Origin of the sequence: Streptomyces sp. NPDC053542, assembly GCF_044544685.1 — a bacterium.
In the GTDB taxonomy this organism is placed as follows: domain Bacteria; phylum Actinomycetota; class Actinomycetes; order Streptomycetales; family Streptomycetaceae; genus Streptomyces.
On sequence record NZ_JBITXL010000004.1, the window covers coordinates 1 to 56,577 of the forward strand.

Annotated in this window: 50 protein-coding genes and 1 riboswitch (1 of these 51 only partly in view); of the genes, 24 read left to right on the top strand and 26 right to left on the bottom strand. The window is 71.8% G+C overall.

Features of this window, described 5'->3' with window-relative positions:
• Positions 1-160: 160 nt before the first annotated feature.
• From ACIGXO_RS11695 to lipB, 4 genes are all read right to left on the bottom strand, one after another.
• A complete protein-coding gene (locus ACIGXO_RS11695) occupies positions 161-856 on the bottom strand; it encodes a DUF4191 domain-containing protein (RefSeq protein WP_399783931.1) in 696 nt (231 codons plus the stop codon).
• Between the two features lie 10 nt (positions 857-866).
• Positions 867-1,082, bottom strand: a complete 216-nt coding sequence (locus ACIGXO_RS11700) for a hypothetical protein (RefSeq protein ID WP_399783934.1) — start codon at positions 1,080-1,082, stop codon at positions 867-869.
• Positions 1,083-1,436: 354 nt separating this feature from the next.
• On the bottom strand, positions 1,437-2,387 hold the full coding sequence (gene lipA, locus ACIGXO_RS11705; RefSeq protein ID WP_399783937.1) for a lipoyl synthase: 951 nt from the start codon (positions 2,385-2,387) through the stop codon (positions 1,437-1,439).
• A gap of 137 nt (positions 2,388-2,524) precedes the next feature.
• The gene (gene lipB, locus ACIGXO_RS11710; RefSeq protein WP_399783940.1) at positions 2,525-3,307 is read right to left on the bottom strand and encodes a lipoyl(octanoyl) transferase LipB; all 783 of its coding nucleotides are present in this window, start codon (positions 3,305-3,307) and stop codon (positions 2,525-2,527) included.
• 394 nt (positions 3,308-3,701) lie between these two features.
• On the opposite strand from lipB, the gene ACIGXO_RS11715 reads away from it, so the two are divergent.
• Positions 3,702-5,186, top strand: coding sequence for a regulator (locus tag ACIGXO_RS11715; RefSeq protein ID WP_399783942.1), 1,485 nt, complete (start codon positions 3,702-3,704; stop codon positions 5,184-5,186).
• Positions 5,187-5,406: 220 nt separating this feature from the next.
• On the opposite strand, the gene ACIGXO_RS11720 is transcribed toward ACIGXO_RS11715, so the two are convergent.
• Together ACIGXO_RS11720 and ACIGXO_RS11725 are read right to left on the bottom strand one after the other, a co-directional pair.
• Positions 5,407-6,885, bottom strand: a complete 1,479-nt coding sequence (locus ACIGXO_RS11720; RefSeq protein WP_399783944.1) for an NAD(P)/FAD-dependent oxidoreductase — start codon at positions 6,883-6,885, stop codon at positions 5,407-5,409.
• Positions 6,886-7,261: 376 nt separating this feature from the next.
• On the bottom strand, positions 7,262-8,158 hold the full coding sequence (locus ACIGXO_RS11725) for a TIGR01777 family oxidoreductase (protein ID WP_399783947.1): 897 nt from the start codon (positions 8,156-8,158) through the stop codon (positions 7,262-7,264).
• A 47-nt stretch (positions 8,159-8,205) separates the two neighbouring features.
• Here ACIGXO_RS11725 and ACIGXO_RS11730 point away from each other — a divergent pair, with 47 nt between their 5' ends.
• Positions 8,206-8,712 carry a GNAT family N-acetyltransferase gene (locus tag ACIGXO_RS11730; RefSeq protein ID WP_399783950.1) on the top strand — a complete coding sequence of 169 codons (507 nt, stop codon included), beginning with the start codon at positions 8,206-8,208 and terminating at the stop codon, positions 8,710-8,712.
• Positions 8,713-8,860: 148 nt separating this feature from the next.
• On the opposite strand, the gene ACIGXO_RS11735 is transcribed toward ACIGXO_RS11730, so the two are convergent.
• Entirely contained in the window at positions 8,861-9,391 is a 531-nt protein-coding gene (locus tag ACIGXO_RS11735; protein WP_399785599.1) for a DUF4240 domain-containing protein, read from the bottom strand.
• Positions 9,392-9,523: 132 nt separating this feature from the next.
• Between ACIGXO_RS11735 and ACIGXO_RS11740 the strand changes: the two genes are divergently transcribed.
• Positions 9,524-10,495: an SDR family oxidoreductase gene (locus tag ACIGXO_RS11740; protein ID WP_399783953.1), complete on the top strand. Its 972-nt coding sequence runs from the start codon at positions 9,524-9,526 to the stop codon at positions 10,493-10,495.
• Positions 10,496-10,511: 16 nt separating this feature from the next.
• On the opposite strand, the gene ACIGXO_RS11745 is transcribed toward ACIGXO_RS11740, so the two are convergent.
• The 6 genes from ACIGXO_RS11745 to ACIGXO_RS11770 form a co-directional block, all read right to left on the bottom strand.
• Complete coding sequence (locus ACIGXO_RS11745; RefSeq protein WP_399783956.1) at positions 10,512-11,549, bottom strand: helix-turn-helix transcriptional regulator; 1,038 nt, start codon at positions 11,547-11,549, stop codon at positions 10,512-10,514.
• A 376-nt stretch (positions 11,550-11,925) separates the two neighbouring features.
• Positions 11,926-14,598, bottom strand: a complete 2,673-nt coding sequence (gene aceE, locus ACIGXO_RS11750) for a pyruvate dehydrogenase (acetyl-transferring), homodimeric type (RefSeq protein WP_399783959.1) — start codon at positions 14,596-14,598, stop codon at positions 11,926-11,928.
• 285 nt (positions 14,599-14,883) lie between these two features.
• Positions 14,884-15,507, bottom strand: coding sequence for a GntR family transcriptional regulator (locus ACIGXO_RS11755; protein WP_399783961.1), 624 nt, complete (start codon positions 15,505-15,507; stop codon positions 14,884-14,886).
• Between the two features lie 146 nt (positions 15,508-15,653).
• On the bottom strand, positions 15,654-17,393 hold the full coding sequence (gene sucB, locus ACIGXO_RS11760; protein ID WP_399783963.1) for a 2-oxoglutarate dehydrogenase, E2 component, dihydrolipoamide succinyltransferase: 1,740 nt from the start codon (positions 17,391-17,393) through the stop codon (positions 15,654-15,656).
• Between the two features lie 53 nt (positions 17,394-17,446).
• Positions 17,447-18,835: a dihydrolipoyl dehydrogenase gene (gene lpdA, locus ACIGXO_RS11765; RefSeq protein ID WP_030256793.1), complete on the bottom strand. Its 1,389-nt coding sequence runs from the start codon at positions 18,833-18,835 to the stop codon at positions 17,447-17,449.
• Between the two features lie 325 nt (positions 18,836-19,160).
• Positions 19,161-20,687 carry a leucyl aminopeptidase gene (locus ACIGXO_RS11770; RefSeq protein ID WP_399783967.1) on the bottom strand — a complete coding sequence of 509 codons (1,527 nt, stop codon included), beginning with the start codon at positions 20,685-20,687 and terminating at the stop codon, positions 19,161-19,163.
• A 276-nt stretch (positions 20,688-20,963) separates the two neighbouring features.
• On the opposite strand from ACIGXO_RS11770, the gene ACIGXO_RS11775 reads away from it, so the two are divergent.
• Positions 20,964-21,773: an endo alpha-1,4 polygalactosaminidase gene (locus tag ACIGXO_RS11775; RefSeq protein WP_399783969.1), complete on the top strand. Its 810-nt coding sequence runs from the start codon at positions 20,964-20,966 to the stop codon at positions 21,771-21,773.
• Between the two features lie 49 nt (positions 21,774-21,822).
• On the opposite strand, the gene ACIGXO_RS11780 is transcribed toward ACIGXO_RS11775, so the two are convergent.
• From ACIGXO_RS11780 to ACIGXO_RS11795, 4 genes are all read right to left on the bottom strand, one after another.
• Complete coding sequence (locus ACIGXO_RS11780; protein ID WP_399783972.1) at positions 21,823-22,632, bottom strand: adenosylcobinamide-GDP ribazoletransferase; 810 nt, start codon at positions 22,630-22,632, stop codon at positions 21,823-21,825.
• Between the two features lie 123 nt (positions 22,633-22,755).
• Positions 22,756-23,820 (bottom strand): nicotinate-nucleotide--dimethylbenzimidazole phosphoribosyltransferase, encoded by a 1,065-nt coding sequence (locus tag ACIGXO_RS11785; protein WP_399783975.1) that lies wholly within the window; start codon positions 23,818-23,820, stop codon positions 22,756-22,758.
• 10 nt (positions 23,821-23,830) lie between these two features.
• The gene (locus tag ACIGXO_RS11790) at positions 23,831-24,244 is read right to left on the bottom strand and encodes a hypothetical protein (RefSeq protein ID WP_399783978.1); all 414 of its coding nucleotides are present in this window, start codon (positions 24,242-24,244) and stop codon (positions 23,831-23,833) included.
• 63 nt (positions 24,245-24,307) lie between these two features.
• Entirely contained in the window at positions 24,308-25,609 is a 1,302-nt protein-coding gene (locus ACIGXO_RS11795) for a bifunctional adenosylcobinamide kinase/adenosylcobinamide-phosphate guanylyltransferase (RefSeq protein WP_399783981.1), read from the bottom strand.
• Positions 25,610-25,832: 223 nt separating this feature from the next.
• Between ACIGXO_RS11795 and ACIGXO_RS11800 the strand changes: the two genes are divergently transcribed.
• Positions 25,833-26,060, top strand: a complete 228-nt coding sequence (locus tag ACIGXO_RS11800) for a hypothetical protein (protein ID WP_031056718.1) — start codon at positions 25,833-25,835, stop codon at positions 26,058-26,060.
• A 70-nt stretch (positions 26,061-26,130) separates the two neighbouring features.
• Here ACIGXO_RS11800 and ACIGXO_RS11805 read toward each other — a convergent pair whose 3' ends face one another.
• The gene (locus ACIGXO_RS11805) at positions 26,131-26,838 is read right to left on the bottom strand and encodes a class I SAM-dependent methyltransferase (protein ID WP_399783985.1); all 708 of its coding nucleotides are present in this window, start codon (positions 26,836-26,838) and stop codon (positions 26,131-26,133) included.
• An 86-nt stretch (positions 26,839-26,924) separates the two neighbouring features.
• Complete coding sequence (locus ACIGXO_RS11810; protein WP_399783989.1) at positions 26,925-27,524, bottom strand: DUF3043 domain-containing protein; 600 nt, start codon at positions 27,522-27,524, stop codon at positions 26,925-26,927.
• A 280-nt stretch (positions 27,525-27,804) separates the two neighbouring features.
• Here ACIGXO_RS11810 and ACIGXO_RS11815 point away from each other — a divergent pair, with 280 nt between their 5' ends.
• From ACIGXO_RS11815 to ACIGXO_RS11835, 5 genes are all read left to right on the top strand, one after another.
• Entirely contained in the window at positions 27,805-28,590 is a 786-nt protein-coding gene (locus tag ACIGXO_RS11815; RefSeq protein ID WP_399785602.1) for a PspA/IM30 family protein, read from the top strand.
• A gap of 56 nt (positions 28,591-28,646) precedes the next feature.
• Positions 28,647-28,925, top strand: coding sequence for a hypothetical protein (locus tag ACIGXO_RS11820; RefSeq protein ID WP_399783992.1), 279 nt, complete (start codon positions 28,647-28,649; stop codon positions 28,923-28,925).
• 142 nt (positions 28,926-29,067) lie between these two features.
• Positions 29,068-30,339: a sensor histidine kinase gene (locus ACIGXO_RS11825; protein WP_399783995.1), complete on the top strand. Its 1,272-nt coding sequence runs from the start codon at positions 29,068-29,070 to the stop codon at positions 30,337-30,339.
• Entirely contained in the window at positions 30,336-31,013 is a 678-nt protein-coding gene (locus ACIGXO_RS11830; protein WP_399783998.1) for a response regulator, read from the top strand. The genes ACIGXO_RS11825 and ACIGXO_RS11830 overlap by 4 nt, the downstream gene beginning before the upstream one ends.
• 324 nt (positions 31,014-31,337) lie before the next feature.
• A complete protein-coding gene (locus ACIGXO_RS11835; RefSeq protein ID WP_399784001.1) occupies positions 31,338-34,508 on the top strand; it encodes an efflux RND transporter permease subunit in 3,171 nt (1,056 codons plus the stop codon).
• A gap of 112 nt (positions 34,509-34,620) precedes the next feature.
• On the opposite strand, the gene nadA is transcribed toward ACIGXO_RS11835, so the two are convergent.
• Positions 34,621-35,817 carry a quinolinate synthase NadA gene (nadA, locus tag ACIGXO_RS11840; protein WP_031056742.1) on the bottom strand — a complete coding sequence of 399 codons (1,197 nt, stop codon included), beginning with the start codon at positions 35,815-35,817 and terminating at the stop codon, positions 34,621-34,623.
• Positions 35,818-36,128: 311 nt separating this feature from the next.
• Here nadA and erpA point away from each other — a divergent pair, with 311 nt between their 5' ends.
• A complete protein-coding gene (erpA, locus tag ACIGXO_RS11845; protein WP_006606077.1) occupies positions 36,129-36,482 on the top strand; it encodes an iron-sulfur cluster insertion protein ErpA in 354 nt (117 codons plus the stop codon).
• Between the two features lie 120 nt (positions 36,483-36,602).
• Here erpA and ACIGXO_RS11850 read toward each other — a convergent pair whose 3' ends face one another.
• A complete protein-coding gene (locus tag ACIGXO_RS11850; RefSeq protein ID WP_399784005.1) occupies positions 36,603-38,213 on the bottom strand; it encodes a hypothetical protein in 1,611 nt (536 codons plus the stop codon).
• A 135-nt stretch (positions 38,214-38,348) separates the two neighbouring features.
• Positions 38,349-38,582: a hypothetical protein gene (locus ACIGXO_RS11855; protein WP_399784008.1), complete on the bottom strand. Its 234-nt coding sequence runs from the start codon at positions 38,580-38,582 to the stop codon at positions 38,349-38,351.
• A gap of 141 nt (positions 38,583-38,723) precedes the next feature.
• Between ACIGXO_RS11855 and ACIGXO_RS11860 the strand changes: the two genes are divergently transcribed.
• Complete coding sequence (locus ACIGXO_RS11860) at positions 38,724-39,698, top strand: carbohydrate kinase family protein (RefSeq protein ID WP_399784011.1); 975 nt, start codon at positions 38,724-38,726, stop codon at positions 39,696-39,698.
• 45 nt (positions 39,699-39,743) lie between these two features.
• On the opposite strand, the gene ACIGXO_RS11865 is transcribed toward ACIGXO_RS11860, so the two are convergent.
• Positions 39,744-41,138 (bottom strand): cysteine desulfurase/sulfurtransferase TusA family protein, encoded by a 1,395-nt coding sequence (locus ACIGXO_RS11865; RefSeq protein ID WP_399784014.1) that lies wholly within the window; start codon positions 41,136-41,138, stop codon positions 39,744-39,746.
• Positions 41,139-41,487: 349 nt separating this feature from the next.
• On the opposite strand from ACIGXO_RS11865, the gene coxB reads away from it, so the two are divergent.
• The 4 genes from coxB to ACIGXO_RS11885 all read left to right on the top strand — a co-directional run bounded on the left by coxB (position 41,488) and on the right by ACIGXO_RS11885 (position 45,963).
• Positions 41,488-42,450 (top strand): cytochrome c oxidase subunit II, encoded by a 963-nt coding sequence (coxB, locus tag ACIGXO_RS11870; RefSeq protein ID WP_399784016.1) that lies wholly within the window; start codon positions 41,488-41,490, stop codon positions 42,448-42,450.
• The gene (ctaD, locus tag ACIGXO_RS11875; RefSeq protein ID WP_399784018.1) at positions 42,447-44,180 is read left to right on the top strand and encodes a cytochrome c oxidase subunit I; all 1,734 of its coding nucleotides are present in this window, start codon (positions 42,447-42,449) and stop codon (positions 44,178-44,180) included. Before coxB ends, ctaD begins: the two co-directional genes overlap by 4 nt.
• A complete protein-coding gene (locus ACIGXO_RS11880) occupies positions 44,177-44,575 on the top strand; it encodes a cytochrome c oxidase subunit 4 (RefSeq protein ID WP_399784021.1) in 399 nt (132 codons plus the stop codon). The genes ctaD and ACIGXO_RS11880 overlap by 4 nt, the downstream gene beginning before the upstream one ends.
• 140 nt (positions 44,576-44,715) lie before the next feature.
• Positions 44,716-45,963: an Ig-like domain-containing protein gene (locus tag ACIGXO_RS11885; protein WP_399784024.1), complete on the top strand. Its 1,248-nt coding sequence runs from the start codon at positions 44,716-44,718 to the stop codon at positions 45,961-45,963.
• A gap of 91 nt (positions 45,964-46,054) precedes the next feature.
• Here the strand turns inward: ACIGXO_RS11885 and ACIGXO_RS11890 are convergent, their stop codons facing one another.
• Positions 46,055-46,456 carry a hypothetical protein gene (locus ACIGXO_RS11890; RefSeq protein ID WP_030256714.1) on the bottom strand — a complete coding sequence of 134 codons (402 nt, stop codon included), beginning with the start codon at positions 46,454-46,456 and terminating at the stop codon, positions 46,055-46,057.
• 286 nt (positions 46,457-46,742) lie between these two features.
• On the opposite strand from ACIGXO_RS11890, the gene ACIGXO_RS11895 reads away from it, so the two are divergent.
• From ACIGXO_RS11895 to ACIGXO_RS11920, 6 genes are all read left to right on the top strand, one after another.
• Entirely contained in the window at positions 46,743-47,363 is a 621-nt protein-coding gene (locus tag ACIGXO_RS11895; protein ID WP_031056764.1) for a heme-copper oxidase subunit III, read from the top strand.
• A gap of 85 nt (positions 47,364-47,448) precedes the next feature.
• Positions 47,449-48,258 (top strand): c-type cytochrome, encoded by an 810-nt coding sequence (locus ACIGXO_RS11900; protein ID WP_399784028.1) that lies wholly within the window; start codon positions 47,449-47,451, stop codon positions 48,256-48,258.
• Complete coding sequence (locus ACIGXO_RS11905) at positions 48,255-49,316, top strand: Rieske 2Fe-2S domain-containing protein (protein WP_399784031.1); 1,062 nt, start codon at positions 48,255-48,257, stop codon at positions 49,314-49,316. Before ACIGXO_RS11900 ends, ACIGXO_RS11905 begins: the two co-directional genes overlap by 4 nt.
• Positions 49,313-50,953, top strand: a complete 1,641-nt coding sequence (locus ACIGXO_RS11910; RefSeq protein ID WP_399784034.1) for a cytochrome bc complex cytochrome b subunit — start codon at positions 49,313-49,315, stop codon at positions 50,951-50,953. Before ACIGXO_RS11905 ends, ACIGXO_RS11910 begins: the two co-directional genes overlap by 4 nt.
• A gap of 158 nt (positions 50,954-51,111) precedes the next feature.
• Positions 51,112-52,176 (top strand): anthranilate phosphoribosyltransferase, encoded by a 1,065-nt coding sequence (gene trpD / locus ACIGXO_RS11915; protein WP_399784037.1) that lies wholly within the window; start codon positions 51,112-51,114, stop codon positions 52,174-52,176.
• A gap of 87 nt (positions 52,177-52,263) precedes the next feature.
• Positions 52,264-52,380, top strand: a riboswitch (SAM riboswitch).
• Between the two features lie 218 nt (positions 52,381-52,598).
• Positions 52,599-54,008 carry an aminotransferase class V-fold PLP-dependent enzyme gene (locus tag ACIGXO_RS11920; RefSeq protein ID WP_399784040.1) on the top strand — a complete coding sequence of 470 codons (1,410 nt, stop codon included), beginning with the start codon at positions 52,599-52,601 and terminating at the stop codon, positions 54,006-54,008.
• Between the two features lie 103 nt (positions 54,009-54,111).
• On the opposite strand, the gene ACIGXO_RS11925 is transcribed toward ACIGXO_RS11920, so the two are convergent.
• Entirely contained in the window at positions 54,112-54,393 is a 282-nt protein-coding gene (locus tag ACIGXO_RS11925; protein WP_031056779.1) for an Lrp/AsnC family transcriptional regulator, read from the bottom strand.
• Positions 54,390-55,097, bottom strand: a complete 708-nt coding sequence (locus tag ACIGXO_RS11930; protein WP_399784043.1) for a rhomboid family intramembrane serine protease — start codon at positions 55,095-55,097, stop codon at positions 54,390-54,392. The genes ACIGXO_RS11925 and ACIGXO_RS11930 overlap by 4 nt, the downstream gene beginning before the upstream one ends.
• A 233-nt stretch (positions 55,098-55,330) precedes the next feature.
• On the opposite strand from ACIGXO_RS11930, the gene ACIGXO_RS11935 reads away from it, so the two are divergent.
• Together ACIGXO_RS11935 and ACIGXO_RS11940 are read left to right on the top strand one after the other, a co-directional pair.
• Positions 55,331-55,570: a hypothetical protein gene (locus ACIGXO_RS11935; protein WP_030256686.1), complete on the top strand. Its 240-nt coding sequence runs from the start codon at positions 55,331-55,333 to the stop codon at positions 55,568-55,570.
• An 18-nt stretch (positions 55,571-55,588) separates the two neighbouring features.
• A protein-coding gene (locus ACIGXO_RS11940) for an NYN domain-containing protein (RefSeq protein WP_399784046.1) crosses the window boundary here: on the top strand, positions 55,589-56,577 show its 5' portion. 382 nt of this gene lie beyond the right edge of the window; 989 of the gene's 1,371 nt are visible here — the first part of the coding sequence; its start codon is at positions 55,589-55,591; its stop codon lies beyond the right edge, outside the window.

Consider the following 56,577-nt stretch of genomic DNA (forward strand, 5'->3'; position numbering starts at 1 on the left):
GCCCCCGGGCCCCCCCCCCCCCCCCGCGGGGGGGGGGGCGCCCCCCCCCCCGCCCCCCCCCCCCCCCCACCCACCCCCCCCCCCCGCCCCCCCCCCCCGGCCCCCCCCCCGCTTCGTGTCGTCTCGTGTCGTCAGACGGACGGCGAAGGCGTCAGCGGCGTCACCGCATCCGACCGCCCTTCGGCATCCGCGCGCCCTTGGGCATCGGCCCCTTCGGCACCGGCATGTTGCTCATCAGGTCGCCGAGCGCCTTCAGCCGGTCGTTGGTGGCCGTCACCTGGGGGCCGGTCAGCGTGCGCGGCAGCTTCAGCAGCGTCGTACGCAGCTTCTTCAGCGGGATCTGGCCCTCGCCGTCACCGACCACGAAGTCGTGGACCGGCGCTTCGGAGGCCGTCCGGGCCATCCGCTTCTTCTCCGCGGCCAGCAGGCCACGGAGCCGGTTCGGGTTGCCCTCGCCGACGAGCACGATGCCGGGCTTGCCGACCGCGCGGTGCACGACGTCCTGGTTGCGGTTCATCGCCACGGCGGGCGTCACCGACCAGCCGCGGCCGATGTTCTCCAGGACGGCGGCCGCCGCACCCGGCTGGCCTTCCATCTGGCCGAAGGCGGCCTTCTCGGCGCGCCGGCCGAAGACGATCGCCATCGCCAGGAACGCCAGCAGGAAGCCCAGGATGCCGGCGTACACGGGGTGGCCGATCAGGAAGCCGATGGCAAGGAGAACGCCGAATACGACGATGCCCACGCCCGCGACGACAAGACCGACCTTGGAGTCGACCCGACGGGTCATCTTGTAGGTCAGGGCGATCTGCTTGAGCCGCCCCTGGTTCGCAGTGTCTGCGTTTTCCTTCCTCGCCATGTACGGAAGTTTACGTGGCCGAGGTGCTCCGGGTCGCCGCGGCCTCCAGTACGTGCTGGGCGGCCCGCCGGTCCTCGGCGCGGCGGCGGTCCTCGAGGACCGCGGTCCAGGCATTCCGGCGGGCGGTGCGCTGACCATTGCGCATCAGCAGCGACTCCACGGCGCGCAGGGCGCCGGAGACGGACGGGATCGGCAGAGCGGTGGCGCGGACGGGCGCGGCCTGCATGGCGTGAGTCCCCTTCAGGGTGGTGGGAACAGCGGGAGTGTGAACGGTGCGTGCATCCATCGTCACTGAAAGCGTCACGGATAGGTGTTACCAACGGATGACCGTACGGTCAAACGCCCATGAAACGTCGGCGCGGCCCGTACCGCTCCCGCCTGGGAGAAGTACGGACCGCGCCGTCCGGCGTGTGCCGGGATTCACATCGTCGGGGCCCGAGAAGACCGCTCGCGAATGCAAAGAACGCGTAGGTGGTCACGCGGACGGGCGGCGCCCGATGGTGATCGACGTGGCGCGATGGCCACGTGCCCACCATGCGGGCGCTTCCCGATGGCGATCACGCCACCTGCCGGCAGGCGATCACACCGCCGGGCGCTCCGCTTCCTCCGCGCGCTTGTCCATCGCCTGCTGGTAGAGCCGGCCGGCCCGGTACGAGGAGCGGACGAGCGGCCCGGACATGACGCCCTTGTAGCCGATCTCCTCCGCCTCCTCCTGCAGCTCGACGAACTCCTGCGGCTTCACCCAGCGGTCCACCGGGTGGTGCCGCACCGTCGGGCGCAGGTACTGCGTGATCGTGATCAGCTCGCAGCCGGCGTCGTACAGGTCCTGCAGCGCCTCGCTGATCTCCTCACGGGTCTCGCCCATGCCCAGGATCAGGTTCGACTTGGTCACCAGGCCGTCGTTGCGGGCCTCCGTGATGACCTTGAGGGAGCGCTCGTAACGGAAGCCGGGGCGGATCCGCTTGAAGATCCGCGGCACCGTCTCCACGTTGTGGGCGAGCACCTCGGGGCGCGAGGAGAAGACCTCGGCCAGCTGGTCGGGCTCGGCGTTGAAGTCCGGGATCAGCAGCTCGACACCCGTGTCGGGCATCAGGCCGTGGATCTGGCGGACGGTCTCGGCGTACAGCCAGGCCCCGCCGTCTTCCAGGTCGTCCCGGGCCACACCGGTGATCGTGGCGTACCGCAGACCCATGGTCTGTACGGATTCGGCCACCCGGCGCGGCTCGTCGCGGTCCAGCTCCTGCGGCTTGCCGGTGTCGATCTGGCAGAAGTCGCAGCGGCGCGTGCACTGGTCACCGCCGATGAGGAAGGTCGCCTCGCGGTCCTCCCAGCATTCGAAGATGTTGGGGCAGCCCGCCTCCTGGCAGACCGTGTGCAGGCCCTCGCTCTTCACCAGGCCCTGCAGGTGGTTGTACTCGGGGCCCATTTTCGCCCGGGTCTTGATCCACTCGGGCTTGCGCTCGATGGGGGTCTGGCTGTTCCGGACCTCCAGGCGCAGCATCTTGCGTCCGTCGGGTGCGACAGCGGACACTCCGGCTCCCTAAGCTTCGTTTCTTCGGCGTACCCAGGGTACGCCCGTTATTCGCACGTCTTTACGTGCTGCGCAACCCACTACTGGCGGGCTGCATTCCGCCGGAGCCCGCTCGTGGCGGCCGCCGGCGGGCCGGATCAGACGGCGCGGGGCAGCAGCTCGGCGTTCTCCAGGACGTCCCGCAGATGCTTCTCGGCGACCGGCAGCACCTCGTCGATGGTGACCTCGCGGCCCAGCTCGTTCGAGAGCGACGTCACGCCCGCGTCGCGAATGCCGCACGGGACGATCTTGTCGAACTCGGTGTTGTCCGGGTTCACGTTCAGCGCGAAGCCGTGCATCGTCACGCCCTTCGCCACCCGGATACCGATCGCGGCCAGCTTGCGGTCCTCGCGGCGCTGCCCGGCGTTGGACGGGGCGTACTCCGGGCCGTTCAGCCGGGGGTCGAACAGCTCGTCGTTGACGCGCGGGTCGAAGTCCAGGTTCAGGCCGCCCAGGGCAGCGCGCTGCTCGATCGGATCGCCCAGCACCCACACACCGCTGCGGCCCTCGACCCGGGAGGTCTCCACGCCGAACTCGGCGGCCACCCCGATCAGGGCCTCCTCGAGGCGGCGCACGTGCGCCACCACGTCGACCGGCCGCGGCAGCTTCTGGATCGGGTAACCGACCAGCTGCCCAGGACCGTGCCAGGTGATCTTCCCGCCGCGGTCCACGTCGATGACGGGGGTGCCGTCCAGGGGGCGCTCGCTGTCCGCCGTACGCCGGCCCGCCGTATACACGGGCAGGTGTTCCAGCAGCAGACAGGTGTCCGGGATCTCGTCGGCGAACCGGGCGGCGTGCACCCGGCGCTGCTCCTGCCACGCCGTCGTGTACTCCACGGCGTCGGCGCCGAAGCCCATCCGGACAAAGCGCAGCTCACTCATGGCGGCTCCTCTTATTGCATCCATCGCGCCCGTCACCACTGTACGGCCGTGCCCGGAAACGCCCGAGGGCGGCCGGTGAGGAGGCGGTACGGGCGGCCGGACGCGGGCGGTGGCGGGACGGTACGGGCGACGGGTGGCGGGCGTCGCGACGTGAGTGATGCAGATGTGACGGACGGTACGGACAGGGCGGGAGAGGCAGGGCTTCCGTCGGGGCTTACTGGGACCGCGTCGGCCCGCGGCGCTGTGCTCACACGATCGGATGAACGCGAAGGGAACCTGGCCGGAACTCCTCTGTGGGCCGCTACATTCACGCCGTTCCAGGAGGGCGAAAGCGCCGGACGGTGTCGACCGGGCCCGGGTGGCGCGGCCCGGAAGGCAGGAGACCGTAAAGCTGATGACGGAACGACCCGACCCAGGCCCACAGCTTGAGGGATCGCCGCAACGCACACCCAATCGCAGACTCGCCTCGCTGATCGCGGAGGCGGGATTCTCCAATGCCGGTCTGGCCCGCCGGGTGGACCAGCTGGGGCTGGAACACGGGCTCGACCTGCGCTACGACAAGACATCGGTGACCAGATGGCTGCGCGGCCAGCAGCCCCGCGGCACCACCCCCGCACTGATCGCCGAGGTCTTCACCCGCCGCCTCGGACGCCGGCTCTCGGCGCAGGACCTGGGTCTGGACGCCTGCGCACCCGTATACGCGGGTCTCGAATTCGCCGCGAGCCCCGCGGAGGCGGTCGACATCGTCAGCGGACTGTGGCGCAAGGACTCCGGCAGCCACGCCGAACTGCGGAAGATCGCGTTCACCCCGGCAGGGCTGGTGGTGCCCAGCCGCGACTGGCTCATCGGACGCGCCGACGAACGGGTCGCACGCGGCGAACCGGGCCCCGAGCCGCCGGGCCCCCGAGTACCGTCACAGCTGCGTACAGGAGTGCCCCGCCAGCGCCGCCCGGAGCGCCCGGACCCCGCGCACGGCTACCGCGTCTCGGCCGGCGACATCGCGGCACTGCGGTCGGTCGGCGAGCTCTTCCGGACGCTGGACCACGCGTACGGCGGCGGGCACGCGCGCCAGGCACTGGTGCGCTACCTGGAACACGAGGCCGAGCCCATGCTGCGCGGCGCGTACAGCGAGGCCATCGGGCGGCGGCTCTTCTCGTCCGTCGCCGACCTGACCCGGCTGGCCGGCTGGACCTCGTACGACATCACCGCGCACGGCCTCGCGCAGCGGTACTTCGTCCAGGCGCTGCGGCTGGCGCAGGCCGCCGGAGACCGCGCGTACGGCAGCTACGTCCTGATCACGATGAGCCGGCAGGCGGTGTACCTCGGGCACGGCCGGGAGGCCGTCCAGCTGGCGCGGGTGGCCCAGCAGGGCATCGGCAGCGGGCCTCCGCCGCTGGTCCAGGCGCTGCTGCACGCGGCCGAGGCACGCGGGCACGCCGTACTGGGCGAGGTACGCGCCTGCACCGCGTCCCTGGCCCGCGCCGAACGGGCACTGGAGGCCGCGCGCCCCGGGGACGAGGTCCCGCACTGGGCGCGCTTCTTCGACGAAGCCCAGCTCGCGGACGAATTCGGGCACTGCCACCGCGATCTCCAGCAGTACCGCGCGGCCGCCCAGCACGCCGAACGCTCGCTGCAGCTGCGCGGTGCCGGCTTCGCCCGCAGCCGGCTGCTCTGCCGCCTGGTGCTGGCGACCGCCCGGCTGGGCCTGGGCGAACTGGAGCAGGCGTGCACGCTGGGCGCCGAGGCGGCGGTACAGGCGGCGGAGATGCGGTCCGTACGCGTGCATGAGTACGTACGGGACTTCGAACGCAGACTGGAGCCGTACCGGGACGCCGCCCCCGTACGCGGGTACCGGGACAAGGTGACCGCGCTGGGGTGAGGCGCGGGCGGTACGGAGCGGGGCGGCGGGGGGGGGGGGGGGGGGGGGGGGCCCCGCCCCCCCGGGGGGGGGGGGGGGGGGGGGTCGGGGGGGGGGGGGGGGGGCGGGGGGGGGGGGGGGGCCCCCCGCCCCCGCGGCGTGGTGCGGTCCGCTGATGTTGGCCGGTGGGGCGGGGGCCTCTTCCGACGGTCGTCGGGCCGGGCCGTCTTCCGGCGGTCTCTCAGGCCGCGTCGGAGAGGGCGCGGCGCGAGTCGTCGGGGACCGGGATGCCGAAGTCGTGCAGCAGGGCGCGTGCGGCCCGGCGGCCCGAGCGCAGCGCGCCCTGGACCGTGCCGGTGTCGCGGTGGTCCCCGCAGACGTACAGCCCGGCCAGCAGGCGTACGGGACGCAGCGGATCGTGCGGCGCGGGCATGGCCGGCACGGCGTACGGATCATGGTGCGCGGCCAGCAGCCGCCAGCCGTCGACGCCGGTCCCGTACAGCCGCTCCAGCTGCGGGCGGACGGTCTTGTCGAGCGCGCCGGCGGGCAGCGTGGCGGCGGAGCCGAGCACCGCGGTGGTGATCAGCGGCCTGCCGGGCGGGGTGCGCGAGGGGTCGACCGCGCTCGCGACGTAGCTGTACGCCACCGGCCCCTCGGTCGGCAGGAACAGCGCCGCGTCCTGCGCCTGTGGATAACTCAGGGCGGTGTCGGCGGTGTGGTGCAACATGGTCACCGGATGGAAGTCGGGGACCCGAAGTCCCGGCAGCAGCTCCGCGGCGTCGCGCGCTCCCGTGGCCACGAGCGCCGCGCGGCACCGCAGTTGACGCTGATCGGAGGTGGTGACGAGCGTGGTGGAGACGGAGACGGCACGGACGGACGTGCGCACGGTGCCCGGCGGCAGCGAGGCGGCGAGCAGCTCGGGGACGCTCGCCGCACCTCCCGCCGGCAGACACAGCCGCCCGGTGGCGAAGGCGCGCAGAGTGAGGGCGGCGCCGAGGCTGGAGCCCTGCAGCGTGGGATCGCCGAGCAGGGCGGTGAGCAACGGACGCAGCGCGGCGGCGCGGGGCGAGAGGACGTCGTGGACCGGCTGGTCGCGTCCCGGGCCCGAGGCGCTGCGGGAAGCCCGTTGCGTGCCCTGGGGGGCGCGCAGCGCGGGGAGTCGGGGGGTGCCGAGACCGGGGAAGCGGGAGGTCGTGAGGCCGGGGAGCCGGGAGGCCGCGAGCGAGGGGAGACGGGGCGAGGGGCCCTGCGGTCCGCCGGGCGATGGCAGGCGGGGGCCGGAGAGCGAGGGGATACGGACGCCGGTGCGCGGTGAGGGGCGTGCAGAGGCGCGCGAAAGGGCGCGCGCTGTGGCCAGTGCGACCCTTGTGCTCCGCACAGCCCCGATGCGCTGCGCGCGGCGCCCATTGTGCAGCCATATACCGGGCGCGAAGGGCCGCAGCGTGAGGTCGCCGAGCGCGGGGGTTCTGCTCAGCTCGGGATAGGAGCTGACCAGGAGCTGACTGCCCCGGTCCAGCCGGAAGCCGTCCAGCTCCTCGGTGACCGCGCGGCCACCGACGCGGTCGGCGGCCTCCAGTACGGCGACGGTGGCGCCGGCGCGGGTGAGGTGGTGCGCGGCGGCCAGGCCGGCCACTCCACCACCGATGATGACGACGTCCACGGTGTCCGCCGGGGACGCCTGCTCGGACGAGGGGGTTCGGGAAGCGGGGGTGCGCGGCACGGGTCCCTCCCTGGGTCGGCCGGGGTTTCGGCCCACGTCTCATGCCCTTCGCACGCACCCCTGATACCCACACATTCGAACGAGAGGTCGCACACGGGCTCACAAGCCGGCCATGCCACCGGCATGCCGTACGGACCGTGCCACCGGCATGCGAGGAGAGGCGCGCCACCGGCACGCGACGCGAGCTGAGCCGCCGACAAGGGGGGTGGGGGTGGGGTGGGGGGGAGGGCCCCCGGAGGCGGGGCTTGGGAGATGGGGCAGGGGACGAGAGCGCCGCCCCCGCCCCGGCCCCGCGCCGCCCGCCCCGGCCCGCGACGCCGCCCCGCCAGGCTTCGCTTGCCCCGTCGCCACCCCCGCCCCGGCCTCGCTCGCCCCGTTAAGCCGTTCCGAGCGCCGAAGCTATCGCCGAAGTGATGGTCGGGTGGGTGAAGGTGAAGTTGGTGGACAAGAGGCGGGTGGGGAGGACTCGTTGGCTTTGGAGGATGTTGGTGGCGAGTTCGCCGAGGGCCAGGCGGAGGGCCGGTGGGGGGACGGTGAGGAGGGTGGGACGGTGCAGGGCCTTGCCCATGGCGGCCGTGGCCGCGCGGTTGGTGACCGGTTCGGGGGCGGTGAGGTTCACCGGGCCCGAGAGGGTCTCGTCGTCGATGAGGTGGCGCAGGGCGCGGATGTGGTCGTGGAGGGAGATGAACGACCAGTACTGGCTGCCGTCGCCCAGGCGGCCGCCGAGCCCGGCCCGGAACAGCGGGAAGAGCCGGCCCCAGGCGCCGCCGGTGCGCGAGACGACCAGGCCCGTGCGCGGGAAGGTGGTACGGATACCGGCTTCGACGGCCGGGTCGGCGGCCGCCTCCCAGTCGACGCAGACCTTGGCGAGGAAGTCGTCGCCGGGCGGCGCGGTTTCGTCCACCCGGCGGTCGCCGGTGTCGCCGTAGTAACCGATCGCGCTGCCGCAGACGAAGGAGCGCGGCGGGGTGTCGAGGGAGGCGAGGGCCTCGGCGAGCGCGGCCGTGCCGAGCACCCGGCTGTCGCGGATGCGCTTCTTGTAGGCGGCCGTCCAGCGGTGGTCGCCGACGCCGGCGCCCGCGAGGTGGACCACGGAGTCGCAGCCCGCGAGCGACGCGGCGTCGACCGTCTGCCGTTCGGGGTCCCAGCCCACTTCGTCGGCGGCGCGTGGCGCGTGCCGGACGAGGCGCAGCACTTCGTGGCCGTCCGCGCGCAGTGACCGCAGGAGCGCCGTGCCGATGAGACCGGTCGAACCGGTGATCGCGATCCGCATGGTCCCCATACTGCCCGTGGCGGCACCCGCGTGGCACAGTGACCGGCATGCCCGAGCCGATCGTACGTACCGCCGTGCCCGCCGACGAGGCGGCGCTGGGGGCGCTGGACAGGCGGACCTGGTCGCCGCTGCACTCCGTCCAGCCGCGTCCGGAGCCGCCGTACGACCCGTTCTTCGACGCCTGGCACGTGCCGGACGACTTCCTGGTGGCGGAGGCGGACGGGCGCACGGCCGGTTACCTGCGCCTGGTACGGCCGATTCCGCTGGCCTCGAACGCGCATGTGCGGCAGATACAGGGCCTGGCCGTGGACGAGTGGGCGCGCGGCCGCGGGGTGGCCCGGGCGCTGCTCGACGCGGCGATCGGCCGGGCGGTGGCGGAGGGCGCGGAGCGGATGACGCTGCGGGTGCTGGGGCACAACACGCCGGCCCGGCGGCTGTACGAGTCGGCGGGGTTCCGGGTGGAGGGCGTACTGCCGGGGGAGTTCCGGCTGGAGGGGCAGTACGTGGACGATGTGCTGATGGGGCGGTGGCTGAAGGGGGCCGGCACGGGCTGAGACGCCCTGCGGGCCCCCGGCCGCCGGACGGACCACGGCCTGGGGGACCCTGTCGCCGGACGGACCGCGGCCTGGGGGACCCTGCCGCCGGCCTCGGCCATGAGACAGGTTCTTGCCTGTACGGCTACCCGCACGACTATCTGTACGACTACCCGTACGACGCCCCCCGGAAGCGTTCCCACAGGGCGGGGAAGCGTTCCTCCAGGGCCGCGTCGTCCTCGAAGTCGATGACGGTGCCGAGGGGTTCGCGGGGCGCCGGCGCGATGCCGAGGTCGGGCATCACGGTGCCGGTGAGGCGTTCGTACGCCTCGTCCGCCGCGTACCCCAGGTCCTCCGCGTCGCCGTCCTCCTCCTCGTCGAAGTCCGGGAGCAGGTCGGCCAGCCGGTCGGGATCGTGCAGCGCGCCCTCGAAGACCTCCCGGCCCTGGCCGATCAGCCAGCAGCGGAAGTAGTCGAAGGCGTCGTCGCTCGCGCCGTCCAGCAGGATCACGGCGGCGGCCCACAGGTCCCAGGTGTACGCGCGGTTGTACCGCGCCTCGAAGTGCCGGGCGAAGTCGATCACGGCGTCGGGATCGAGCCGCATCAGCCTCTCGATCAGCAGATCGGCCTGTTCCTCGGGGTCGTCCTCGGCCGCCTCGCGGGAGTCGTCGATGAGCTCCCAGAACTCCGTCTCGTCCATCACAGGGTCAAGCATCCAGCTTGCCGCCCGGCGGCGCACGCGGAGCGCGGGCATCCGTCCGGGTCGTTACCGACACGGAATTCACCGGAAAAGCGGACAGGAGGTGACGGGTTTGGATGTGAGGCTCGCGGTATGGAGAGCGAAAAGCGGAACGGTACGAACAACCACGGGCAGCACGGACACGGGAAGGAGCGGGCGCTGACGGGGAAGGTCGCGCTGGTCGCCGGGGCCACGCGGGGCGCGGGGCGGGCGATGGCGGTCGAGCTGGGCCGGGCCGGTGCGGTCGTGTACGTCACGGGGCGGACGACGCGGGACCGCGTCAGCGAGGTGGGCCGGGCGACCGAGACGATCGAGGGGACGGCGGAGCGGGTGACCGCCGCGGGAGGCACGGGGATCGCGGTACCGGTCGATCATCTGGAGCCGGACCAGGTGCGCGCGCTGGTGGAGCGGATCGAGCGGGACCACGGGCGGCTGGACGTGCTGGTCAATGACCTCTGGGGCGGTGACCGGCACGTCGAGTGGGACAAGAAGGCGTGGGAGCACGACCTCGACAAGGGGCTGCGGGTGCTGCGGCTGGGCGTCGAGAGCCACCTGATCACCAGCCGGTACGCGCTGCCGCTGCTGATCCGGCGGCGCGGCGGGCTGCTCGTCGAGGTGACGGACGGCACGGCCGAGTCCAACCGCCAGTACCGCAAGCCGCTCTACTACGACCTCGCCAAGAGCGCGCCGATCCGGATCGCGCGGGACCTGGGGGAGGAGCTGGCGGAGTACGGCTGTACGGCGGTCTGCCTCACGCCGGGGTGGCTGCGCTCGGAGGCCATGCTCGACACGTACTTCAAGGTGACGGAGGAGAACTGGCGGGACGGCTGCGCGCAGAACCCGCACTTCGCGATCTCGGAGTCGCCGGTCTTCGTGGGGCGCGCGCTGGCGGCGCTGGCCACCGATCCGGACGTGGCGCGGTGGAACGGACAGTCGCTGTCCAGCGGTGGGCTGGCGAAGGTGTACGGCTTCACGGACGCGGACGGCTCGGCGCCGGACGCCTGGCGGTACATCGAGGAGGTCGAGGGCAAGGGGAAGCCGGCGGATGTGACGGGATACCGGTGACCCGGCCGCGGCGCGGCTACTCGTACAGGCCGGCCATCCGCCGTGCCGCCTCCGCGAACCGTTCGCGCAGCTCCGGCGGCCCGAGCAGCTCCGCCTCCGGGCCGAGTCCGAGCAGCTGGGAGTAGGCGACGTCGAGGGTCTCGACGGCGAGGGTGACGGTGATCCGGTCCTGGTCGTCGGGGGCCCCGGCGGCCGCTATGGCCTCCGCGGCCGCCGTACGGTCCGTCACATGCGGGAGCCACCGCGCGCCCGCGGGCGTGAGCCGTACGGTCACCTCCTCGCGCAGGATCGAGCGGGCGAACTGGGCGGCGCGCTCCTCCCAGAAGGCGGGCAGGTCGAAGTCCGGGTCGCGGACGAAGCGGTCCTCGCCCGCGGCGACGGCGGCGAACCGGTCGACGCGGTAGACGCGGTAGACGGGATGACCGCCTCGGCCGGCATGACCGCCTCGGCCGTCGTGGCCGTCGCGGCTCCCGTCTCCCCTGTCGCCCCCGTCCGTGCGCGCCGCGAGGTACCAGACGCCCGCCTTCAGGACCAGCCCGTACGGCTCCAGGACGCGCTCGACCTCGGTGTCCTTGCGGGCGTAGCGGGCGGTCAGCACGCGGTCGTCCCAGAGGGCCTCGGCGATCGCGGGGAGCAGCGCGGGGGTGCTCGGCGCCTGATACCACCCGGGTGCGTCCAGATGAAAGCGCTGCGCGGCGCCCGTCGCGGCGTCCCGCAGCTCGGGGAGGAGGGCCGCGGAGACCTTCAGACGGGCGGCGGAGGCGGCGTCGGCCAGGCCCAGCTCGCGCAGCGCCGAGGGGACGCCGGAGAGGAAGAGGGCCTCGGCCTCGCTACGGCCGAGGCCGGTGAGGCGGGTGCGGTACCCGCCGATGAGGCGGTAGCCGCCGGTCCGGCCGCGGTCCGCGTAGACGGGGATGCCGGCCTCGGACAGGGAGAGGACGTCCCGGGCGACCGTGCGCTCGGAGACCTCCAGCTCGCGCGCCAGCTCGGCCCCCGTCATCGAGGGCCGGGACTGGAGCAGCAGCACCATCTTGATCAGCCGGGCGGCACGCATGGGTTCATGATGCCGCCCGCCACTGACAACCGGTCGCCGACGGCCGGCCGGAACCGCTGCCGTACACCGGCCGGAATCGCTCACGAAGAGCGGCCGGAACCGCTCACGAAGAGCGGCCGGAACCGCTCACGAAGAGCGGCCGGAACCGCTCACGAAGAGCGGCCGGAACCGCTCACGAAGAGCGAAGAAAGGTTCCCGTGCGGAGGTCCGGGCGCGGGTGGATTGCCTCCGCACGGGAGTGGTGGGGCGTACGGGCGCGCGGCCCGTACGCGGAGGGGTGGCGCCGGGGCTCCCTCACGGCCCCGACGCCGACCGGGACACCAGGCCCCGGCGTTCTTCAGGCACGGCCCGCAAGCCGTACTTCTTCAGGTACGGCTCACAGGCCGTACTTCTCGGCGGCCTCCTTGACCGTCTCCGCCTTGACCTTGCCGCTCCGGGAGAGCGCCGCGAGGACCTGGACGACGACGGACTGCGGGTCGACGCCGAAGTGGCGGCGGGCGGCCTCACGGGTGTCGGAGAGGCCGAAGCCGTCCGTGCCGATGGAGACCCAGTCCTGCTCGACCCAGGGGGCGATCTGGTCGGGCACGGCCCGCATCCAGTCGCTGACCGCGACGACCGGGCCCTCGGCACCGGCCAGCGCACGCGTCACGTACGGCACGCGGTCCTCGCCCTTCAGGCGCGCGGCGTCGCACTCCAGCGCGTCCCGGCGCAGCTCCGTCCAGGACGGCGCGGACCAGACGTCGGCCGCCACGTCCCACTCCTCGGCCAGCATCCGCTGCGCCTCCAGGGCCCAGTGGATCGCCGTACCGGAGGCCAGCAGCTGGGTCTTCGGGGCGTTGCCCGTGGTGCCCTCGGCCTCCTTGTAGCGGTACAGGCCCTTGAGGATGCCCTCCTCCACGCCCTCGGGCATGGCGGGCTGCACCTTGGTCTCGTTGTAGACCGTGAGGTAGTAGAAGACGTCCTCGGCGTCCGGACCGTACATCCGGCGCAGGCCCTCCTTGACGATGACCGACACCTCGTAGGCGAAGGCCGGGTCGTAGGAGATCGCCGCCGGGTTGGTGGAGGCGATGAGGTGGGAGTGGCCGTCGGCGTGCTGCAGGCCCTCACCGGTCATCGTCGTACGGCCGGCGGTCGCGCCGATGACGAAACCGCGCCCGAGCTGGTCGGCGAGCGCCCAGAACTGGTCGGCGGTCCGCTGCCACCCGAACATCGAGTAGAAGATGTAGAACGGGATCATCGGCTCGCCGTGGGTGGCGTACGAGGTCGCCGCGGCGGTGAAGTCGGCCAGCGAACCGGCCTCGGTGATGCCCTCGTTCAGGATCTGACCGTTCTTGGCCTCCTTGTAGTACAGGAGCTGATCACGGTCGACCGGGTCGTAGTTCTGGCCCACGGGGGAGTAGAGGCCGGCGCTCGGGAAGAGCGACTCCATGCCGAAGGTGCGGGCCTCGTCCGGGACGACGGGGACCCAGCGCTTGCCGGTCTCCTTGTCCCGCATCAGGTCCTTGATCAGCCGGACGAACGCCATCGTCGTGGCGATCTCCTGGCTGCCCGAGCCCTTCTTCAGCGCGTCGAACGCCTTGTCGGACGGCATCGGGAGCGGCTTCGGGGTGACCTTGCGGGCCGGGGCCGGGCCGTCCAGGGCCGCGCGGCGCTTGCGGAGGTACTCCATCTCGGGGGAGTCCTCGGCGGGACGCCAGTACGGCACCAGCTTGTCGTCCAGCGCGCTGTCCGGGATGGGCAGCTCCAGGAGGTCGCGCATGGCGCGGAACTCCTCGCCGGTGAGCTTCTTCATCTGGTGGTTGGCGTTGCGGGACTCGAAGCCCGCGCCGAGGGTGTAGCCCTTGACGGTCTGCGCCAGGATGACGGTCGGCGCACCCTTGTGCTCGACGGCGGCCTTGTACGCGGCGTACACCTTGCGCGGCTCGTGGCCCGCGCGGGAGGTCTGGAACAGCTCGATGAGCTTGGCGTCGGACAGGCTCTGGCCGATGGCCTTCAGGGAGTCGTTCGCGCCGAAGAAGTGGTCGCGGATGTAGGCCGCGTCGCGGGTGGCGTACGTCTGGAACTGCGCGTCCGGGGTCTCGCGGAGGCGGCGGACGAGCGCGCCGTCGGTGTCCAGCGCGAAGACCGGGTCCCACGCCTGGCCCCAGAGGGACTTGATGACGTTCCAGCCGGCGGCGCGGAACTGCGCCTCCAGCTCCTGCACGATCTTGAAGTTCGGGCGGACCGGGCCGTCCAGGCGCTGCAGGTTGCAGTTGATGACGAAGGTGAGGTTGTCCAGGCCCTCGCGGCCCGCGAGCGCCAGTGCGGCGGTCGACTCGGGCTCGTCCATCTCGCCGTCACCGAGGAACGCCCAGACGTGGGAGTTCGAGGTGTCCTTGATGCCGCGGTGCTCCAGGTAGCGGTTGAAGCGCGCCTGGTAGATCGCGGACAGCGGGCCGAGACCCATGGAGACGGTGGGGAACTCCCACAGCCAGGGGAGGCGGCGGGGGTGCGGGTAGGACGGCAGGCCGTCGCCGCCGGCCTCCTGGCGGAAGCGGTCGAGCTGGTCCTCGGAGAGCCGGCCTTCGAGGAAGGCGCGGGCGTAGATCCCGGGGGAGGCGTGGCCCTGGATGTACAGCTGGTCGCCGGAGCCGTCGCCCTCCTTCCCGCGGAAGAAGTGCTGGAAGCCCGTCTCGTAGAGCCAGGCGGCCGAGGCGAAGGTGGCGATGTGGCCACCGAGGCCCTGGCGGGAGCCGCGGGTCACCATGGCCGCCGCGTTCCAGCGGTTCCAGGCGGTGATCCGGGCTTCCATCGCCTCGTCACCGGGGAACTCCGGCTCGTCGGCGGTGGGGATGGTGTTGACGTAGTCGCTCTCCAGGAGCTGGGGGAGCGCGCTGCCTTCGTTGCGCGCGGTGTGCTCCAGGGCGCGGCGCATCAGGTAGTCCGCGCGCTGCGGGCCCGCTGCCTTGGTGACGGCGTCGACGGACTCGCGCCACTCAGCCGTCTCCTGCGGATCCCTGTCCGGGAGCTGGTCGAGCTGGCTGTACGGCGAACGTACGGGATCGGGCATGGGTGGCCCCTTTCCGGACGGAGGGAGGGAGGTGCGAGGTTGTGCTGGCAGGCAGGGTGTCGCGCCCCGAGGCATGACGATACGCCCCTGATCGATGATCGATCAACGCTTCCGGGCGGAATAACCGCAGGTCGGCACGGGGTGCCGCGCGTTTGGGCACCGCGTGCCAGCCTCAGATGAGCCCGCGGAGGCTCACTCCGCTAAGGCCCGCCGACCTCCGTCACGATCCTCCCAGCCCCTCCGTGCGAATCCTTCCGGACCCTCCCGCAAGGTCCTCCGGGACCCTCAGACGCGAGGCGCGCAGCTCAGGACGTGCGCCTTGAGGATTTCGCCGATCTTCGGGTCGCGCCGCCGGAACGCGTCGACCAGATCCTGGTGGTCCTGGGCGTGCGAACGCGGGTCGGGCGAGAACCAGCGGATCGACAGCGTCGTCCACACCTCCACGCCCAGCGACTCCCAGGTGTGCAGCAGGACGTCGTTCCGCGCGGCCCGGACGATCTCGCGGTGGAAGGCGACGGTGTGCCGTACCTGCGCCTCGCCGTCCCCCGCGGCGTCGGCCGTGGTGAGCGCCGCGACCTCGCGCTCCAGGGCCGTGGTGTCGTCCGCCAGTCGCTCCGCCGCCAGCTCCCCCGCGACCTGCTCCAGCCCCGCCCGGACCGGGTAGCTCTCCTTCAGGTCGGCCGCGGTCAGGTTCCGTACACGCACGCCCTTGTTCGGTGCCGACTCGATCAGCCGCAGGCTCTCCAGCTCGCGCAGGGCCTCGCGCACGGGCGTCTGGCTGACCTCCAGCTCCACCGCGATGCGCCGCTCGACGATCCGTTCGCCCGGCTGCCAGCGGCCGCTGACGATCCCCTCGAGGATGTGCTCGCGGATCTGCTCGCGCAGCGAATGGACGACGGGTGGGGTCATGCGGGTGCTCCTTAGCGGCGGACGGGCCGGCGCACGGGACGGGCAGGCCAACGGTTCATTATCTGCGGGGACGCAACGGGGGACGGCCCCGGTTCGTACGAACCGGGGCCGTCCCCTTCGTCACACCTGCTGAGGGCCGGTCGGGATCAGAGACCGATCTCGGTCTCGAACTCGGCGGCCTCCAGGATCTGCTTGACCGTGGTCAGGTAGCGGGCGGCGTCCGCGCCGTCCACCAGACGGTGGTCGTAGGAGAGCGACAGGTACGTCATGTGGCGCACCGCGATGGTCTCGCCCAGCTCCGGGTGGTCCACGACCACCGGACGCTTGACGGTGGCGCCGATGCCCAGGATGGCGACCTGGTTCGGCGGCACGATGACCGTGTCGAACAGCGCACCGCGCGAGCCGGTGTTGCTGATCGTGAAGGACGCGCCGGACAGGTCGTCCGGGCTGATCTTGCTCTCGCGGACCTTGCCGGCCAGCTCGGCGGTCTTCTTGGCGATGCCCGCGATGTTCAGGTCGCCGGCGCCCTTGATGACCGGGGTCATCAGGCCCTTCTCGTTGTCCACCGCGATTCCGACGTTCTCGGAGTCGAAGTACGAGATGGTGCCCTCGTCCTCGTTGATCCGGGCGTTGATGACCGGGTGGGCCTTCAGCGCCTGGACGGCGGCCTTGACGAAGAACGGCATCGGGGACAGCTTGACGCCCTCGCGGGCGGCGAAGCCGGCCTTGGCCTTCTCGCGCATCCGCATGATCTTGGTGACGTCCACCTCGACCACGGAGGTCAGCTGCGCCTGGCCGTGCAGGGCCTTCATCATGTTGTCGCCGATGACCTTGCGCATCCGCGGCATCTTGACGGTCTGGCCACGCAGCGGCGAGACCTCCAGCGCCGGCGCCTTCGGCGCGGCGGAGGCGGCCGGAGCGGCGGCAGCCGGAGCAGCGGTCTTCGCGGCCTCGGCGGCGGCGATGACGTCCTGCTTGCGGATGCGGCCACCGACGCCGGTGCCCTTGACCGAGCCGAGGTCCACGCCGTTCTCCTGGGCCAGCTTGCGGACCAGGGGGGTGACGTAGGCGCCGTCGGGCTCACCGGCGGGGGCGGCCGGGGTGACCGGGGCGGGCTGCGCGGCGGGGGCCGGGGCCGGAGCCGGGGCGGCCGGAGCCGCGGGGGCGGCCGGGGCCGGGGCGGGCTTCTCGGCAGCCGGAGCGGCAGGCGCCGGAGCCGGGGTGGGCTCGGCAGCCGGAGCCGCCGGGGCGGGGGCCGGGGCGGCCGCGGGGGCGGCACCGGCAGCACCGATGACGGCGAGCTTAGCGCCGACCTCGGCGGTCTCGTCCTCGCCCACCACGATCTCCAGCAGGGTGCCGGAGGCCGGGGCCGGGATCTCGGTGTCGACCTTGTCGGTGGAGACCTCGAGCAGCGGCTCGTCGGCCTCGACGGACTCGCCGACCTCCTTCAGCCACCGGGTGACGGTGCCCTCGGTGACCGACTCGCCCAGCGCGGGCAGGACGACGTCGGTGCCCTCGGCGGAGCCGGCGGCGGGAGCCGCGGGGGCCTCGGCGGCCGGGGCCGGAGCCTCGGCAGCGGGGGCGGCGGCGGGCTCGGGCTGAGCCGGGGCCTCGGCGGCCGGAGCGGCAGCCTCGGCCGGGGCGCCGGAGCCGTCGTCGATGATGGCCAGCTCGGCGCCGACCTCGACGGTCTCGTCCTCGGCGACCTTGATGGACGCCAGAACGCCGGCGGCGGGGGCGGGGATCTCGGTGTCGACCTTGTCGGTCGACACCTCGAGCAGGGGCTCGTCGGCCTCGACGCGCTCACCCTCGGCCTTGAGCCAGCGGGTGACGGTGCCCTCGGTGACGCTCTCGCCGAGCGCCGGAAGGGTTACGGAAACCGCCATGGTTTCAGTTGCTCCTAACGAATTGCGGGATGTGGTCGCGCCCGGACTGGGGGTCAGTCGTGGGAGTGGAGGGGCTTGCCGGCCAGGGCCAGGTGGGCCTCGCCGAGCGCCTCGTTCTGCGTGGGGTGCGCGTGGATGAGCTGCGCAACCTCGGCCGGCAGAGCCTCCCAGTTGTAGACCAGCTGGGCCTCGCCGACCTGCTCGCCCATACGGTCACCGACCATGTGGACGCCGACCACGGCACCGTCCTTGACCTGGACGAGCTTGATCTCGCCCGCGGTCTTCAGGATCTTGCTCTTGCCGTTGCCCGCGAGGTTGTACTTCAGAGCGACGACCTTGTCGGCGCCGTACAGCTCCTTGGCCTTCGCCTCGGTGATACCGACCGAGGCGACCTCCGGGTGGCAGTACGTCACGCGCGGCACGCCGTCGTAGTCGATCGGCACGGTCTTCAGACCGGCCAGTCGCTCCGCAACCAGGATGCCCTCGGCGAAGCCGACGTGCGCGAGCTGGAGCGTGGGGACGAGGTCACCGACGGCGGAGATCGTCTCCACGTTCGTCCGCATGTACTCGTCGACGAGGACGTAGCCGCGGTCCATGGCGACCCCGGCCTCCTCGTAACCGAGACCCTGGGAGACGGGGCCGCGGCCGATCGCGACCAGCAGCACCTCCGCCTCGAAGGTCTTGCCGTCGGCAAGGGTGACCTTGACGCCGTTCTCGGTGTACTCGGCCTTCTCGAAGAAGGTGCCGAGGTTGAACTTGATGCCCCGCTTGCGGAAGGCGCGCTCCAGCAGCTTGGAGCTGTTCTCGTCCTCGACCGGGACGAGGTGCTTGAGGCCCTCGATCACGGTGACGTCGGTGCCGAAGGACTTCCACGCCGAGGCGAACTCGACGCCGATGACGCCGCCGCCCAGGATGATCGCGGACTCCGGCACGCGGTCCAGCGTCAGCGCGTGGTCCGAGGAGATGATGCGGTTGCCGTCGATCTCCAGACCCGGCAGCGACTTCGGCACGGAGCCGGTCGCCAGCAGGATGTGGCGGCCCTGGACGGTCTGGCCGTTCACGTCGACGGAGGTGGGGGAGGACAGCCGGCCCTCACCCTCGATGTAGGTCACCTTGCGGGAGGCGACCAGCCCCTGCAGACCCTTGTACAGGCCCGAGATGACCTCGTCCTTGTACTTGTGGACCCCGGCGATGTCGATGCCCTCGAACGAGGTCTTGACACCGAACTGGGCGGCCTCACGGGCCTGGTCCGCGATCTCACCGGCGTGCAGCAGCGCCTTGGTGGGGATGCAGCCGTTGTGCAGGCAGGTGCCGCCGAGCTTGTTCTTCTCGATCAGGGCGACGTCCAGGCCCAGCTGCGCCCCGCGCAGGGCAGCCGCGTAGCCGCCGCTACCGCCTCCGAGGATCACTAGGTCGAAAACGGTGCTGGCGTCGTTCGCCACGTCACGTCCTCCATGCATGGGTACGCCGGAGCCGGTCTCCGATGACCGGACGGCGGCTGTTGTTCGGCCGCTAGTTCTTCGGCCCTGGGTAAGGGGGGCCCTGTCCTGCCGAGCCCCATCTTCGCACTTGTTGAACACGGGCGGGACGGCGGGCCGGGCCCGGAGCCCGCCGATCGGCTGCCCGGACGGCGTACGCAGCCGTACGGACCTACGGATTTCGTCGAGAGCGAACACCTGTCCGCGCCCGCACGAACGGCCCCGCGCGCGAGCCCGGGGCCGTGTCGGTGCGCTGCGTCCGCAGCAGGTCAGAGCGGGGAACGGGCTCTCAGAGCAGGTCGCCGGCGGCGGTGCGCTCGGCCAGCCGGACCAGGGTGCGGACCGCGGAGCCGGTGCCGCCCTTGGGGGTGTAGCCGTAGGGCGCGCCCTCGTGGAAGGCCGGGCCCGCGATGTCCAGGTGTGCCCAGGTGATGCCCTCGCCGACGAACTCCTGGAGGAAGAGACCGGCGACCAGGCCGCCGCCCATCCGCTCGCCCATGTTCGCGATGTCGGCGACCGGGGAGTCCATGCCCTTGCGCAGCTCGGCGGGCATCGGCATGGGCCAGGACTGCTCGCCGACCTCGGTCGCGATCTCGTGGACCGAGGTGCGGAAGGCGTCGTCGTTGGCCATGATGCCGAAGGTGCGGTTGCCCAGCGCCAGCACCATCGCGCCGGTCAGCGTCGCGACGTCGACGATCGCGTCCGGGGTCTCCTCGGAGGCGCGGGTGATCGCGTCGGCGAGGACGAGGCGGCCCTCGGCGTCGGTGTTCAGCACCTCGACGGTCTTGCCGCTGTACATGGTCAGCACGTCGCCGGGGCGGGTGGCCGAGCCCGAGGGCATGTTCTCGGCGAGCGCGAGCCAGCCGGTGACGTTGACCGGGAGGTCCAGGCGGGCGGCCGTGACGACGGCGGCGAAGACGGCGGCGGCGCCGCTCATGTCGCACTTCATCGTCTCGTTGTGGCCGGCCGGCTTCAGGGAGATGCCGCCCGAGTCGTAGGTGATGCCCTTGCCGACCAGCGCCAGGTGCTTCTTGGCCTTGGCGTGGGTGTGGCTGATCTTCACCAGCCGGGGCGGGTTCTCCGAGCCCTGGCCGACGCCCATGAGGCCGCCGTAGCCGCCCTTCTTGAGCGCCTTCTCGTCCAGCACCTCGACCTTGAGGCCGTACTCCTTGCCCGCGGCCTGCGCCTCGGCGGCGAAGGTCTTGGGGGTGAGGCCGTTGGAGGGGGTGTTGATCAGGTCACGGGCGCGGTTGATCTCCGCGGCCAGCGCCTGCGCACGCTCGGCGGCGGCCTTGTGGGCCTTGTCGCGCGGCTTGGCACCCAGGACGGCGACGTCGGCCAGCGGCGCGGACTTGTCCGCGCCCTTCTTGTCGCCGTTGTTGCTGCGGTAGGCGGTGAAGCTGTACGCGCCGAGCAGCGCGCCCTCGGAGACCGCGGCGACCGCGTCGGCGTCCGCGACGGGCAGCGCGAAGGCGGCCTTCTTCGTGCCGGTCAGCGCACGCGCGGCGGCACCGGCGGCGCGGCGCAGCGCCTCGTTGTCGTAACCCTCGCCCTCGGCCGGGGCCTCGCCCAGGCCGACCGCCAGCACGACCGGCGCCTTGAGCCCGGAACCGCCCGGGACCTTGGTCACCTCGCCCTCGGCCCCGCTCGCGCCCAGGGTCTCCAGGACGTCGGCCAGCTTGCCGTCGAAGGCCGTCTCCACGGCCTCGGCACCGGGCGCCACGACGGGGCCCTTGGCGCCCTTGGCGAGGCCGACGACAACGGCGTCCGCGCGCAGCGTGGCGGCGGATGAAGTACTGAGGGTCAGTGCAGTCACGGTATTGAAGGTCCTGTTCCGTCCGGGGATCCATGAGCGCTCGTGGCGCTGCTGGCGCCGAGCCTACGCTCGGGTGCCCTGCCCGGTCCTGCCCGATGCCATACCGGTTCCCCGGGCTGACCGGTCGAATTGCCGCCGTATGAGGCGAACCCCCTTGGTTTTCCCGGCACTTGGCCGAGTAAGGGATGCTATGGCGGTCTTCTCCGGCTTGCGCGGATGGCGCTGACGGTGCGCGTCGCTGGGGCCCGTACGCTACGCGGAGTGAAACAACCCCCCGTGGACAGACCGACGCTGCTGCTGCCCGCCCTGCTGGCGGTACTGCTGGCCCTCATCACCGCCTGCTCGCCGCCGCTCCTCGACCGCCGCGCGGGCGGGCGGCCGACGGCGGAGCGCTGGCAGCCGGAGCCCGGTACGGACTGGCAGTGGCAGCTGAGCGGCCGCCTCGACCGGAGCGTCGACGCGCCGGTCTACGACATCGAGGGCTTCGACCACGGCGCGGCCACCGTCGCCGACCTGCACCGCCGCGGCCGCAAGGTGATCTGTTACCTCAGCGTCGGCGCCTGGGAGGACTGGCGCCCGGACGCCGGTGACTTCCCGCGCTCCGTCATCGGCCGGTCCAACGGCTGGGAGGGCGAGCGGTGGCTGGACATCCGGCGGCTGGACGTGCTGGAGCCGCTGCTGGCGAAGCGGTTCGACATGTGCCGCGACAAGGGGTTCGACGCCATCGAGCCGGACAACGTCGACGGCTACGCGAACCGCTCCGGCTTCCCGCTGACCGCCGCCCACCAGCTGAGGTTCAACCGCATGGTGGCCCGCCTCGCGCACGAGCGCGGCATGGCGGTCGGCCTGAAGAACGACCTCGGCCAGATCCCGCGGCTGGTGGACGACTTCGACTTCGCGGTGAACGAGCAGTGCGCGCAGTACGACGAGTGCGAGCGGCTCACGCCGTTCGTCCGCGCGGGCAAGGCCGTCTTCCACGTGGAGTACGAGCTGCCGCCGGAGCGTTTCTGCGCGACGTCCCGGAAGCTGAAGCTCAGTTCGCTGCGCAAGGACATGGACCTGACGGCCTGGCGGCAGACCTGCTGAGCCGGTGAGCCGCTGAGCCGGTGACTCGGTGAGCCGGTGAGCGGGGGCGTCAGCCGAGGGTCAGCACCACGACGGCCGCGAGCCCGGCCGTCTCCGCCAGCCCGCCGAAGACGTCGCCCGTCACGCCGCCGAAGCGCCGTACGCAGTGCCGCAGCAGTGCCTCGCCGGCGGCGAGACCGAGGAGGACCGCGACGGCCGTGTGCAGGGCGCCGTACGCGCCGCCGTCCGCGCCTGCGTACGCCCCGAGGCCGGCCAGTACGGCCAGGGCGGCGAGTACGGCGACCGCCGCCCGGCCCACGGGCACCGTGCCCGCCACCGCGGCGCCCAGGCCCTCCGGGCGGGCCGCCGGTACGCCCGTCCGGGAGGCGAGGGTGAGGGCGAGGCGGGCGGTGACCGCGCCCGCCACGGCCGCCGCCGCGCCGGCCGCCCAGCCCGCCGCGTACAGCTCGTGGAGCGCCGCGACCTGGGCGAGCAGCGCCAGGAGGAGCACGATCACGCCGAACGGGCCGATGTCGGACTGCTTCATGATGCGCAGCGCGTCGTCCGCCGGCTTGCCGCTGCCCAGGCCGTCGGCGGTGTCCGCGAGCCCGTCCAGATGCAGGCCGCGGGTGAGCGCGGCGGGTACCGCGACGGTGGCGACGGCCGCCAGCAGCGGGCCGCCGCCGAGCAGGAGCAGTGCCGTGCCGAGTGCTGCCGCACAGAGTCCTACGACCAGGCCGGCCAGGGGGGCGCAGAGCATGCCGCGGCGGGCCGTTTCGCGGTCCCAGCGGGTCAGCCGTACGGGCAGCACGGTCAGGGTGCCGAAGGCGAAGCGCAGGGCGTCTGGGGTGGTCGGGGGGCCGGTGGGGGTGTCGCTCACCGCGGCAGGGTACGTGGCGGGTGCGCCGGGGCGGAGTCTGGGGTGCCCCCTCGGGCAGCATTGCCGAGCGCGGCGCCGTCTTGGCTGGGCGCGCAGTTCCCCGCGCCCCTTACGGGGCCCGGTTCACTCCCCTGTGGACTCCTCGGGGCGTACCGGGAGTTCTGCCGCCAGCGATGCTGCCGCCTGGACCAGGGGGAGGGCCAGGAGCGCGCCCGTGCCCTCGCCGGCTGTGACGCCGTGGTCGAGGAGGGGGGTGAGGGCGATGCGGTCCAGGGCCTTGGCCTGGGCCGGTTCGCCGCTGGACTGGCCGGCCACCCACCAGTCCGGTGCGCGGAACGCGATCCGCTGCGCCACCAGCGCGCAGGCGGCGGAGACCACGCCGTCCAGGATCACCGGCGTCCGGCGGACCGCGCTCTGCAGCAGGAAGCCGGTGGCCGCGGTCAGATCGGCGCCCGCGGTCGCGGCCAGCAGCGCGAGCTGGTCGCCCAGTACCGGGCGGGCCCGGCGCAGCGCGTCCCGGATCGCCGCGCACTTGCGCATCCAGGCCAGGTCGTCGATGCCGGCGCCGCCGCGCCCGGTGACCACCGAGGCGTCGGTGCCGCACAGCGCGGCGATCAGGGCGCCGGCCGCCGTGGTGCCGCCCACGCTCAGGTCGCCGAGCACGACCAGGTCCGTACCGGCGTCCGCCTCCTCGTCGGCGATGGCCATGCCCGCGCGGAACGCCTGCTCGGCCTCCTCGGCGGTCAGCGCGTCCTCGATGTCGATCCGGCCCGAGCCGCGCCGCACGCGGTGCCGGGTGACGTCCTCGGGCAGCTCGCCGGGGTCGCAGTCCAGGGCCATGTCGACCACGCGCGGCGGGGCGTCGAACCGCCGCGCCAGCACCGCCGCCGGGCTCGTCCCGTCCAGCACCCCGCGCACCAGCTCCACCGCGCTGCCCGGGGGACGGCCCGAGACGCCCAGCTCGGCCACCCCGTGATCGCCCGCGAACAGCACCGTACGGACCCGGTCGAGGGGCCGGACCGGAACCTGCCGCTGCACGGCGGCCAGCCAGTCGCCCAGCTCGTCGAGGCGGCCCAGCGCGGCGGGGCGCACGAGGCGGCGCTCCCGCCGCTCCTCGGCGTCCCGGCGCAGGCCGCCGTCGGGGCGCTCGATCAGGTTCGCGAAGTCATCGAGGTTCAGGGCGCTCATTCGGCGCAGGTTACCGGCAACGCCGCCCCCGGTGCGCGGACGGCCGGTACCACCGCCGGAGCGGGGCCTCCAGCAGCAGCGCCGCGCCCGGCAGCCGCCGTGCGCACAGGGCCCGCAGCTCGCGCAGCGCCCCGGCGGCGGGCGGCGGCCCGAAGACGAGGACCAGGACGCCGAGCGCGGGGCGGGCGACGGCGGCCGGCCAATGGGGCCCGGTGGCCCGGCCGGTGAGGGTGCGCCACCGGGGGCCGTCCGGCAGCAGCATCCGGCGCAGCGCGGCGGTCGCCGGCTCCTCGACGGTCAGCCAGCGCAGCTGCCCGTTGTCCACCCGCCAGAATCCGGTGCCCAGGCCCTCGCCGAGCGCCACGACCGTGGCCTGCGGACGGTCCCGCAGATAGCGGCGCACCGCCTCGTCGAACGGTTCCATGCCGTCAGGTGACGGTACGGAAGGCCGTCCGGCAAGCGGGACACGGGCCGCCGCCCGCGCGCGTCACCCGCGCAGCGTAATGGCCTGCCCCGCGACGACCAGCAGCACGTGCTCGCACTCGGCGGCGAACGCGGCGTTCAGGCGCCCCAGTTCGTCCCGGAAGCGGCGGCCCGCCGGGGTCGCGGGGACCACTCCGGAGCCGACCTCGTTGCTGACCGCGACGAGCGGCCTGCGGGTGGCGCGCACCGCGGCCACAAGCTCGTCCACCCGCGCGTGCAGCGCCCGTTCGCCGCCGTTCGCCCAGGTCTCGTCGTCCCAGGCGCCCACCTCGTCCATGGCGTGGGTGAGCCAGAGCGACAGGCAGTCGATCAGCAGCGGGGAGTCGGCGGCCTTCTCCGCGGAGCCGGAGCCGGAACCGGAGCCGGAACCGGAACCGGAGCCGGAGCCGGAGCCGGAGCCGGAGCCGGAGCCGGAGCCGCCCTCCTCCTCGCCCGCCAGCAGCGGTACCAGGTCGCAGGTCTCGGCGGTGCGCCAGGAGGACGGGCGGCGCTCGCGGTGCGCGCTGACCCGCGCCGCCCACTCCGCGTCACCGTCCCGCAGCCCGCCGGTCGCGACGTACAGCACGTCGGGGAAGGCGGTGAGCCGGCGCTCGGCCTCGACGGACTTGCCGCTGCGCGCGCCGCCCAGCACCAGCGTCCTGCGCGGCAGGTCGGGCACCGCGTGGTACTCGCCGACCAGCAGCGACGTGCCGTCCGGCACGGCACGCGCGCCCACCGCGGCGAGCCGCCGGTGCAGCTCCTCGCCGGGCGGCGTGTCGTGGTCGATGTGCACCGCGATCACGTCGGTCGCCGCGTCCACCGCGCCGTTCGCCCGCAACCGGGCCAGCGCGTCGGGGCGCCCCAGGACGTCCAGTACGACCATCTCGTACGGCCCCTTGCCCTCGGCGGCACCGGCGGGCGCGGCGCCCGGCGGCAGGTACAGCAGCCGCTCGCCGTAGGTGCCGCCGATCTCGTAGCCGGTGCCCGGCACGTCCACCGCCACCGCGCGTACCCGGTGCCCGTCCAGCAGCGCCAGCTCCCGCCCGTCCGCGACCCGGCCCGGCTGCGGTACCCCGGTGGGGACCTCGACGGCGGGTCCCTCGTGCGGGTGCGTCAGGAGCACTTGGCGCACGTTGGTGAGCGACTGTCCGGCGCGGGCCGCGGCGAAGGCGGCCCCCGGGGTCAGGTCGAGGAGCAGCGCGCCGTCCAGGAGCAGTGCGGTGGCCGCCCGCGCCGCGTCGCCCGTGGCGGCGGCACAGGAGGCGCAGGGGCAGCCGGGGCGGGGCAGGCCCTCGGGGGCCCCGGTGCCGAGCAGTGTCAGTTCCACCCGCCGATTTTCTCCTGTCCCCGGCTCGCGGGCGCGCGGGGGGACGTCTCGACACGGCCGTTAGGCTGCTGATCAGTGTGGCGAACCACTCGCACGGGACATGTCACCCGGGCCGCGGCACAGGGCATAACACCTGAGCGGCGGCCCAGGGCACGACCACTGCCCGGCACCAGCACGGCACCAGCACGAGCAAGCACGTACCCGGTGGGACCAGGAGGCGGACATGGCGTGGACGTGGCGGTTCGAGAAGGCCGACGGTACGGAGGCCCCCGCGGGGGAGGCGCCCGAGGACTTCTCGACGCAGGGGGACGCGGAGTCCTGGATCGGCGAGGAGTGGAAGACGCTCCTGGACCGCGACGTGGACCAGGTGACCCTGTTCGAGGACGGCGTGAAGGTGTACGGCCCGATGAGCCTGCACGCCGAGGAGAGCGGCGAGGCAGCGGAGGGCTGAGCGGCTCCCGGAACGCGTGAGGGCGGCGGGCCCGAGGGCCCGCCGCCCCTTCATGTGCTCAGAGCCTGCGTCAGCCCCGCACGCCGCACAGGTGCAGCAGGGCCGCCACCGCGCGGTACGGATCGGTGCGGCCGGCCCGTTCCTCGGCGGCCAGCAGCCGGGTCAGCTCCTCGACGGGCGGCGGCACGGCGTCGTCGGCCGCGAGGTCGGTGAAGAGCCGCACGCCGTACCAGGCGTGCAGCGGGGCGCCGATGCCGGTGAGGGTGTCGGTGAGCGTGGCGAGCCGGTCGGCGCGCACCGTGAGGCCGAGCCGGTTCTTGTACCGGGGCGAGTCGAACGCGGTCATGGCCGTGTCCCAGTCGCCGGAGAGCCCCGGGCGCAGCGCGAGCGCGTCGGCGTTGCGTACGAGGACGGACAGCAGGCCGCCGGGTGCCAGTACCCGGGCCAGCCCGGCCAGCATCGGGTCGGGCTCGTCGACGTACATCAGGACGCCGTGGCAGAGCACCACGTCGAAGGTGCCGGCGGGGAAGTGCGCGCCGGTGTCCCGGCCGTCGCCCTCGATCAGCCGGACCCGCTCCTGTATGCCGGCCGGCTCACCGGCCAGCGACGCGCGGACCGCGGCCAGCATCGTCGGGTCGGACTCCAGCCCGGTGATCTTGTGGCCCGCGCGGGCCAGGCGGAGCGCCTGGGTGCCCTGGCCGAGGCCGACGTCCAGGACGCGGAGCCGCTGGCCCACCGGAAAGCGCGCGGTGATCTGCTCCTCCAGCTGCCGGGCCACCAGCTCCTGCCGGACGGTGTTCCGGATGCCCCCGAGCTCGTCGAGCCAGGGGCCGGCCCCTCCGGCAAAGCCGGAGGAAGCCGTGCTCAGGGCCGCTCTCCCCGCTTGACCTGCGGCTTGGGGAGGCGCAGGCGGCGCATCTGGAGGGTGCGCATGAGCGCGTAGGGCTTGACGCCCTTGAGGTTCTCGTTCGGGAACTTCTCCTTGAGGCGCTTGGTCAGGCCGATCCAGATGGCGATCGAGTCCAGCACGATCAGCAGGATGACGACCAGCCACAGGATGAGCGCGATGCTCTGGATCTGCGGCACCCGGACCATGGTCAGCACCAGGATGATCACGGCCACCGGCAGGAAGAACTCCGCGACGCACCAGCGCGAGTCGACGTAGTCGCGCGCGAAACGGCGGACCGGGCCCTTGTCCCGGGCGGGGAGGTACCGCTCGTCGCCCTTGGCCAGCGCTTCGCGCTGCCTGGCCATGTCGGCGCGGCGGGCCTCCCGCTGGGCCTTGACGGCCTCCTTGCGGTTGGCCGGTGCCGACTGCGCGCGAGTACGGCGCTGACTCTGCGCCTGACTGCGCTTCGGCGTCGGGCGGCCCTTGGGGGCCTGCGGGTCGCGTGGCTGCTGGGGCTGGTCCGCGGTCACCTTGGCGGTCGCGGCCTGCTCATCCTTCGAACGGCTTCGGAACACAAAACCCAAGGGTACGCGGTCGGCCTCGGAGGGCCAGAGTCCGAGGGGAACGATCCGGCAACGGCAGGCCGGGTACCCGTACCGCGCCTGCTTGCCGCGCCTACTCCCTGCGCCGGAGAAAGGGATGTACCTGATCGTCCTGCAGGAGGAGCACATCCGGGCTCAACCAGTGCGGTAATGGAACCCGGGCCCGTACTGTGGGGTCTGTAGATGTGCTGGAGCCGAAGCCCGAAGAAACTCGGTCAGAAGGGGGCGCTCGAGGCCCATGAGCGACGGTGTCATGAAGCGGATGGGGATGATCTTCCGCGCGAAGGCCAACAAGGCCCTTGACCGGGCCGAGGATCCGCGCGAGACCCTCGACTACTCCTACCAGAAGCAGCTGGAGCTGCTCCAGAAGGTGCGGCGCGGGGTCGCCGACGTCGCGACCTCCCGCAAGCGCCTGGAGCTCCAGCTGAACCAGCTGCAGGGCCAGTCCGCCAAGCTGGAGGACCAGGGCCGCAAGGCCCTCGCGCTCGGCCGCGAGGACCTGGCCCGCGAGGCGCTCTCCCGCCGGCAGGCCCTGCAGCAGCAGGTCACCGACCTGGAGACGCAGCACCAGACGCTGCAGGGCGAGGAGGAGAAGCTCACGCTCGCCGCGCAGCGCCTCCAGGCCAAGGTGGACGCCTTCCGTACGAAGAAGGAGACCATCAAGGCCACCTACACCGCGGCCCAGGCGCAGACCCGGATCGGCGAGGCCGTCTCCGGCATCTCCGAGGAGATGGGCGACGTGGGCCTGGCCGTGCAGCGCGCCGAGGACCGGACCGCGCAGATGCAGGCCAGGGCCGGGGCCATCGACGAGCTGCTGGCGTCCGGCGCGCTGGACGACCCGACCGGCATGGCCAAGGACGACCTCACGGCCGAGCTGGACCGGATCTCCGGCGGCGGCGACGTCGAGCTGGAGCTGCAGCGCATGAAGGCCGAGCTGGCGGGCGGCAGCGCCGGCGGGCAGCAGGCGATCGAGGGCGGTCAGGGCGGCCAGGCCCAGCAGGCGCCGCAGCAGGACCAGCCGCGCTTCGACAAGCAGTGACCGGCGGGCGCGGATAGCCTCGTCGGGATCGCCGGACCGGACCAGAGGAGACCGTCATGATCGTACGGATCATGGGCGAGGGCCAGGTAAAGGTGGCGGACAGCCACTTCATCGAGCTCAACAAGCTCGATGACGAGCTGCTCGCCGAGATGGAGAGCGGCGACACGGACGGCTTCCGGCGGACGCTGAACGCGCTGCTCGACGCCGTACGCAGGCTGGGCGAGCCGCTGCCCGACGACTCCCTGGAGCCCTCGGAGCTGATCCTCCCCGGCCCCGACGCCACCCTCGAAGAGGTCCGCGAGATGCTCAGCGACGACGGCCTCATCCCGGGCTGACCAGCCCGCTCCGGCGGCCCCGTCCCCGCACGCCGGGGACGGCGACCGCCCGCTTCTTCCAGCACGTACGCGCCCTGGCCACCGGGCCGCGGTCCGCCTCGGCGGGTCGCGCCCGGTGGCCGGGGCGCTACCGTTTCTCCTCGTGACTCCCCTCGCCACCGGACAGGGCCCGCTGCCCGGGCCCGCGCTGCTCGCCCGGCTCCGCGCGCATCCCGTCGTGCTCGACGCGGTCCTGGCGGTGGCCGTCTTCGCGGTGATCCTGATCGGCGCGGCGGCCGGACCGCACCGCCGGTACGGGCCCCGCTTCGGCGCCCACCCGCTGGAGCCGACGGCCGTCCTCTTCGCCGCGCTGGCCTGCGCCGCGCTGGTACTGCGCCGCCGCTACCCGCGCAGCGTCCTCGCCTTCACCTGCGCCATGACGGTGGCCGAGCTGGTGACCGCCACCAGCGAGCCGCGCGCCCCGGTCGCCGCCGCCTCCGTCATCGCCGTCTTCACCCTCGCGGCCCGCACCGACCGGCCCACCACCTGGCGGATCGGCGCGCTGACCGTCCTGGTGCTCACCGCCGCCGCGATGCTCACCAGTACCCGGCCCTGGTACGCCCAGGAGAACCTGGCGATCTTCGCGTGGACGGGCATGGCGGCCGCCGCCGGTGACGCGGTCCGCAGCCGCCGCGCCTTCGTGGCCGCCATCGAGGAGCGGGCCGAGCGGGCGGAGCGCACCCGCGAGGAGGAGGCCGGGCGCCGGGTCGCCGAGGAACGCATGCGCATCGCGCGCGAGCTGCACGACGTCGTCGCGCATCACATCGCGCTGGTCAACGTCCAGGCCGGGGTCGCCTCGCACGTCATGGACAGCCGCCCCGACCAGGCCAAACAGGCCCTCGCGCACGTCCGGGAGGCGTCCCGGTCCGCGCTGGACGAGCTGCGCGCCACGGTCGGCCTGCTGCGCCAGTCCGACGACCCGCAGGCGCCCACCGAACCGGCCCCCGGCCTCGGCGTCCTGGACCAGCTGATCGACGGGTTCGTCCGCGCGGGCCTCCCCGTCGAGCTGGAGCTGCCGCCCGGCAGCCCCGAGGGCCTGCCCGCCTCGGTCGACCTCACCGCGTACCGCATCGTCCAAGAGGCGCTGACCAATGTGCACAAGCACGCGGGGGAGGGCGCCCGGGCCACGGTCCGGATCGTCCGGTCGGCCGAGGCGCTGACGCTGACCGTGCTGGACGACGGCGGCGGGCGGCCCGCCGGGTCCCCCGGGGACGCCGAAGCGCGCGCGGACGGCGGCGGCCACGGCCTGATCGGGATGCGGGAACGGGTCGCGGCGCTGCGCGGCACGGTGGAGACCGGGCCCCGCCCGGCCGGCGGATTCAAGGTACGGGTGCGGCTGCCGCTGCAGACCGCGCGCACGGGGGAGACGACATGACGATCAAGGTGCTGCTCGCCGACGACCAGGCGCTGCTGCGCAGCGCGTTCAAGGTGCTGGTGGACTCCGAGCCCGGGATGCGGGTGGTGGGCGAGGCGTCGGACGGCGCCGAGGCGTACGCGCTGGCCCGGTCGGCCGCGCCCGACGTGGTCCTGATGGACATCCGGATGCCCGGCACGGACGGGCTGGCCGCCACCCGCATGATCAGCGAGGACCCGGAGCTGGCTGATGTACGCGTGGTGATCCTGACGACCTTCGAGGTCGACGACTACGTGATCCAGGCGCTGCGGGCGGGCGCCAGCGGCTTCCTCGGCAAGGGCGCCGAGCCGGACGAGCTGCTGAGCGCCATCCGCGTCGCGGCGGCCGGCGAGGCGCTGCTCTCGCCGGTGGCCACCAAGGGGCTGATCGCGCGGTTCCTGGCGCAGGGGAGCGGCGAGGAGGGCGCCGGCGGGCCGGACGCCGAGCGGCTGGCGTCGCTGACCGGCCGGGAGCGCGAGGTGCTGGTGCTGGTCGCGGGCGGGCTGTCCAACGACGAGATCGCGGGGCAGCTGACCGTCAGCCCGCTGACGGTCAAGACGCATGTGAACCGTGCGATGGCCAAGCTGGGCGCCCGCGACCGGGCGCAGCTCGTCGTCATGGCGTACGAATCGGGGCTCGTCCGCCCGCGGGTGTAGCAGCGGGTGGAGCGGGGCGTACTACGGACGCGGTACGCCCCGGCCCCGGAAATGGACCTGGGTGCTAGGGAAAGAGCGCTTTCCGTACCGGATCGTGTAAGAGCCTGCGACTAAGCCCCGGTCGGGCGCCCGCCGCCTGGCACGCACTCTCGCTGCGTTGCCGAAACGCCCTAGTAGCTCCGCTACGAGGACGCTCCGGCGCCTTGCGATAGCACGCACCAGACGACGTTCGCTGATCCGACCAGGGCTTAGCCGCAGGCTCTACGCGGGCCCGCCATGGGCCGGTGCCGGAAGCGTTCAGAACAAAAGAGAGAGACCCCACCCATGTTCAGGCTGTCCCGACTCAGCCTCGCACAACGGGGCCTGATAGCACTGATGTCGATCGTGGCGATCGTCTTCGGGGCCATCGCGATCCCACAGCTGAAGCAGCAGCTGCTGCCGTCCATCGATATGCCCATGGTGTCCGTCGTGGCGCCGTACCAGGGCGCCTCGCCCGACGTCGTCGAGAAGCAGGTCGTCGAGCCGCTGGAGGACGGCATCCAGGCGGTCGACGGCATCACCGGCGTCACCTCCACCGCCAGTGAGGGCTCGGCCGTGGTGATGGCCGAGTTCGACTACGGCAACGACTCCCAGCAGCTGGTCGCCGACGTCCAGCAGGCCGTCAACCGGGCCCGCGCCAAGCTGCCCGAGGACGTCGACCCGCAGGTCGTGTCCGGTGGTACCGACGACCTGCCGACCACCGTGCTGGCCGTCTCCTCGGCGGGGCAGGACCAGCAGGCCCTGGCCGACCGCCTGGACCGCAGCGTCGTCCCGTCCCTGAAGGACATCGACGGTGTCGGCCAGGTCACCGTGAGCGGCGTCCGCGACCAGGTCGTGGCCGTCACCCCGGACGACGCCAAGCTCGCGAAGGCGGGGCTCACCCCGGCGGCGCTCGGCCAGGCACTGGAGGCGGGCGGCGCTTCCGTACCGGCCGGCTCCTTCTCCGAGGACGGCAAGAGCCGCACCGTCCAGGTCGGCAGCGGCTACACCTCGCTCCAGCAGATCAAGGACCTCACCGTCTCCCCGGCGGCGGCCGGAGCCGCCGCGGGCAAGCCCGGGGGCGGCGCGCCGGTACGCATCGGCGACATCGCCACCGTGAAGCAGGAGTCGGCCACCCCGACCTCCCTGACCCGCACGAACGGCAAGCCCAGCCTCGCCGTCCAGATCACCATGGACCAGGACGGCAGCGCCGTCGCCATCTCCGACGCGGTCAAGGACAAGCTCCCGCAGATCCGCGCGGACCTCGGCAAGGACGCGGACGTCACGGTCGTCTCCGACCAGGGCCCGCAGGTCTCCAAGTCCATCGAGTCCCTCACCACCGAGGGCCTGCTCGGCCTGGTCATGGCCGTGATCGTGATCCTGGTCTTCCTGCTGAGCCTGCGCTCGACGCTGGTGACCGCGGTCTCCATCCCGCTGTCCGTCGTGATCACGCTGATCGTGCTGTGGACCCGCGACCTGTCGCTGAACATGCTGACGCTGGGCGCGCTGACCATCGCCATCGGCCGGGTCGTGGACGACTCCATCGTCGTACTGGAGAACATCAAGCGGCACCTGGGCTACGGCGAGGAGCGCAAGCACGCCATCCTCACCGGCGTCCGCGAGGTGTCCGGCGCGATCACCTCCTCCACCCTCACCACCGTCGCGGTCTTCCTGCCGATCGGCGTGGTCGGCGGCATGGTGGGCGCCCTCTTCGGCGACTTCTCGATCACGGTCACCGTGGCCCTGCTGGCCTCGCTGCTGGTCTCCCTGACGGTGGTTCCGGTCCTCTCGTACTGGTTCCTGCGCGCCCCGAAGGCCGCCGAGGGCGGCGACCCGGAGGCGCTGCGCAAGGCCGCCGAGGAGAAGGAGAGCCGCAGCGCGCTGCAGCGGCTGTACGTACCGGTGCTGCGCTTCGCGACCCGGCGCCGGATCACCAGCCTGGTCATCGCCGTCGTCATCCTCATCGGCACGTTCGGCATGGGCCCGCTGCTCAAGACCAACTTCTTCGACCAGGGCGACCAGGACACCCTGTCCATCCAGCAGGAGCTGGCGCCCGGCACCAGCCTGACCGCCGCCGACAAGCAGGCGAAGCGGGTGGAGAAGGTGCTCGCGGACACCGACGGCGTGCAGGACTACCAGGTCACCGTCGGCTCGTCGGGCATGATGGCGGCCTTCGGCGGCGGCTCGTCCGCCAACCAGGCGTCGTACCAGGTCAAGCTGGCCAGCGCCGACGAGTCCGACCGGGTCGTGGCGGACATCCGCGCCGGTCTGAAGAAGCTCGGCCCGGCCATCGGCGACACCACCGTCTCGGCCGGCCAGGCGTTCGGCAACCAGGACCTGAGCGTGGTCGTGAAGGCCGCCGACGCGGAGGTACTGAAGGACGCCGCCGAGCAGGTGCGCAAGAAGGTCGCGGGCCTGGACGACGTCACCGACGTCACCAGCGACCTGGCGCAGAGCGTGCCGCGGATCTCCGTGACCGCGAACGAGAAGGCCGCGGCCGCCGGGTACTCCCAGGCCACCCTCGGCCAGGCCGTCGCCCAGGCGGTACGCGGCACCACCAGCGGCACGGCGCTGCTGGACGACGCCGAGCGGGACGTCGTCGTGAAGTCGGCGCACCCGGCCACGACCGAGGCGCAGCTGAAGAAGCTGGCGCTGCCCGGCCCTGCGGGCATGGTGAAGCTCGGCGACATCGCCGAGGTGAAGACCGTCGCCGGGCCGGTGCAGATGACCCGCATCGACGGCGCCCGGTCCGCGACGGTCACGGCCAAGCCGACCGGTGACAACACCGGCGCGGTCACCGCCCAGTTGCAGTCCGAGCTGAAGGACCTGGACCTGCCCAAGGGCGCCACGGCCGAGATCGGCGGCGTCTCCGCGGACCAGGACGAGGCGTTCAGCTCGCTCGGCCTGGCGATGCTCGCGGCCATCGCGATCGTCTTCATGCTGCTGGTCGCGACCTTCCGCTCGCTGGTCCAGCCGCTGATCCTGCTGGTGTCGATCCCGTTCGCGGCGACCGGCGCGATCGGCCTGCTGGTCGCGACCGGTACGCCGATGGGCGTCCCCGCGATGATCGGCATGCTGATGCTCATCGGCATCGTCGTCACCAACGCGATCGTGCTGATCGACCTGATCAACCAGTACCGGGCGCAGGGGTACGGCGTCGTCGAGGCGGTCATCGAAGGCGGCCGGCACCGTCTCCGCCCCATCCTGATGACGGCCCTCGCCACGATCATGGCCCTGCTCCCGATGGCCCTCTCGGTCACCGGCGACGGCGGCTTCATCTCCCAGCCGCTGGCGGTCGTCGTGATCGGCGGCCTGATCACCTCCACGCTGCTGACGCTGCTGCTCGTACCGACGCTTTACGCGATGATCGAGCTGCGCCGGGAACGGAGGGCGGCCAAAAAGGCAGCCAAGAAGCCGACACCCGCGGGTGATGCCCCGTCCGACACGGACCGCTCGCCGGAGCCCGCCGGAGTCTGATCAACGCGCCGAGGCGCCCCCTCCGCTCAGGAGTGGGGCGCCCCGGTGTTTCGTCTGCGGGCCGTATCGCGGCCTGGCGGCCGCTCGTCCTCAATCGCCGGACGGGCTTGTCCTACGGCAGCGCGAGCATCCGTTCGAGGGCGAGCTTCGCGAAGTCCTCGGTCTCCTTGTCGACCTCGATCCGGTTGACGACCTTGCCGTCCGCCAGGGACTCCAGGGCCCAGACCAGGTGCGGCAGGTCGATGCGGTTCATCGTCGAGCAGAAGCAGACCGTCTTGTCGAGGAAGACGATCTCCTTGCCCTCCGGAGCGAAACGGTTCGCCAGGCGGCGGACCAGGTTCAGCTCCGTACCGATCGCCCACTTCGATCCGGCCGGCGCCGCCTCCAGCGCCTTGATGATGTACTCCGTCGAGCCGACGTAGTCCGCCGCCGCCACGACCTCGTGCTTGCACTCCGGGTGCACCAGCACGTTCACGCCCGGTATCCGGGCCCGAACGTCCTCGACCGACTCCAGCGAGAAGCGGCCGTGCACCGAGCAGTGGCCGCGCCACAGGATCATCTTCGCGGCGCGCAGCTGCTCGACGGTGAGCCCGCCGTTCGGCTTGTGCGGGTTGTAGACCACGCAGTCGTCCAGGGACATGCCCATGTCGCGGACGGCGGTGTTGCGGCCCAGGTGCTGGTCCGGCAGGAAGAGCACCTTCTCGCCCTGCTCGAACGCCCAGTCCAGCGCCCGCTTGGCGTTGGACGACGTGCAGATCGTGCCGCCGTGCTTGCCGGTGAACGCCTTGATGTCCGCGGAGGAGTTCATGTACGAAACGGGCACGACCTGCTCGGCGATGCCCGCCTCGGTCAGCACGTCCCAGCACTCCGCGACCTGCTCGGCGCTGGCCATGTCGGCCATCGAGCAGCCGGCCGCCAGGTCCGGGAGGACGACCTTCTGGTCGTCGCCCGTGAGGATGTCCGCGGACTCGGCCATGAAGTGCACGCCGCAGAAGACGATGTACTCCGCGTCCGGGCGGGCCGCGGCGTCCCGCGCGAGCTTGAAGGAGTCGCCGGTGACGTCGGCGAACTCGATCACCTCGTCGCGCTGGTAGTGGTGCCCGAGGACGAAGACCTTGTCCCCGAGCTTCGCCTTCGCGGCGCGGGCGCGCTCGACGAGGTCGGGGTCGGAGGGGGCGGGCAGGTCGCCGGGGCACTCGACGCCGCGCTCGCTCTTCGGGTCGGCCTCGCGGCCGAGGAGCAGCAGCGCGAGCGGCGTGGGCTGCACGTCGAGGTCCTGACGGGGCTGGGCGGTGGTCACGACACGCACCCTCTCTTCGTAATCGATCAGTGCGGCAGTGCCGCTCCAGTGGAGCCGGTGCTGGCACCGGGGTAACTTTTCGTCGATATGACGCTATCTATCATAGCCGCTTCACGTCAGTTTGACGATGGGCATTGTGTCGATGTGACGCATTACCCGGCCGGCCGTGTGCCGACAGCCACTGACCTCACGGGTGGGGTGTGCGAGCATGAGGAGAGGCGGAGAATTCCGCCAGAACTTCGAGCCCGCCCGGAATGAATCCGGGGCCCCGTCGGTTAGTGCCGAGGGCAAGGGGTCCGTACAACCCGGGAGAGATGTAGATGAGCGTTCAGGACGAGACCACCGTCAGCGACGGCATCATCCTGTCCGACGCGGCCGCGTCGAAGGTCAAGAGCCTGCTGGAGCAGGAAGGCCGGGACGACCTCGCGCTGCGGGTGGCCGTTCAGCCCGGTGGCTGCTCCGGCCTGCGCTACCAGCTCTTCTTCGACGAGCGCTCGCTCGACGGCGACGTCGTGAAGGACTTCGACGGCGTGAAGGTCGTCACCGACCGGATGAGCGCCCCGTACCTGGGTGGTGCCTCCATCGACTTCGTCGACACCATCGAGAAGCAGGGCTTCACGATCGACAACCCCAACGCCACCGGCTCCTGCGCCTGCGGCGACTCCTTCAGCTGAGCCGACGGCCTCCGGCACACGGAGACGGGCTCCGGCACACGGAGACACAGACGAAGGCGGCGTTCCCGGAAGGGAACGCCGCCTTCGTCATGACCGCCCAGCGGCGGCTCCGGCCCGCCGTTACTTCGTCTGCGGCACCGTCTCGCCACTGGAGGCGTCGATGACCTCCCGCCCGTCCAGCGGGGAATCCAGCGTCACCGTCTCGGTGAACTGCTTGGCGACCTTGATGCAGACCCCGCCCGGCTTCTTCTCCTTGCCGGTGACCTGCGCGGTCACGGCCGTCCCCGACTGGTCGGCGCTCGCGGTGTAGTCGCTGCACACCCCGCCCCAGAAGTGCAGCGTCAGCTTCTTGCCGCCGTCCGCCACCGAGTACGAGTCCAGGCCCATCGCGCCCTTCTTGCCCTGCTTGCCGCCCTGCGGCGGGTGCGCGGGCCGCTGCGTCGCGGCGTCCCCGGCGTCCCGGTCCACCACGTACTTCGGGTCGACGGCCGGGTGCGCGACCGTGGTGCGGGCGTCCTTGCCGCTGGTCGAACCGGGCTGCCGCACCTCGTACATCCAGGACGGCACCAGCGCCTGGCTGCCGTTCACGAACTGCACCGACAGGCCGAACCGGGCACCGGTCACCTCGGCGGGCGCGGGCTTCCCGGGCGCCGGCTCGCACGGCGCGACACCCTTGCCGTCCGCCTTGCCGCCGCCCTTTCCGTCCTTGTCCGGCAGCGGCGTGGCGCACTCGGCGTCCTTGCCCTTGCCCTCGGCCGAGCCGGAGCCGGCCGCCCCGCCGTTCAGGTGCGCGAGCGTCTTCTCCGCGCTCAGCACGGGATACGTGTCGCCCTTGACCGGCCGCGCGAGCTGGCCGCTGCCGCCGACCACCTGGCCGTCCGCGCCGACCTGAAGGTCGCTCTGCCAGCCGTACGTCGGCAGGCCGCCGATCACCGGGTTCGCGGAGACGATGCGCACCGCGCCGGACAGCCCGCCGGCGTTCAGCTTGGCGTCCTGCTGGCCCAGCGCCGCGAGCACCGGCTTCACCGCCTGCTTCGCCTTCTCCGGGGAGACCGCGCCCTTGCCGCTGCCGTCGTCCTCGGTCGTGGCGTCCCGGCCGCGGTACGAGGGGCAGCCGGGCCCGTCGGAGGAGTGCCCGGTCCGCTCGTCCGCCGCCTTGCCCTTGGGCGTCGCGGGCAGCGCGCAGTTCACCCCGCCCGGCGTGCCGTACTGCGCGAACGTCCACGAGCCGGTGCCGGCCTTGGCCACCTGCAGTACCGGCCCGCGGGAGTCCTTGTCCTGGCCGCCGACCTTCCAGGAACCGCCCTCGGAGCGGACCTGGCCGGACACGTCCAGCGCCTTGGCCAGCCGGGCCACCGCGTCCTTGCCGATCGGGCCCTGCGGCCGGTAGACGGGCGCGTCGCCCGGGCCGTCCGGCAGCTCGCCGACGGCGCGGTACCCCGCGCCCTGCGGGTTCGGCTCGCCCGGCGCGATCCCGTTGTGGGGCTGGGACTGGGACTGGCCGTACCCCTCCAGCGCCAGCGGGGGAGGATCGGCCGCCGCGCCCGCGCCCCCTTCGCCGTCCTGGCCGGAAGCGCCCGACGCCCAGTACGCCGCGCCGCCGCCGGCCAGCAGCACGGCCGCGGCCATCGAGGCGACCACCAGCGGCCTGCGCCCGCGCCGCCCCTGGGCGGTGGGGTTCTGGGTGGGGTTCCCGCTGCCGTCGGCAGGGGGAGTGTCCTCGGTGCTCACCGCATCGCTCCTTCGGCTCCGCTGAACAACTGATGCGCCATCCTCCGTGAGGGGGACGCCGATTGGACGGAGCAGGGCCGCGGGCGGTTCCGCCCGCGGCCCGTGGAAGAGCGGTGGAGGATCGTATCGCCGTACTCAGTCGCCGTACTCGGACATCCCTTCCAGCAGTTTCGCAGAGGCGGGAGGCACCGTGATCCCCCGCAGCTCGGCCGCCGGGCGCAGCGCATCGGCCGGGGGGCCGTCCGGCTTCCAGTGCGGCGCCATGCGGGCGCAGTCGCCGCGCAGTTGCTCCATCGAGTCGTGCTCGCCGCCGTCCGGGCGACGGCCGGCGGGGTGAGCTGCTGTGACACGCTTCACATGCTGGGTCATACGCGCACCGTACGCACCCTTCGCCCCGGGGAAGAAGACCTACTATCGGGTAGTTTCGCCAGGTCGGAAGGGTGGTCCCGAACGGGTAGCGTTGGGTCACGTCCGTCACCGCCCCCCGCCTCCCCGCAGGAGCGAATCGCCGTGCGTATCGCAGTCACCGGCTCCATCGCCACCGACCATCTGATGACCTTCCCCGGACGCTTCGCCGACCAGCTGGTCGCCGACCAGCTCCACACGGTCTCCCTCTCCTTCCTCGTCGACCAGCTGGACGTGCGGCGCGGTGGCGTCGCCGCGAACATCTGCTTCGGCATGGGCCAGCTCGGCACCGAGCCGATCCTGGTCGGCGCCGCCGGCAACGACTTCGGTGAGTACCGCGCCTGGCTGGACCGGCACGGCGTGGACACCGCCTCCGTACGGATCTCCGAGGTGCTGCACACCGCCCGCTTCGTGTGCACCACCGACGCCGACCACAACCAGATCGGCTCCTTCTACACCGGCGCCATGAGCGAGGCCCGCCTCATCGAGCTGCAGCACGTCGCCGAGCGCGTGGGCGGCCTGGACCTGGTCCTGATCGGTGCCGACGACCCGGAGGCGATGATCCGGCACACCGAGGAGTGCCGCTCCCGCTCCATCCCCTTCGCGGCCGACTTCTCGCAGCAGATCGCCCGCATGGACGGCGAGGACATCCGCACCCTCATGGACGGCGCGGCCTACCTCTTCTCCAACGAGTACGAGAAGGGCCTCATCGAGTCCAAGACCGGCTGGACCGACGAGGAGATCCTCGGCAAGGTCGGCACCCGCGTCACCACCCTCGGGGCCAGCGGCGTCCGCATCGAGCGCACGGGCGAGCCCGCCATCGAGGTCGGCGTGCCCGAGGAGAACGCCAAGGCCGACCCGACCGGCGTCGGCGACGCCTTCCGCGCCGGCTTCCTCTCCGGCCTCGCCTGGGGCGTCTCCCTGGAGCGCGCCGCGCAGGTCGGCTGCATGCTGGCCACCCTCGTCATCGAGACGGTCGGCACCCAGGAGTACGAGCTGCGCCGCAGCCACTTCCTGGACCGCTTCACCAAGGCGTACGGCCACGAGGCGGCCGCCGAGATCCAGCAGTACCTGAACTGAGCCGCTCCGGTCGGGTACGGCAGTACCTGAACCGAGCCGCTCGGCTCAGGCGCGGCGCCGCACCACGTACGCGGCGCCGCGCTCCGGGGGCTCCGGGGCCTCCCCCAGGTACTCCTGGCCCTGTGTCCAGCACCACGCCGGGATGTCCAGCGCCGCCACCTCGTCGTCGGACAGCACCGTCACCGTGCCGCCGACCGGGACCTCCGTGATCGCCTTCGCCAGCTCGATCACCGGGACCGGGCAGCGGGCGCCGAGCGCGTCCACGACGAGCTCGCCGGAGGTGCCCTCGGGCGCGTGCGCGGGCCGCTCCGTGGGCGCGCCCAGCTGTTCCCGTACGGCGGCGACCGCGCCCGGGAGCACCTCCAGGAAGCGGTCCACGTCGGCGGCGGAGGTCCCGGCCGGCAGCGACACCCGGACGTTGCCCTCCGAGAGCACGCCCATCGCCTTCAGGACATGGCTGGGGGTGAGCGTGCTGGACGTGCACGAGGAGCCGGAGGAGACGGAGAACCCCGCCCGGTCCAGGGCGTGCAGCAGCGTCTCCCCGTCGACATAGAGACACGAGAAGGTCACCAGGTGCGGCAGCCGCCGCTCCGGGTCGCCGACCACCGCCACGTCCGGCACCAGCTCCGGCACCCGGGACCGGATCCGGTCCACCAGACCGCGCAGCCGGGCCGCCTCGGCCACCGCCTCCGCCCGGACCGCGCGCAGCGACGCGGCGGCGGCCACCACCGCCGGGATGTTCTCGAAGCCGGGGGCGCGCCCCGACTCGCGCTCGTCGGCCGGTCCCTGGGGCGCGAAGCGGGTGCCCTTGCGCACCGCCAGCAGCCCCACCCCGGCCGGGCCGCCCCACTTGTGCGCGCTGCCCGCCAGCAGCGACCAGGGGCCCGGCACCGGCCCCCAGGCGAGCGACTGGGCGGCGTCCACCAGCAGCGGCACCTCCGCCGCGCGGCACGCCTCCGCCGCCTCGGCCACCGGCTGTTCGGTGCCCACCTCGTGGTTGGCGGACTGGAGGGCGGCCAGCGCGGTGCCGGGGGTGAGCGCGACGGCGAACTCCGCCGGGTCGACCCGGCCGGTACGGTCGCAGCCCACCACCGCCACGCTGCCGCCCGCGGCCTCGTGCGTCTCCGCCGCGTGCAGCACGGCGGAGTGCTCGACGGCGGAGTGGACCAGCCGGCTGCCGACACGCCGGCGGCCGGCCAGCGCGCCCGCCACGCCGGTGTGCAGCGCGCGGGTGCCCGACGGGGTGAAGACCAGTTCGTCGGGGCGGCAGCCGACCGCCTCCGCCGCGGCCTCGCGCGCGGCGTCCAGCAACAGCCGGGCGCGCCGCCCCTCCTTGTACAGCCGGGCCGGATCGGCCCAGCCCTCGTCGAGCGCGGCGTGCAGCGCCTCGCGGGCGACGGGGTGCAGGGGAGCGGAGGACGCGGCATCGAAGTAAGGCACGGTCGAAACGCTAACGCGTGCGGACCCGCGGGACGGGCGCGGCGTCGGGCGCCGGGAGGACGGCGGGAGGACTCCGGGAGGGCGCCGGAACGAAACGGCCGGGCGCGGCGTCAGATGCCGGGAGGAAGCGGGGAATCCGGAGGCCACGGGGGCCCAGTGGGAGCGGATGGCCACCCCTTCGGGGGGTGACGCGCCGCGTTGGGCACCCTCCCCGCGCGACGCCAAATAGCGTCCAGTAGGGTTTGGTCCGCATAAACATCCAAACCCCTGCCCGTGACGGGCCGGCGACCGACCAGCTGAGACGGCCGCAGCCGGTTTTCTGCGGGCGAGACTCTCGGGAAGGCGCTACGTGAGTCCCAACGGCTCCGACCGCTCGTCGCGGCGCCCGATGCGGCGGAAGCTGCCGCAGGTGCTGGCTGCGGGCCTGGTCCTGGCGACCGCGACCGGTTGCACATACAAGGACTTCCCCCGCCTCGGCATGCCAACGCCCGTCACGGACGAGGCGCCGCGGATCCTCTCCCTTTGGCAGGGCTCCTGGGCCGCCGCCCTCGCAACGGGCGTGCTGGTGTGGGGCCTGATCATCTGGAGCTGGATCTTCCACCGCCGCAGCCGGACCAAGGTGGAGGTCCCCGCACAGACCCGGTACAACATGCCGATCGAGGCGTTGTACACCATCGTCCCGTTCATCATCATCGCGGTGCTGTTCTACTTCACCGCGCGCGATGAGAACGAGCTTCTCAAGACTTCCAAGAAGCCGGACCACGTCGTGAACGTGGTGGGCTTCCAGTGGAGCTGGGCGTTCAATTACATGGAGGACGTCGACGGCGACAAGTCGAACTCGGCGGTCAACTCCAAGGAACTCTCCGCGATCCCGGACAAGTGGAAGAAGTCGGCTCCCGCGGGTGCCGAGGGCGTCTACGACCAGGGCACGCCGGGCGAGCGGAACCCGCAGAACGGCAACCCCGGCCCCACGCTGTGGCTGCCCAAGGGCGAGACCGTCCAGTTCATCCTGACCTCGCGCGATGTCATCCACTCCTTCTGGGTGGTGCCGTTCCTGATGAAGCAGGACGTCATCCCGGGTCACACCAATGTCTTCGAGGTGACTCCGAACAAGGAGGGCACCTTCATGGGCAAGTGCGCCGAGCTCTGCGGCGTCGACCACTCCCGGATGCTCTTCAACGTCAAGGTCGTGTCTCCTGAGCGGTATCAGGAGCACCTGAAGGACCTGGCGAAGAAGGGCCAGAACGGTTACCTGCCGGCCGGTATCGAGCAGACCGACCACGCCAGGAACGCGGAGACCAAGAACAAGTGAGCATCCTCAACGATCCTCAGGGTGCCGCCGCCGCATCGGCTCCGGCAGCACCGCCCGTACGCAGGAAGCAACCCGGCAACGTCGTGGTGAAGTGGCTGACGACCACCGACCACAAGACGATCGGCACGCTCTATCTGGTGACCTCGTTCGCCTTCTTCTGCATCGGCGGCCTGATGGCGCTCTTCATGCGCGCCGAGCTGGCCCGTCCGGGCACGCAGATCATGTCGAACGAACAGTTCAACCAGGCGTTCACGATGCACGGCACGATCATGCTGCTGATGTTCGCGACGCCGCTGTTCGCCGGCTTCGCGAACTGGATCATGCCGCTGCAGATCGGCGCGCCCGACGTGGCGTTCCCGCGGCTGAACATGTTCGCCTACTGGCTGTACCTCTTCGGTTCGCTGATCGCGGTGGCCGGTTTCCTCACCCCGCAGGGTGCGGCCGACTTCGGCTGGTTCGCCTACTCCCCGCTGTCGGACGCGGTCCGCTCGCCGGGCGTCGGCGCCGACATGTGGATCATGGGTCTGGCCTTCTCCGGCTTCGGCACGATCCTCGGTTCGGTCAACTTCATCACCACGATCATCTGCATGCGCGCGCCCGGCATGACGATGTTCCGCATGCCGATCTTCACCTGGAACGTCCTGCTGACCGGTGTGCTGGTCCTGCTGGCCTTCCCGGTGCTGGCCGCCGCGCTGTTCGCCCTGGAGGCGGACCGTAAGTTCGGTGCGCATGTGTTCGATGCGGCAAATGGTGGCGCACTGCTCTGGCAGCACCTCTTCTGGTTCTTCGGCCACCCAGAGGTGTACATCATCGCGCTGCCATTCTTCGGCATCATTTCCGAGGTCATTCCGGTCTTCTCGCGCAAGCCGATGTTCGGTTACATCGGTCTGATTGCGGCGACCATTTCGATCGCGGGTCTGTCGGTGACCGTGTGGGCGCACCACATGTACGTCACGGGCGGCGTATTGCTGCCGTTCTTCTCCTTCATGACGTTCCTCATCGCGGTTCCGACCGGTGTGAAGTTCTTCAACTGGATCGGCACGATGTGGAAGGGCTCGCTGTCCTTCGAGACCCCGATGCTGTGGGCGGTCGGCTTCCTGATCACCTTCACCTTCGGCGGTCTGACCGGCGTCATCCTGGCCTCGCCGCCGCTGGACTTCCACATCTCCGACTCGTACTTCGTCGTGGCGCACTTCCACTACGTCGTCTTCGGTACGGTCGTCTTCGCGATGTTCGCCGGCTTCCACTTCTGGTGGCCGAAGTTCACCGGCAAGATGCTGGACGAGCGGCTGGGCAAGATCACGTTCTGGACGCTGTTCATCGGCTTCCACGGCACCTTCCTGGTCCAGCACTGGCTGGGCGCCGAGGGCATGCCCCGTCGTTACGCCGACTACCTGGCGGCCGACGGCTTCACCGCCCTGAACACGATCTCGACCATCAGCTCCTTCCTGCTGGGCCTGTCGATCCTGCCGTTCATGTACAACGTCTGGAAGACCGCCAAGTACGGCAAGAAGGTCGAGGTCGACGACCCGTGGGGCTTCGGCCGCTCGCTGGAGTGGGCGACCTCCTGCCCGCCGCCGCGGCACAACTTCCTCACCCTGCCGCGTATTCGCTCCGAATCCCCGGCGTTCGACCTGCACCACCCTGAGATCGCCGCGCTCGACGTGCTCGAGAACGACGGTCAGCAGGACGCGGCGCTCACGGGCGGCACGAAGGAGGCCGGCAAGTGAAGATCCAGGGCAAGATGTTCATCTGGCTCTCCGTCTTCGTCCTCGCCATGGCGATCGTCTACGGCGTCTGGTCGAAGGAGCCGGCGGGCACCACCGCGCTGTTCCTGGCGTTCGGCCTGTGCATCATGATCGGCTACTACCTGGCCTTCACGGCCCGGCGGGTCGACGCGGGCGCGCAGGACCGCAAGGACGCGGACGTCGCGGACGACGCCGGCGAGGTGGGCTTCTTCAGCCCGCACAGCTGGCAGCCGCTCTCGCTGGGCATCGGCGGTGCGTTCGCCTTCATGGGCGTCATCTTCGGCTGGTGGCTGCTGTACTTCTCCGCTCCGATCATCCTCGTCGGCCTGTTCGGCTGGGTGTTTGAGTACTACCGGGGCGAGAACCGCACGCAGTAAGCGCGGCTTCGAACGGACGGGTCGGGCCCGGTCACTCCTTGGAGTGGCCGGGCCCGACCCATTTGCAGTCCTTGAACGCGCCGTACCGGCGTGCCTCTTCGTATTTTGGGCCTATGAGCCATATGCCACGATCCCGGACGGTGCTCAGCTCAGCCTTCCTGCTGCTGCCCCTGGCGGCGGGGGTCACCGGGTGCGGCGGGGCCACCTCGGATCCGCTCGCAGCCCAGCCCTACGACGCGGCCGGCCAGATCGCGGCCAACGCCCCGGCGGGCGAGCGGAAGGCCGACCCCGACCGGCCACTGGAAGTCACCACCACGGGCGACGAGGCGCGGATCACGGACGTCACCGCGACGGACACCGCGGGGCGCCACATCCGCGGCCGGCTGACCGCCGACGGCACCCGCTGGCGCAGCACCGTGCCGCTCGCCGCCGGCACCCGCTACACCGTGCGGGTCAGCACCGAGGACAGCGACGGCAAGCCGGGCCGCAAGGTACTGCGGATGGCCACGGAGGGCGGCGGTGACCGGCGGCTGCGGGTCACCTTCGGGCCCGACAGCGGCACGTACGGCGTCGGCCAGCCGCTCACCGCGGAGCTCAGCCGCCCGGTGCACGGCGCGCGCGCCAAGGCCCTCGTGGAGGGCGCCCTGAAGGTCGACAGCAGCCCGCGCGTGGTGGGCTCCTGGCACTGGGTCGACGACCGGACGCTGCACTACCGCCCGCGCTCCTACTGGCCCGCGCACGCCTCCGTGGAGGCGTACAGCAACCTGCAGGGCCTGAAGGTCGCCAAGGGCCTGTACGGCGGACCCGGCAAGCCCGTGCGCATCCGTACCGGCGACCGGGTCGTGGCGGTCACCGACGCCGCCGCGCACCGGATGACGGTCCGGCGCAACGGCAAGGTGATCAAAACCCTGCCCGTCACCACCGGCAAGGCCGGCTTCGAGACCCGCAACGGCATCAAGACCGTGCTGGGCAAGGAGCCGTTCGTCCGGATGCGCAGCACCACCGTGGGCATCGCGCGGGGCAGTTCGGAGGCGTACGACCTGCCGGTCCACTGGGCCACGCGGGTCACGTGGAGCGGCGAGTACGTGCACGCGGCGCCCTGGTCCGTGGGTTCGCAGGGCGCGGCCAACGTCAGCCACGGCTGTACCGGCATGTCGACCGGCGACGCGCACTGGTTCTTCGACCACGTACGGGTCGGCGACGTCGTCCAGGTGGTCAACAGCAAGGGCGACAGGATGGCGCCGTTCGACAACGGGTTCGGCGACTGGAACCTGTCCTGGGACAAGTGGCGCGCCGGCAGCTCCCTGGGCGGCGGCGTGAGCGGCGCCGGGAGCGACGAGGAGGCCGCCGCGCCCGCCGACGCTGCCCGACTGCGCCCGCGGGTCTGAGCGGCTCGCAGAACGGCACACAGCGCCCCGTCCGGGCCATTCGCCCGGACGCGGGCGCTGTACATGCTCAAGCCGCGCCGCGCGGCACCGCTCAGGTCTGCGCGAGCAGGCGGCGGCGCAGCAGCCCCGCCAGCGCGTCGGCGAACGCCACCGGGTCGACCGGGTGGGTCACCGCGGCGTCCGCCCGGCTCCAGGTCGCGAGCCAGGAGTCCTGCGGGCGGCCCATCAGCAGCAGCACCGGCGGGCAGTTGAAGATCTCGTCCTTGATCTGCCGGCACACGCCCATGCCGCCCGCCGGAGCGGTCTCGCCGTCCAGCACACAGACGTCGATACCGCCCTGTTCCAGGGCCGTGAGGACAGCCGGGAGTGTCGCGCACTCCACAATCTCCACCTGCGGCACATCGGCGGCGGGTCGCCGGCCGGCCGCGAGGCGCACCTGCTCGCGGGTGCCCGCATCATCGCTGTAGACCAGCACCGTGGCAGTCGCCTGCATCGTTCCTCCACGCTTTTGGGGAGCACCGTCGACGGGAGCACCACTGGGGCCGGTCCCGTTCAGCGGATGCTACTGCCCGGAAGGGCAAGTGCAGGAGTGTTCGTACGGATCAAAGGTGCGCCCGACGGCCCGTCAGGACTGGTCGGAGCGGGGGCACCCAGGTTGCGCGGAAGGCGTGCTTCCCCCCTTCGGGGGAAGCCGGTGCCGGCCCGTATGGGCAGCGCACACCCCCTTGACACACCGAACGGCACCCCCCGGAGTGAGCGCAAGATAAGCGACCGACATAATGTCGGTCGTGGCGACAGCAACAGCAGTAGAAACCGGGCACGCGCACCCGTCGGTCAATCGGCCGAACCTCACCAGCGTCGGAACCATCATCTGGCTGAGTTCCGAGCTGATGTTCTTCGCGGCCCTCTTCGCGATGTACTTCACCCTCCGATCGGTGACCGGAGCTGATTACTGGAAGGAATCCGCCGATGCGCTGAATCTTCCGTTCTCCGCGACGAACACCACGATCCTGGTGCTCAGCTCCCTGACGTGCCAGCTCGGTGTTTTTGCGGCCGAGCGCGGCGATGTCAAGAAGCTCCGGGCCTGGTTCGTGGTCACCTTCATCATGGGTGCGATCTTCATCGGCGGTCAGGTCTTCGAGTACACGGAGCTGGTCAAGCACGAGGGCCTCTCGCTCTCGTCCGGACCGTACGGCTCGGTGTTCTACCTGACCACCGGCTTCCACGGACTGCACGTGACAGGCGGCCTGATCGCCTTCCTGCTGGTCCTGGGCAGGACGTACGCGGCCAAGAGGTTCACCCACGAACAGGCCACCGCGGCCATCGTCGTGTCCTACTACTGGCACTTCGTCGATGTCGTCTGGATCGGCCTCTTCGCCACGATCTACCTGATCAAGTAGGTAGTCCGGTCCCGACCGGACCCGCAGTTCAGACAGACACAGACCAGAAGCATCGACGCAGAAGATCCTGACACCGGGGTAATCCGTGAAAAAGCTCTCCGCACGACGGCGCCATCCGCTGGCGGCGCTCGTCGTCCTACTCTTCGCGCTGGCGGTCACTGGGGGGCTGTACGCCGCGTTCGCGCCGGCGGACAAGGCTCAGGCCGATGACACCGCCCAGTCTCTTGCCATCAAGGAGGGCAAGAAGCTCTTCGCCGTGGGCTGCGCCAGCTGCCACGGCACCGGCGGTCAGGGCACCTCCGACGGCCCGAGCCTGGTCGGCGTGGGCGCTGCCGCCGTCGACTTCCAGGTCGGCACCGGCCGTATGCCGGCGCAGCAGCCCGGTGCCCAGGTGCCGCGGAAGAAGAACATCTACAGCCAGGCCGAGATCGACCAGCTGGCGGCGTACGTCGCGTCGCTCGGCGCCGGTCCCTCCGTGCCCGGCAAGGAGCAGTACAGCAAGGACGGAGCGGACATCGCCAAGGGCGGTGAGCTGTTCCGTACGAACTGCGCGCAGTGCCACAACTTCACCGGTAAGGGCGGCGCCCTGACCAACGGAAAGTTCGCACCGGCGCTCGACGGGGTCGACCCGAAGCACATCTACGAGGCCATGGAGACCGGCCCGCAGAACATGCCTTCGTTCGGTGACGGCTCCCTCTCGCAGTCCAACAAGAAGGACATCGTCGCTTACCTCGGTGAGGTCAACGGCGACAAGACCGCGAGCCCGGGCGGTATGGAGCTCGGTGGTCTCGGCCCGGTCAGTGAGGGCCTCTTCGGTTACATCTTCGGCCTGGGCGCACTGGTCGCGGTCGCCATCTGGGTCGCAGCCCGGACAGCGAAGGCCAAGAAGTCATGAGTGAGACTGGACGACACGCAGACGTGCCAGAAGAAACCCTGCCCAGTGGGCGCGACGGCGCCCACGGTGACGTGGCGACGAAGGAGAACCCCTTCGCCGACCCGGGCCTGCCCCCCCACGAGCACCGCATCCAGGACATCGACGAGAGGGCGGCCAAGCGCTCCGAGCGCACCGTGGCCCTGTTCTTCGTCGTGTCCATGCTCGCGACGATCGGCTTCATCGCCTCGTACGTGATCTTCCCGATCGACAAGATCATCTACGTCTGGCCGCTCGGCCACATCAGCGCGCTGAACTTCGCGCTGGGCCTGACGCTCGGCGTGGCGCTGTTCTGCATCGGCGCCGGCGCGGTCCACTGGGCCCGCACGCTGATGTCCGACGTCGAGGTGGCCCAGGAGCGGCACCCGATCGAGGCCGAGCCCGAGGTCAAGGCCAAGGTCATGGCCGACTTCCGGGAAGGCGCCGCGGAGTCCGGCATGGGCCGCCGCAAGCTGATCCGCAACACCATGTTCGGCGCGCTGGCCCTGGTGCCGCTGTCCGGTGTGGTGCTGCTGCGCGACCTCGGTCCGCTGCCGGAGAAGAAGCTCCGCACCACGGGCTGGAAGAAGGGCATCCGCCTGGTCAACCAGTCCACCAACCTCCCGCTTCGTCCCGAGGACATCGCGGTGGGCTCGCTCACCTTCGCCAAGCCCGAGGGCCTGGAGGAGGACGACCACGAGTTCCACTCGAAGATCGCCAAGGACGCCCTGATGCTCGTGCGGATCCAGCCGCAGAACATCAAGGACAAGCAGGAACTTGAGTGGTCGCACGAGGGCATCGTGGCGTACTCGAAGATCTGCACCCACGTCGGTTGCCCGATCTCCCTGTACGAGCAGCAGACGCACCACGTGCTCTGCCCCTGCCACCAGTCCACCTTCGACCTTTCCGACGGTGGCCGCGTGATCTTCGGCCCGGCCGGGCACGCCCTGCCGCAGCTGCACATCACGGTGAAGGACGGCTACCTCGAAGCCGTCAGCGACTTCGCGGAGCCCGTCGGCCCGAGCTTCTGGGAGCGCGGATGAGTAACGAGACGAGCGCGACCAACGCGCGCCGCGGCCAGGCGCCGCGGGGCGAGCGGATCGCCGACTGGGCGGACGGCCGGCTGGGCATCTACAGCCTCGCCAAGTCCAACATGCGCAAGATCTTCCCGGACCACTGGTCCTTCATGCTCGGTGAGATCTGCCTCTACAGCTTCATCATCATCATCCTGACCGGCGTCTACCTGACGCTGTTCTTCCACCCGAGCATGGCCGAGGTCGTCTACCACGGCTCCTACGTGCCCATGCACGGCATCCGGATGACGCAGGCGTTCGAGTCGACGCTGGACATCAGCTTCGACGTCCGCGGCGGCCTGCTGATCCGGCAGATCCACCACTGGGCCGCGCTGGTGTTCCTCGCCGGCATGATGGTCCACATGATGCGGGTGTTCTTCACCGGCGCCTTCCGCAAGCCGCGCGAGGTCAACTGGCTGTTCGGCTTCCTGCTGTTCGTCCTGGGCATGTTCACCGGCTTCACCGGTTACTCGCTCCCGGACGACCTGCTCTCCGGCACCGGTGTCCGCTTCATCGAGGGTGTCATCCTGGCGATGCCGCTGGTCGGCTCGTACCTGCAGATGTTCATCTTCGGCGGGGAGTTCCCCGGCCACGACATCATTCCGCGGTTCTTCACGGTGCACGTCCTGCTGCTGCCGGGCATCATGCTCGGCCTGCTGGTGGCGCACCTGATCCTGGTCTTCTACCACAAGCACACGCAGTTCCCGGGTGCCGGCAAGACCGAGAAGAACGTGGTCGGCATGCCGCTGCTGCCGGTCTACATGGCCAAGGCCGGAGGCTTCTTCTTCCTGGTCTTCGGTGTGATCTCGGTGATCGCCGCGATCGCGAGCATCAACCCGGTGTGGGCCATCGGCCCGTACCGTCCGGACCAGGTGTCCACCGGCGCCCAGCCCGACTGGTACATGGGCTTCGCCGAGGGCCTGATCCGTGTCATGCCCGGCTGGGAGTGGAACATCGCGGGCCACTACACCGTGAACTTCGGTGTGCTGATCCCGATCGTGGTCTTCCCGCTGGTCCTGGCGGCCATCGCGGTCTACCCGTTCATCGAGTCCTGGGTCACCGGCGACAAGCGTGAGCACCACCTGCTGGACCGCCCGCGCAACGCCCCGACCCGTACCGCCTTCGGTGTGGCCTGGCTCTTCGCCTACCTGGTCATGCTCGTCGGTGGTGGTAACGACCTGTGGGCCACGCACTTCCACCTGTCGATCAACTCGATCAGCTGGTTCGTCCGGATCGCGTTCTTCGTGGGCCCGGTGCTGTCCTTCATCATCACCAAGCGGATCTGCCTGGGTCTGCAGCGGCGCGACCGCGACAAGGTGCTGCACGGACGCGAGTCCGGCATCATCAAGCGGCTGCCGCACGGTGAGTTCATCGAGGTGCACGAGCCGCTCACGCAGGAGCAGCTGCACGCCCTCACCGCTCACGAGCAGCCCAAGCCGCTCGAGCTCGGCCCCGAGGTCGACGAGAACGGCGTCCGGCGCAAGATCAAGCGCTCGGAGAAGCTGCGCGCCAAGCTCTCCAAGAGCTTCTACGGCGAGGACAACGTCATTCCGAAGCCGACGGTGGAGGAGTACGAGGAGATCACCAGCGGCCACGGCCACCACTGATCTCCACGGGGGAGCGGTACCGACACCGTGAACCCGAGCACGTAGCACAGAACGCCACCCAGAGGGCCCTGTCCGAGCACCGGACGGGGCCCTCCGGCGTATCCGCGGGCCCGATAGGCTCGCTGTGAAGATTTTTGACTCACCCAGGAGCGTGGACCATGAACGTTGTGACCCCGGATGGCGGCGGCAGCGTGGCGGCCCGCACCTGGCCGGGCGTGCTGAACGCCCTCCTCGAAGGCCGTGACCTCTCCGCCGACTCCACCGAGTGGGCGATGGACCGGATCATGCGCGGCGAGGCCAGCGACGCGCAGATCGCCGGCTTCGCGGTGGCGCTGCGCGCCAAGGGCGAGACGGTCGCGGAGATCTCCGGGCTGGTCCGCGCGATGTACGAGCACGCCAACCTCATCGAGGTGCCGGGCCGCAGCGTGGACATCGTCGGCACCGGCGGCGACGGCGCCAAGACCGTCAACATCTCCACCATGTCCTCGATCGTGGTGGCCGGCACGGGCACGAAGGTCGTCAAGCACGGCAACCGCGCCGCGTCCTCCGCCAGCGGCGCCTCCGACGTCCTGGAGAAGCTCGGCGTCAATCTGGACCTGACGCCGCGCCGGGTCGTGGAGGTCGCCGAGGAGGCCGGCATCACCTTCTGCTTCGCGGTGAAGTTCCACCCCTCGCTGCGGCACGTCGCGCCGGCCCGCAGCCAGCTGGGCATCCGCACGACCTTCAACGTGCTCGGCCCGCTCACCAACCCGGCCAAGGTCGCGGCGCAGGCCACCGGCGTCGCCGACGCCCGGATGGCGCCCATCCTGGCCGGCGTGCTCGCCGAGCGCGGCTCCTCCGCGCTGGTCTTCCGCGGCGACGACGGCCTGGACGAGCTGACGACCACGGCCACCTCCACGGTGTGGGTGGTCCGGGACGGCACCGTGCGCGAGGTGCCCTTCGACCCGCGCGACGTCGGCATCGAGCTGGTGCCGGTGGAGGCGCTGCGCGGCGCGGACGCCTCGTACAACGCGGACGTCGCACGGCGACTGCTCGCCGGGGAGACGGGCCCCGTACGGGACGCCGTACTGCTGAACTCGGCGGCGGCCCTGGTGGCCCTGGACCCGACGGACGCCCCGCTGAACGAGCAGATCGCGGCGGGGATGGCGAGGGCGGCGGAGTCGATCGACTCCGGGGCCGCACAGCGTGTACTGGAGCGGTGGGTGGCGGCGTCGAACGCGTAGTTCCGTTTCGCCCGATTTCGACGCAAGGCCCGTCCGCATGCCGGACGGGCCTTGCGTGTTCTTGATCGTGTGGCATGATTCTCGGCAGGTCACGAGTGACAGCGATGAGGCCCCGGCTTGCTGTCCGGCAACCCTCCGTCCGTGGCGGGGTGCCCCGGGTGATGACCAGGCCGCAGGCAGCAAGGCCAGCGGCAAGCGCGGATCCCTCGCCAGGGATCCTGGTTATCGAGGGAGCTCTTCCGTGATGCAGCGAATGCGCTAGGGCCGGTCGGCCCCTTTTTCCCCACACCCCGCCTGTGGCGCCCCTCTGTACGAGTCGTACGAGGTTTCCGTCCGCGCCCGCGGGTTCTTCCACGCTCCGTGCGTGTCATTCGCCTACTCCGTACGTCTCGTACGGTTTTACGCCTCCGGGAGACTTCGCCATGTCCGTGCGCCCTGAAACCGTCACCGCCCTCGCCGCCGACACCGCCGACGCCGACCCCGCCTGCGCCGCCGCCGCGCCGCTCCCCGTCCTCGGCAGCGACGTGCGCGTCCCGCTCGTCACCGGCGGCGAGGTCACCTACGCCGCGCTGGACTACGCCGCCAGCGCCCCCGCCCTGCAGCGGGTGTGGGACGACGTGGCCGCGTACGCGCCGTACTACGGCAGCGTGCACCGCGGCGCCGGGTACCTCTCCCAGCTCTCCACCGACCTCTTCGAGAACAGCCGGCAGACGGTCGCCGAGTTCCTCGGCTGCCGCGCCGCCGACCAGGTCGTCTTCACGCGCTCGACGACCGACTCGCTCAACCTCCTGGCCGCCGTGCTCCCCGCGCGCACCCGGGTGTTCGTCTTCGAGACCGAGCACCACGCGTCGCTGCTGCCCTGGGAGCAGCGCGCGGACGTCGAGGTGACGTACCTGAACGCCCCGCGGACCCCGCAGCAGGCGGTGGACACGCTGGAGAAGGCGCTCGCCGAGCGCGAGCCCTACGGCCCGGCGCTGGTGTGCGTGACCGGCGCGTCGAACGTGACCGGTGAGCTCTGGCCGGTGCGGGAGCTGGCCGCCGCGGCGCACGCGCACGGCGCGCGCATCGTGCTGGACGCCGCGCAGCTGGCTCCGCACCACCCGGTGGACATCGCCGAGCTGGACGTGGACTGGGTGGCCTTCTCCGGCCACAAGCTGTACGCGCCCTTCGGGTCCGGCGTACTGGCCGGGCGCGCCGACTGGCTGCAGGACGCCGAGCCGTACCTGGCCGGCGGCGGTGCCAGCCGGACGGTCGCGCGGCGCGAGGACGGGGGAGTGGCGGTCGAGTGGCACACCACCGCCGCCCGCCACGAGGCCGGTTCGCCCAACGTCATCGGCGTGTACTCGATCGCCTCCGCGTGCAAGGCGCTGACCGAGGCCGGGTTCGACAACCTGGTCGCGCGGGAGCAGCAGCTGATCGCGAAGGTGCGGGCCGGGCTCGCCGAGGTGCCCGAGGTGAAGGTGCTGTCGCTCTTCGGCGACGACGCGCCGCGGGTGGGCGTGCTGTCCTTCGTCGTGGACGGCTGGAACAGCTCGCACTTCGCGGCCGCGCTCTCCGCGGAGTACGGCATCGGCGTACGGGACGGGCTGTTCTGCGCCCACCCGCTCGTGCGGACGCTGCTGGGCAGCGACCCGCAGGACCCGGGCGAGTGCGGTGCGCCCGAAGGGGCGCCGGGTGAGCGGTCGCTGAACGCCATCCGGGTGAGCTTTGGGGCGGGGACGCCCGACGAGCACGTGGAGCGGTTCGTCACGGCCGTGAAGGAGCTCGTGCGGTCCGGGGCGAAGTGGTCCTACCGGACCGAGGACGGGCGGTGCGTGCCCGACCGCGGCTGAGCCGCGGGCATTACCGGCCGGTGGGGGTCCTGCTGGGGGACCGCTGCCGGCCGGTGGCCGTTCGCCTTCAGACTTGTCCTCAATCGCCGGACGGGCTTGATTGCTACGCGTCCAAGCCGATCGCGAAGGCCGCCTCCAGGTCGTGCTGGGAGTACGTGCGGAACGCGATGTGGGTCTCGGTGGCGGCTACGCCGGGGACCTTGCTGATGCGGCCGGGGATGACGTCGGCCAGCTCGTCGTGCTCGGCCACCCGGACCATCGCGATCAGGTCGTGCGCGCCGGTGACCGAGTAGACCTCGCTGACGCCGTCGAGGGCCGCGATCTTCTCGGCGATCTCCGGGATCTGGTCCACGCTGGTCTTGATGAGCACGATCGAAGTGATCACGGTTGGCTCTCTCCCTCGGTCGGCCGTTCTGTGGGCTCCACCCTACCGGGGAGCCCCGGTGCGGCCTGCGGTGGAGCGGCCGGGACGTGGTAGCGGACCCAGGCGTACAGGAACCCCAGCACGAAGCCGACGACGTGGGCGAGGTAGGCGACGCCGGGGCCGTTGACCGCGCGCTGCGCCGCCAGCCACTGCAGGACGAACCAGAAGAGCAGCACCGCCCAGGCGGGGAAGCGCAGCGGCAGGAAGAAGAGGAACGGGAAGAGGCTGGTCACCCGCGCGCGGGGAAAGAGGTAGAGGAAGGCGCCGAGCACGCCGGAGATCGATCCGGACGCGCCGACCAGGGTCTGACCCGACTCGGCGTGCGCCGCCGCGTAGCCCATCAGGGCCACGTAGCCGGTCAGGACGTAGAAGACCGCGAAGTGCAGCCGGCCCATCCTGGCCTCGGCCATGCCCCCGAAGACGTAGAGGAAGAGCATGTTGCCCAGCAGGTGCAGCCAGCTGCCGTGCACGAAGAGCGCGGTGAGCGGGGTGAGCAGGGCCTTGGGATCGCCGCTCCACAGATCGCGGGGGATGACGCCCCAACGGGCGAAGTACGCGCTCTGCGCCTGCAGGAGCGATTCGCCCGTGCCGTGTATCCCGTTCAGCCCCGAGGCCGGGCCGATGACGAACACCACGCAGCAGATGCCGATGAGGATGTTGGTCATACGAGAGAACACGGTCCGCGGGGACGGGATCGAGGCCGACATGAAGTGATCATGCCGTAATAGCCACAAAGGGGACAGAGTGCCTCGCCGTGTTCCAGCAGCCGGGCGCGGACGGGACCCGGCGTCCACCAGGCCGTAGGGTTACGGGCAGTACTTTCCGTACCTCCGCAGTTCGACGGCGCACCGCGAGAGACCGCACAACCGCACCACGCTTGACGAAAGAGGACGACACAATGGCTGTTCCCCTGCCGACGGCCGAAACCCGGTGGCGCTGCACCTTGTGCGGCAACCTCACGCGTTTCGACGTGACCCGCCAGTCCAAGGTGGTGGAGTACGTCCACCTCGACCTGGCCGGTGAGCCCAAGGTCGAGGAGCGCGAGGTGCTCAGTGAGAGCATCGAGTCCGTCCGCTGCCGCTGGTGCAACGCGGTCGACCAGATCGAGCTGGTGGACCGCCCCGGCGCGGACGCCTGAGATCGGAGCGGTGCAGCAGTGGTGGAGCGTCCAGCAGGGCATGAGGGGGAAGAGCGCGACCCGGAGGCCGGTGCGGCCGACGAAGTGCTCGACCGTCCCCTGCCCGAGGGCGTGCGGCGCCGTGTCGTGGCGCTCACCGCGGAGTCCTTCGGCGGCCTGACGGTCGCCGAACTACCGCCACCGCTGCGGCAGTACGCCCGTTTCACACCGTCCCGGCGGGTGAAGTTCGCGGGCAACGCGATGGCCGCGGCGCTGGAGAGCGACCCGGTCTTCCGGCAGCGGATCGCGGCCCGGCTGCGCGAGACCCAGGCCGAGCTGGCCGAGGCCCTGCAGCAGGGCAACCCACCCGCCGCCGCCGACCCGCAGGACGTCGCGGCGGCGGCGTACGTTCTGCGCCCGCCGGGCTGGGCCAAGCTGGTCGCCGCCGCGGGCGAGGAAGTCCGGCGTGCCGACGAGGTGCGGGCCGGCGAGGAGGCCGAGCGGGAGCTCGCCCGGCTGCGGGAGGAGCTGGCCGAGGCGCGGGCGGCGTCCCGCGCGGAGGCCGACCGGGCGAGAGGCGACCTCGAAGCGGCGCGCAAGGAGAACGACGTGCTGCAGCGCAAGCTGCGCAGCGCGCTCAGCGACGTGAAGCGCGCGCAGGCCGCGGCGCGCAAGGCGGAGGCCGAGACCGAGTCGCTGCGCTCCGCGGCGGCCACGGACAAGGCGACCACCGACAGCGAGATGCGCCGGCTCAAGGCCCGGGTCGCGGAGGCGGAATCGGCGCTCGAAGCGGGGCGCCGCGCCGCGCGGGAGGGGCGCAGTGTCGAGGACATGCGCCTGCGACTGCTTCTGGACACCGTCCTGGACGCGGCCCAGGGGCTCCGCCGCGAACTGGCGCTGCCGCCGGCCAACGTCCACCCCGCCGACACGGTCGACGCGGTCGAGCCGGGCCGGATGACCCCGAAGGACGTCGCGGCGCGCGCCCTGTCCGACACGGATCCGGCGCTGCTGGACCAGCTCCTGGCGCT

Coding starts and splice junctions, on each gene's coding strand:
- ACIGXO_RS11695 (WP_399783931.1), bottom strand. CDS start 856: ATGGCGAGGAAGGAAAACGCAGACACTGCGAACCAGGGGCGGCTCAAG.
- ACIGXO_RS11700 (WP_399783934.1), bottom strand. CDS start 1,082: ATGCAGGCCGCGCCCGTCCGCGCCACCGCTCTGCCGATCCCGTCCGTC.
- lipB (WP_399783940.1), bottom strand. CDS start 3,307: ATGAGTGAGCTGCGCTTTGTCCGGATGGGCTTCGGCGCCGACGCCGTG.
- ACIGXO_RS11715 (WP_399783942.1), top strand. CDS start 3,702: ATGACGGAACGACCCGACCCAGGCCCACAGCTTGAGGGATCGCCGCAA.
- ACIGXO_RS11725 (WP_399783947.1), bottom strand. CDS start 8,158: ATGCGGATCGCGATCACCGGTTCGACCGGTCTCATCGGCACGGCGCTC.
- ACIGXO_RS11730 (WP_399783950.1), top strand. CDS start 8,206: ATGCCCGAGCCGATCGTACGTACCGCCGTGCCCGCCGACGAGGCGGCG.
- ACIGXO_RS11735 (WP_399785599.1), bottom strand. CDS start 9,391: ATGGACGAGACGGAGTTCTGGGAGCTCATCGACGACTCCCGCGAGGCG.
- ACIGXO_RS11740 (WP_399783953.1), top strand. CDS start 9,524: ATGGAGAGCGAAAAGCGGAACGGTACGAACAACCACGGGCAGCACGGA.
- ACIGXO_RS11745 (WP_399783956.1), bottom strand. CDS start 11,549: ATGCGTGCCGCCCGGCTGATCAAGATGGTGCTGCTGCTCCAGTCCCGG.
- aceE (WP_399783959.1), bottom strand. CDS start 14,598: ATGCCCGATCCCGTACGTTCGCCGTACAGCCAGCTCGACCAGCTCCCG.
- ACIGXO_RS11755 (WP_399783961.1), bottom strand. CDS start 15,507: ATGACCCCACCCGTCGTCCATTCGCTGCGCGAGCAGATCCGCGAGCAC.
- sucB (WP_399783963.1), bottom strand. CDS start 17,393: ATGGCGGTTTCCGTAACCCTTCCGGCGCTCGGCGAGAGCGTCACCGAG.
- ACIGXO_RS11785 (WP_399783975.1), bottom strand. CDS start 23,820: ATGAGCGCCCTGAACCTCGATGACTTCGCGAACCTGATCGAGCGCCCC.
- ACIGXO_RS11790 (WP_399783978.1), bottom strand. CDS start 24,244: ATGGAACCGTTCGACGAGGCGGTGCGCCGCTATCTGCGGGACCGTCCG.
- ACIGXO_RS11800 (WP_031056718.1), top strand. CDS start 25,833: ATGGCGTGGACGTGGCGGTTCGAGAAGGCCGACGGTACGGAGGCCCCC.
- ACIGXO_RS11815 (WP_399785602.1), top strand. CDS start 27,805: ATGAAGCGGATGGGGATGATCTTCCGCGCGAAGGCCAACAAGGCCCTT.
- ACIGXO_RS11820 (WP_399783992.1), top strand. CDS start 28,647: ATGATCGTACGGATCATGGGCGAGGGCCAGGTAAAGGTGGCGGACAGC.
- ACIGXO_RS11830 (WP_399783998.1), top strand. CDS start 30,336: ATGACGATCAAGGTGCTGCTCGCCGACGACCAGGCGCTGCTGCGCAGC.
- ACIGXO_RS11835 (WP_399784001.1), top strand. CDS start 31,338: ATGTTCAGGCTGTCCCGACTCAGCCTCGCACAACGGGGCCTGATAGCA.
- erpA (WP_006606077.1), top strand. CDS start 36,129: ATGAGCGTTCAGGACGAGACCACCGTCAGCGACGGCATCATCCTGTCC.
- ACIGXO_RS11855 (WP_399784008.1), bottom strand. CDS start 38,582: ATGACCCAGCATGTGAAGCGTGTCACAGCAGCTCACCCCGCCGGCCGT.
- ACIGXO_RS11890 (WP_030256714.1), bottom strand. CDS start 46,456: ATGCAGGCGACTGCCACGGTGCTGGTCTACAGCGATGATGCGGGCACC.
- ACIGXO_RS11895 (WP_031056764.1), top strand. CDS start 46,743: ATGTCGGTCGTGGCGACAGCAACAGCAGTAGAAACCGGGCACGCGCAC.
- ACIGXO_RS11905 (WP_399784031.1), top strand. CDS start 48,255: ATGAGTGAGACTGGACGACACGCAGACGTGCCAGAAGAAACCCTGCCC.
- ACIGXO_RS11910 (WP_399784034.1), top strand. CDS start 49,313: ATGAGTAACGAGACGAGCGCGACCAACGCGCGCCGCGGCCAGGCGCCG.
- trpD (WP_399784037.1), top strand. CDS start 51,112: ATGAACGTTGTGACCCCGGATGGCGGCGGCAGCGTGGCGGCCCGCACC.
- ACIGXO_RS11920 (WP_399784040.1), top strand. CDS start 52,599: ATGTCCGTGCGCCCTGAAACCGTCACCGCCCTCGCCGCCGACACCGCC.
- ACIGXO_RS11930 (WP_399784043.1), bottom strand. CDS start 55,097: ATGACCAACATCCTCATCGGCATCTGCTGCGTGGTGTTCGTCATCGGC.
- ACIGXO_RS11935 (WP_030256686.1), top strand. CDS start 55,331: ATGGCTGTTCCCCTGCCGACGGCCGAAACCCGGTGGCGCTGCACCTTG.